The sequence below is a fragment of the Elioraea thermophila (ex Habib et al. 2022) genome, assembly GCF_003336755.1.
GTDB classification, from domain to species: domain Bacteria; phylum Pseudomonadota; class Alphaproteobacteria; order Acetobacterales; family Acetobacteraceae; genus Elioraea; species Elioraea thermophila.
Genome location: NZ_QMDI01000006.1, coordinates 217640 through 271444, shown reverse-complemented (window position 1 = coordinate 271444; position 53805 = coordinate 217640). Strand labels below are relative to the sequence as shown.

58 protein-coding genes and 1 pseudogene (2 of these 59 only partly in view) are annotated in these 53805 nt (G+C 71.9%); 44 read left to right on the top strand and 15 right to left on the bottom strand.

Going from position 1 to position 53805, the window contains the following annotated elements; translation table 11 throughout:
* The 5 genes from DWB05_RS11165 to DWB05_RS11145 form a co-directional block, all read left to right on the top strand.
* A protein-coding gene (locus DWB05_RS11165) for a peptide ABC transporter substrate-binding protein (RefSeq protein WP_114377275.1) crosses the window boundary here: on the top strand, positions 1-1257 show its 3' portion. Its footprint begins 537 nt before the window's first position; 1257 of the gene's 1794 nt are visible here — the last part of the coding sequence; the start codon falls outside the window, past its left edge; its stop codon occupies positions 1255-1257.
* 70 nt (positions 1258-1327) lie between these two features.
* On the top strand, positions 1328-2287 hold the full coding sequence (locus DWB05_RS11160; protein ID WP_114377274.1) for an ABC transporter permease: 960 nt from the start codon (positions 1328-1330) through the stop codon (positions 2285-2287).
* Complete coding sequence (locus DWB05_RS11155; protein ID WP_114377273.1) at positions 2253-3203, top strand: ABC transporter permease; 951 nt, start codon at positions 2253-2255, stop codon at positions 3201-3203. The genes DWB05_RS11160 and DWB05_RS11155 overlap by 35 nt, the downstream gene beginning before the upstream one ends.
* 104 nt (positions 3204-3307) lie before the next feature.
* On the top strand, positions 3308-4216 hold the full coding sequence (locus DWB05_RS11150; RefSeq protein ID WP_232818511.1) for an ABC transporter ATP-binding protein: 909 nt from the start codon (positions 3308-3310) through the stop codon (positions 4214-4216).
* The gene (locus DWB05_RS11145) at positions 4204-5223 is read left to right on the top strand and encodes an ABC transporter ATP-binding protein (protein ID WP_114377272.1); all 1020 of its coding nucleotides are present in this window, start codon (positions 4204-4206) and stop codon (positions 5221-5223) included. The genes DWB05_RS11150 and DWB05_RS11145 overlap by 13 nt, the downstream gene beginning before the upstream one ends.
* Before the next feature lie 100 nt (positions 5224-5323).
* Here DWB05_RS11145 and DWB05_RS11140 read toward each other — a convergent pair whose 3' ends face one another.
* Positions 5324-6250 carry an META domain-containing protein gene (locus DWB05_RS11140; RefSeq protein WP_198669147.1) on the bottom strand — a complete coding sequence of 309 codons (927 nt, stop codon included), beginning with the start codon at positions 6248-6250 and terminating at the stop codon, positions 5324-5326.
* Positions 6251-6347: 97 nt separating this feature from the next.
* On the opposite strand from DWB05_RS11140, the gene DWB05_RS11135 reads away from it, so the two are divergent.
* The 3 genes from DWB05_RS11135 to metK are packed head-to-tail and all read left to right on the top strand — an operon-like array spanning position 6348 to position 11452.
* Complete coding sequence (locus DWB05_RS11135; protein WP_114377270.1) at positions 6348-7340, top strand: magnesium transporter; 993 nt, start codon at positions 6348-6350, stop codon at positions 7338-7340.
* A gap of 43 nt (positions 7341-7383) precedes the next feature.
* Complete coding sequence (locus DWB05_RS11130; protein ID WP_114377269.1) at positions 7384-10275, top strand: cation-translocating P-type ATPase; 2892 nt, start codon at positions 7384-7386, stop codon at positions 10273-10275.
* Complete coding sequence (metK, locus tag DWB05_RS11125) at positions 10268-11452, top strand: methionine adenosyltransferase (protein ID WP_114377268.1); 1185 nt, start codon at positions 10268-10270, stop codon at positions 11450-11452. Before DWB05_RS11130 ends, metK begins: the two co-directional genes overlap by 8 nt.
* Positions 11453-11461: 9 nt before the next feature.
* Here the strand turns inward: metK and DWB05_RS11120 are convergent, their stop codons facing one another.
* Both DWB05_RS11120 and DWB05_RS11115 read right to left on the bottom strand, forming a co-directional pair.
* A complete protein-coding gene (locus DWB05_RS11120; protein WP_157967172.1) occupies positions 11462-11902 on the bottom strand; it encodes a hypothetical protein in 441 nt (146 codons plus the stop codon).
* The gene (locus DWB05_RS11115; protein WP_114377266.1) at positions 11868-12212 is read right to left on the bottom strand and encodes a DUF5132 domain-containing protein; all 345 of its coding nucleotides are present in this window, start codon (positions 12210-12212) and stop codon (positions 11868-11870) included. The genes DWB05_RS11120 and DWB05_RS11115 overlap by 35 nt, the downstream gene beginning before the upstream one ends.
* Before the next feature lie 97 nt (positions 12213-12309).
* On the opposite strand from DWB05_RS11115, the gene DWB05_RS11110 reads away from it, so the two are divergent.
* Positions 12310-12543 (top strand): hypothetical protein, encoded by a 234-nt coding sequence (locus DWB05_RS11110; protein ID WP_114377265.1) that lies wholly within the window; start codon positions 12310-12312, stop codon positions 12541-12543.
* A gap of 25 nt (positions 12544-12568) precedes the next feature.
* Here DWB05_RS11110 and DWB05_RS11105 read toward each other — a convergent pair whose 3' ends face one another.
* Entirely contained in the window at positions 12569-13399 is an 831-nt protein-coding gene (locus DWB05_RS11105; protein ID WP_114377264.1) for a MipA/OmpV family protein, read from the bottom strand.
* Between the two features lie 168 nt (positions 13400-13567).
* On the opposite strand from DWB05_RS11105, the gene dnaN reads away from it, so the two are divergent.
* The 3 genes from dnaN to gyrB are packed head-to-tail and all read left to right on the top strand — an operon-like array spanning position 13568 to position 18410.
* Positions 13568-14704 (top strand): DNA polymerase III subunit beta, encoded by a 1137-nt coding sequence (gene dnaN, locus DWB05_RS11100; protein ID WP_114377263.1) that lies wholly within the window; start codon positions 13568-13570, stop codon positions 14702-14704.
* Positions 14705-14735: 31 nt separating this feature from the next.
* Positions 14736-15908: a DNA replication/repair protein RecF gene (recF, locus tag DWB05_RS11095; protein WP_114377262.1), complete on the top strand. Its 1173-nt coding sequence runs from the start codon at positions 14736-14738 to the stop codon at positions 15906-15908.
* A gap of 45 nt (positions 15909-15953) precedes the next feature.
* Complete coding sequence (gene gyrB / locus DWB05_RS11090; protein ID WP_114377261.1) at positions 15954-18410, top strand: DNA topoisomerase (ATP-hydrolyzing) subunit B; 2457 nt, start codon at positions 15954-15956, stop codon at positions 18408-18410.
* Between the two features lie 23 nt (positions 18411-18433).
* On the opposite strand, the gene DWB05_RS11085 is transcribed toward gyrB, so the two are convergent.
* Positions 18434-19063, bottom strand: a complete 630-nt coding sequence (locus DWB05_RS11085; RefSeq protein ID WP_114377260.1) for a hypothetical protein — start codon at positions 19061-19063, stop codon at positions 18434-18436.
* 159 nt (positions 19064-19222) lie between these two features.
* Here DWB05_RS11085 and DWB05_RS15255 point away from each other — a divergent pair, with 159 nt between their 5' ends.
* From DWB05_RS15255 to DWB05_RS11070, 4 genes are all read left to right on the top strand, one after another.
* Positions 19223-19357: a hypothetical protein gene (locus DWB05_RS15255; protein ID WP_269815576.1), complete on the top strand. Its 135-nt coding sequence runs from the start codon at positions 19223-19225 to the stop codon at positions 19355-19357.
* A complete protein-coding gene (locus tag DWB05_RS11080; RefSeq protein WP_114377259.1) occupies positions 19357-19551 on the top strand; it encodes a hypothetical protein in 195 nt (64 codons plus the stop codon). Before DWB05_RS15255 ends, DWB05_RS11080 begins: the two co-directional genes overlap by 1 nt.
* Positions 19552-19632: 81 nt before the next feature.
* Entirely contained in the window at positions 19633-20469 is an 837-nt protein-coding gene (locus DWB05_RS11075; protein ID WP_114377258.1) for an aldo/keto reductase, read from the top strand.
* Complete coding sequence (locus DWB05_RS11070; RefSeq protein ID WP_198669146.1) at positions 20408-21328, top strand: carbohydrate kinase family protein; 921 nt, start codon at positions 20408-20410, stop codon at positions 21326-21328. Before DWB05_RS11075 ends, DWB05_RS11070 begins: the two co-directional genes overlap by 62 nt.
* Before the next feature lie 5 nt (positions 21329-21333).
* Here DWB05_RS11070 and DWB05_RS11065 read toward each other — a convergent pair whose 3' ends face one another.
* Positions 21334-22641: an RsmB/NOP family class I SAM-dependent RNA methyltransferase gene (locus DWB05_RS11065; protein WP_114377256.1), complete on the bottom strand. Its 1308-nt coding sequence runs from the start codon at positions 22639-22641 to the stop codon at positions 21334-21336.
* 80 nt (positions 22642-22721) lie between these two features.
* On the opposite strand from DWB05_RS11065, the gene DWB05_RS11060 reads away from it, so the two are divergent.
* A complete protein-coding gene (locus tag DWB05_RS11060; RefSeq protein ID WP_114377255.1) occupies positions 22722-24413 on the top strand; it encodes an ArnT family glycosyltransferase in 1692 nt (563 codons plus the stop codon).
* Between the two features lie 56 nt (positions 24414-24469).
* A complete protein-coding gene (locus DWB05_RS11055; RefSeq protein ID WP_114377254.1) occupies positions 24470-25480 on the top strand; it encodes an aromatic ring-hydroxylating dioxygenase subunit alpha in 1011 nt (336 codons plus the stop codon).
* Positions 25481-25490: 10 nt separating this feature from the next.
* Here the strand turns inward: DWB05_RS11055 and panC are convergent, their stop codons facing one another.
* Positions 25491-26351, bottom strand: a complete 861-nt coding sequence (gene panC, locus DWB05_RS11050; RefSeq protein WP_114377653.1) for a pantoate--beta-alanine ligase — start codon at positions 26349-26351, stop codon at positions 25491-25493.
* Positions 26342-27289, bottom strand: coding sequence for a zinc metalloprotease HtpX (htpX, locus tag DWB05_RS11045; protein ID WP_114377253.1), 948 nt, complete (start codon positions 27287-27289; stop codon positions 26342-26344). The genes panC and htpX overlap by 10 nt, the downstream gene beginning before the upstream one ends.
* 86 nt (positions 27290-27375) lie before the next feature.
* Here htpX and DWB05_RS11040 point away from each other — a divergent pair, with 86 nt between their 5' ends.
* On the top strand, positions 27376-27561 hold the full coding sequence (locus DWB05_RS11040) for a DUF1674 domain-containing protein (RefSeq protein WP_114377652.1): 186 nt from the start codon (positions 27376-27378) through the stop codon (positions 27559-27561).
* Between the two features lie 175 nt (positions 27562-27736).
* On the opposite strand, the gene DWB05_RS11035 is transcribed toward DWB05_RS11040, so the two are convergent.
* Positions 27737-28273, bottom strand: a complete 537-nt coding sequence (locus tag DWB05_RS11035; protein ID WP_232818510.1) for a YdcF family protein — start codon at positions 28271-28273, stop codon at positions 27737-27739.
* 83 nt (positions 28274-28356) lie between these two features.
* Between DWB05_RS11035 and DWB05_RS11030 the strand changes: the two genes are divergently transcribed.
* The 3 genes from DWB05_RS11030 to rlmN are packed head-to-tail and all read left to right on the top strand — an operon-like array spanning position 28357 to position 30733.
* Positions 28357-28953 carry an RNA methyltransferase gene (locus DWB05_RS11030; protein ID WP_114377251.1) on the top strand — a complete coding sequence of 199 codons (597 nt, stop codon included), beginning with the start codon at positions 28357-28359 and terminating at the stop codon, positions 28951-28953.
* Positions 28954-28985: 32 nt separating this feature from the next.
* A complete protein-coding gene (locus DWB05_RS11025) occupies positions 28986-29516 on the top strand; it encodes an invasion associated locus B family protein (protein ID WP_114377250.1) in 531 nt (176 codons plus the stop codon).
* Positions 29513-30733 carry a dual-specificity RNA methyltransferase RlmN gene (rlmN, locus tag DWB05_RS11020; protein WP_114377249.1) on the top strand — a complete coding sequence of 407 codons (1221 nt, stop codon included), beginning with the start codon at positions 29513-29515 and terminating at the stop codon, positions 30731-30733. Before DWB05_RS11025 ends, rlmN begins: the two co-directional genes overlap by 4 nt.
* A 40-nt stretch (positions 30734-30773) precedes the next feature.
* On the opposite strand, the gene DWB05_RS11015 is transcribed toward rlmN, so the two are convergent.
* Complete coding sequence (locus DWB05_RS11015) at positions 30774-32072, bottom strand: esterase-like activity of phytase family protein (protein ID WP_198669145.1); 1299 nt, start codon at positions 32070-32072, stop codon at positions 30774-30776.
* A 97-nt stretch (positions 32073-32169) separates the two neighbouring features.
* Between DWB05_RS11015 and DWB05_RS11010 the strand changes: the two genes are divergently transcribed.
* The gene (locus DWB05_RS11010; protein ID WP_198669144.1) at positions 32170-33402 is read left to right on the top strand and encodes an MFS transporter; all 1233 of its coding nucleotides are present in this window, start codon (positions 32170-32172) and stop codon (positions 33400-33402) included.
* A gap of 143 nt (positions 33403-33545) precedes the next feature.
* Positions 33546-34025: a DNA starvation/stationary phase protection protein Dps gene (gene dps / locus DWB05_RS11005; protein WP_114377247.1), complete on the top strand. Its 480-nt coding sequence runs from the start codon at positions 33546-33548 to the stop codon at positions 34023-34025.
* Between the two features lie 49 nt (positions 34026-34074).
* Here the strand turns inward: dps and secB are convergent, their stop codons facing one another.
* The gene (gene secB, locus DWB05_RS11000) at positions 34075-34578 is read right to left on the bottom strand and encodes a protein-export chaperone SecB (protein WP_114377246.1); all 504 of its coding nucleotides are present in this window, start codon (positions 34576-34578) and stop codon (positions 34075-34077) included.
* A gap of 131 nt (positions 34579-34709) precedes the next feature.
* On the opposite strand from secB, the gene DWB05_RS10995 reads away from it, so the two are divergent.
* Complete coding sequence (locus DWB05_RS10995; RefSeq protein WP_114377245.1) at positions 34710-35402, top strand: fumarylacetoacetate hydrolase family protein; 693 nt, start codon at positions 34710-34712, stop codon at positions 35400-35402.
* Between the two features lie 11 nt (positions 35403-35413).
* Here the strand turns inward: DWB05_RS10995 and DWB05_RS10990 are convergent, their stop codons facing one another.
* A complete protein-coding gene (locus DWB05_RS10990) occupies positions 35414-35971 on the bottom strand; it encodes a histidine phosphatase family protein (protein WP_114377244.1) in 558 nt (185 codons plus the stop codon).
* Positions 35972-36087: 116 nt separating this feature from the next.
* Here DWB05_RS10990 and DWB05_RS10985 point away from each other — a divergent pair, with 116 nt between their 5' ends.
* From DWB05_RS10985 to DWB05_RS10950, 8 genes and pseudogenes are all read left to right on the top strand, one after another.
* The gene (locus tag DWB05_RS10985) at positions 36088-36771 is read left to right on the top strand and encodes a Tim44/TimA family putative adaptor protein (RefSeq protein WP_114377243.1); all 684 of its coding nucleotides are present in this window, start codon (positions 36088-36090) and stop codon (positions 36769-36771) included.
* 53 nt (positions 36772-36824) lie between these two features.
* Complete coding sequence (gene mltA, locus DWB05_RS10980; protein WP_232818509.1) at positions 36825-38042, top strand: murein transglycosylase A; 1218 nt, start codon at positions 36825-36827, stop codon at positions 38040-38042.
* A gap of 19 nt (positions 38043-38061) precedes the next feature.
* Positions 38062-38841 (top strand): (Fe-S)-binding protein, encoded by a 780-nt coding sequence (locus DWB05_RS10975; protein WP_114377242.1) that lies wholly within the window; start codon positions 38062-38064, stop codon positions 38839-38841.
* A 99-nt stretch (positions 38842-38940) separates the two neighbouring features.
* A pseudogene (locus DWB05_RS10970) lies at positions 38941-39642 on the top strand (methylenetetrahydrofolate reductase); the annotation flags it as partial.
* Between the two features lie 22 nt (positions 39643-39664).
* Complete coding sequence (locus DWB05_RS10965; RefSeq protein WP_456298231.1) at positions 39665-39901, top strand: ATP-binding cassette domain-containing protein; 237 nt, start codon at positions 39665-39667, stop codon at positions 39899-39901.
* A 30-nt stretch (positions 39902-39931) separates the two neighbouring features.
* Positions 39932-41176: an ABC transporter substrate-binding protein gene (locus DWB05_RS10960; RefSeq protein WP_114377241.1), complete on the top strand. Its 1245-nt coding sequence runs from the start codon at positions 39932-39934 to the stop codon at positions 41174-41176.
* Positions 41177-41254: 78 nt separating this feature from the next.
* Positions 41255-42139, top strand: coding sequence for a branched-chain amino acid ABC transporter permease (locus DWB05_RS10955; RefSeq protein WP_114377240.1), 885 nt, complete (start codon positions 41255-41257; stop codon positions 42137-42139).
* A gap of 5 nt (positions 42140-42144) precedes the next feature.
* Positions 42145-43068, top strand: a complete 924-nt coding sequence (locus DWB05_RS10950) for a branched-chain amino acid ABC transporter permease (RefSeq protein ID WP_114377239.1) — start codon at positions 42145-42147, stop codon at positions 43066-43068.
* A 12-nt stretch (positions 43069-43080) separates the two neighbouring features.
* Here the strand turns inward: DWB05_RS10950 and DWB05_RS10945 are convergent, their stop codons facing one another.
* Positions 43081-43413: an ArsR/SmtB family transcription factor gene (locus tag DWB05_RS10945; protein ID WP_232818508.1), complete on the bottom strand. Its 333-nt coding sequence runs from the start codon at positions 43411-43413 to the stop codon at positions 43081-43083.
* A 143-nt stretch (positions 43414-43556) separates the two neighbouring features.
* Between DWB05_RS10945 and DWB05_RS10940 the strand changes: the two genes are divergently transcribed.
* From DWB05_RS10940 to DWB05_RS10905, 8 genes are all read left to right on the top strand, one after another.
* Positions 43557-44075 carry a YeeE/YedE thiosulfate transporter family protein gene (locus DWB05_RS10940; RefSeq protein WP_114377238.1) on the top strand — a complete coding sequence of 173 codons (519 nt, stop codon included), beginning with the start codon at positions 43557-43559 and terminating at the stop codon, positions 44073-44075.
* Positions 44076-44102: 27 nt separating this feature from the next.
* On the top strand, positions 44103-44735 hold the full coding sequence (locus DWB05_RS10935; RefSeq protein WP_114377237.1) for a YeeE/YedE thiosulfate transporter family protein: 633 nt from the start codon (positions 44103-44105) through the stop codon (positions 44733-44735).
* 164 nt (positions 44736-44899) lie between these two features.
* On the top strand, positions 44900-45391 hold the full coding sequence (locus DWB05_RS10930; protein ID WP_114377236.1) for a hypothetical protein: 492 nt from the start codon (positions 44900-44902) through the stop codon (positions 45389-45391).
* The gene (locus tag DWB05_RS10925) at positions 45388-45702 is read left to right on the top strand and encodes a hypothetical protein (RefSeq protein ID WP_114377235.1); all 315 of its coding nucleotides are present in this window, start codon (positions 45388-45390) and stop codon (positions 45700-45702) included. Before DWB05_RS10930 ends, DWB05_RS10925 begins: the two co-directional genes overlap by 4 nt.
* Positions 45703-45969: 267 nt before the next feature.
* Positions 45970-46137 (top strand): light-harvesting protein, encoded by a 168-nt coding sequence (locus DWB05_RS10920; protein WP_114377234.1) that lies wholly within the window; start codon positions 45970-45972, stop codon positions 46135-46137.
* A 13-nt stretch (positions 46138-46150) separates the two neighbouring features.
* Complete coding sequence (locus tag DWB05_RS10915) at positions 46151-46492, top strand: light-harvesting protein (protein WP_114377233.1); 342 nt, start codon at positions 46151-46153, stop codon at positions 46490-46492.
* A 136-nt stretch (positions 46493-46628) separates the two neighbouring features.
* Entirely contained in the window at positions 46629-48071 is a 1443-nt protein-coding gene (locus DWB05_RS10910; protein ID WP_114377232.1) for a PucC family protein, read from the top strand.
* A 9-nt stretch (positions 48072-48080) separates the two neighbouring features.
* Positions 48081-48800, top strand: coding sequence for a hypothetical protein (locus DWB05_RS10905; protein WP_114377231.1), 720 nt, complete (start codon positions 48081-48083; stop codon positions 48798-48800).
* Positions 48801-48812: 12 nt separating this feature from the next.
* On the opposite strand, the gene DWB05_RS10900 is transcribed toward DWB05_RS10905, so the two are convergent.
* Complete coding sequence (locus tag DWB05_RS10900; protein ID WP_114377230.1) at positions 48813-49022, bottom strand: hypothetical protein; 210 nt, start codon at positions 49020-49022, stop codon at positions 48813-48815.
* Between the two features lie 36 nt (positions 49023-49058).
* On the opposite strand from DWB05_RS10900, the gene DWB05_RS10895 reads away from it, so the two are divergent.
* From DWB05_RS10895 to DWB05_RS10885, 3 genes are all read left to right on the top strand, one after another.
* The gene (locus tag DWB05_RS10895; protein ID WP_114377229.1) at positions 49059-50639 is read left to right on the top strand and encodes an MBL fold metallo-hydrolase RNA specificity domain-containing protein; all 1581 of its coding nucleotides are present in this window, start codon (positions 49059-49061) and stop codon (positions 50637-50639) included.
* Between the two features lie 87 nt (positions 50640-50726).
* Complete coding sequence (locus tag DWB05_RS10890) at positions 50727-51779, top strand: Ppx/GppA phosphatase family protein (protein ID WP_114377648.1); 1053 nt, start codon at positions 50727-50729, stop codon at positions 51777-51779.
* Complete coding sequence (locus tag DWB05_RS10885) at positions 51776-52456, top strand: RlmE family RNA methyltransferase (protein WP_114377228.1); 681 nt, start codon at positions 51776-51778, stop codon at positions 52454-52456. The genes DWB05_RS10890 and DWB05_RS10885 overlap by 4 nt, the downstream gene beginning before the upstream one ends.
* A gap of 25 nt (positions 52457-52481) precedes the next feature.
* Here the strand turns inward: DWB05_RS10885 and DWB05_RS10880 are convergent, their stop codons facing one another.
* On the bottom strand, positions 52482-53805 hold the 3' portion of the coding sequence (locus tag DWB05_RS10880; RefSeq protein ID WP_114377227.1) for an NTP transferase domain-containing protein. Its footprint extends 314 nt past the window's final position; the window shows 1324 of its 1638 coding nt (coding positions 315-1638); its start codon lies off the right edge, out of view — the gene reads right to left on this strand; the stop codon is at positions 52482-52484.

Here is a 53805-nt window from a genome sequence, read left to right as displayed (position 1 = left end):
GTCGACGACTATACAGTGCGCGTGGAGTTCCCTCGCCCCACGCCGTTCTGGGCCGATGCCTTCGTCGCCGCTACGGGCCAGCTCATCCCCAAGCACCTGTTCAAGGACTATGCGGGGGCCAATTCGCGCGACGCGCCGACCAACCTGCGCCCGGTGGGCACCGGGGCCTATCGTTTCGTCTCCTTCGCGGCGGGCGACACGGTCCGGGCCGAGGCCAATCCGAACTACCATCTGCCGAACCGTCCCTTCTTCGACCAGGTCGAGATCAAGGGTGGGGGCGACGCCGTCTCGGCCGCGCGGGCGGTGCTGCAGACCGGCGACTTCGACTTCGCCTGGAACCTGCAGGTGGACGACGAGACCCTGCGGCGGCTGGAGGCGGCGGGACGCGGCCGCGTCAACATCGTCGAGGGCGGCAACATCGAGCACATCCAGCTCAATGCCACCGACCCCAACCGCGAGGTGGACGGCGAACGCTCGCACATCTCCACCCAGCACCCGGCCTTCCGTGACCCCGCTGTGCGCCAGGCGATGGCGCTGCTCTTGGATCGCCAGTCGATCCAGGAGTTCATCTACGGCCGCACCGGGCCGGCGACGCCCAACTTCCTCAACGCGCCGCCGCGCTTCCGGTCGCCGAACATGCGGATGGAGTTCAACGTCGATCGCGCCAACCAGATCCTCGATCAGGCCGGCTGGGCGCGCGGGCGCGACGGCATCCGGCAGAAGGACGGCGTGCGGCTCCGCTTCGTGTTCCAGACCTCGGTGAATGCGCCGCGCCAGCGCACGCAGCAGATCTATCAGCAGGCGGCGCGCCGGGCGGGAATCGAGATCGAGATCAAGTCGGTCGTCGCCTCGGTGTTCTTCTCCTCCGACGTCGCCAACCCGGACACCTACGGCAAGTTCTACGCCGACATGCAGATGTACACGACGACCATGCCGCAGGCCGATCCGGGCCGGTTCATGAACCAGTTCGTCTCCTGGGAGATCGCGCAGAAGGCGAACAACTGGTCCGGGCGCAACATCGTGCGCTGGCGGAACGAGGAGTACGACCGGATCTACCGCGAGGCCGAACAGGAGCTCGACCCCGTCAAGCGGGCGGCCCTGTTCATCCGCATGAACGACCTCGTTGTCGGCTCCAACCACATCATCCCCGTGGTGCAGCGCCCGCTCGTCTCCGGCAGCGCGGTCAATCTCCGCCCCGTGCTTTCGGGCTGGGACACCACGCTCTGGCTGCTCTCCGACTGGTACCGCGAGACCTGATGCCTCTCGCACCGGGCCGGCCCGCCACCGGGCCGGCCCGTGCCGTGCCGTTCCCCTTCGATCGACGCGCGTGACGCAATACCTGATCCGCCGGTTGCTGATCGCGATCCCGTCCTTGCTCGGGATCAGCGTCATCCTGTTCACCGTGCTGGCGCTCGCACCGGGCGATCCGTTCGAGGAGCTCGCCACCAATCCGGCGGTGCCGCCCGAGGTGCGGCTGCAGCTTCGCGCCTCGCTCGGCCTCGATGACCCGATCCATGTCCGCTACATCGCCTGGCTCACCGCCATGCTGCGCGGCGAGTGGGGCTTCTCCTTCGTCTCGCGCGTCGATGTCGACCAGCTCATCCTGCAACGCCTGCCGACCACGCTGATCGTCATCGGGAGTTCGCAGATCGTCGCGCTCGCGATCGCGCTGCCCGTCGGCATCCTCGCCGCGACGCGCCCCTATTCGCTGTTCGACAAGATCGCCAACACGCTCGCCTTCGTCGGCTTCTCGCTGCCGACCTTCTTCACGGGCCTGCTGTTCATCCTGTTCTTCTCGATCTATCTCGATTGGCTGCCCTTCGTGTACCGAACCGAGATCAACGCCACGGGCTTTGCGTGGTTCTGGGAGCACGTGAAGCAGACCATCATGCCGGTGATGGTGCTGGGGCTCTTCCAGGGGGCGGCCTGGACGCGCTTCGTGCGCTCCGCCGTGCTCGACGTGATCCGGCTCGACTACGTCACCACCGCCCGCGCCAAGGGCCTGCCCGAGCGGGTCGTGATCACCAAGCACGTGGTGCGCAACGCGATGATCCCCGTCGTCACGCTTGTTGCGCTGCAGATGCCGATCGTGTTCGGCGGTGCGATCGTCACCGAGCAGATCTTCCGCGTGCCGGGAATCGGATCGCTCCTGATCAGCGCCATCCTCGCCAACGACACGCCGGTGATCATGGCGGTCACCTTCGTCTTCGCCTGCCTCGTCGTGTTCTTCAACCTGGTCGCCGACATCCTCTATGGCTGGCTCGATCCCCGCATCAGCTACCGCTGACGGCGCGCCCGTCCCGGCCGCGGCGGCGGCCCAGCGTCCGCTCGTCTCGCCCTGGGCGGAAGCCTGGCGTCGCTTCCGCAAGCACCGTCTCGCCGTCGTCTCGGCGGTCATCCTCGCCTTCATCATCCTCGCCGTGCTGTTTGGCCCGTTCATCTGGACGGTGCCGATCAACGAGATCGACTTCCGCGCCCGGCTGCAGGGTCCGTCCTGGGACCATCCGCTCGGCACGGACGATCTCGGCCAGGACCTGCTCGCCCGCATGCTCTACGGGGGGCGAATCTCGCTCGCCGTTGGCTTCGCCGCCATGCTGGTGGCGGTGCTGATCGGCACCACGGTGGGGGCGGTCGCGGGCATCGCCTCGGGGCCGGTGGATGCCGCGCTGATGTGGGTGACCGACCTCTTCCTCTCCCTACCCGAATTGCCGCTCCTTCTCTTGGTGATCTACCTCTTCCGCGAGCCGCTGCGCGCGCTTGTGGGGCCGGAGATGGGGATCTTCATCCTCATCGTCGCGGTGATCGGCGGTTTCCGCTGGATGCCCGTCGCGCGCCTCGTGCGCGCGCAGTTCTTCTCGCTGCGCGAGAAGGAGTTCGTCGAGGCGGCGCGCGCGCTCGGCGCCTCCACGCCGCGCCTCGTGGTGCGCCACATCCTGCCCAATGCGCTCGGCCCGGTGATCGTCGCCGCCACCATCGACATCGCCGCCGCGATCATCGCGGAATCCACCCTCTCCTTCCTCGGCCTCGGTTTCCCGCCCGACGTGCCGACCTGGGGAAGGCTGCTCTACGACGCCAAGGACCAGCTCGATTACGCGCCGCACTGGGCGCTGTTCCCCGGGCTCGCCATCTTCCTCACCGTGCTGACGATCAACTTCGTCGGCGACGGGCTGCGCGACGCGCTCGATCCGCGGAGGGTGGTCTGAACACCGCCGCCGCCACCGCCGCGGCCGCTCCGAATGGGGCCGCCGCCGCGCCTCTGCTCGACATCCAGGGGCTCGCCGTCCATTTCAGGACGGACGACGGCTGGGTGCGCGCGGTGGACGGGGTGGACATCCGCATCGGCGCGGGCGAGACGGTCTGCGTCGTCGGCGAATCCGGTTGCGGCAAGACCGTCACCGCGATGACGGTGCTGAAGCTGATCGCAATGCCGCCCGGCAAGATCGTTGCGGGCAGGATCCTCTGGCGGGGGCGCGACCTGGTGCCGCTCGACACGGATTCCATGCGCAAGATTCGCGCGCGAGAGATCGGCATCGTGTTCCAGGAGCCGATGACCTCGCTCAACCCGGTGTTCACGGTCGGCGAGCAGATCGCCGAGGTGCTCCGGCTGCACGAGGGCCTGTCGCGGCGCGCCGCGCTTGATCGCGCGACGGAAATGCTGCGGCTGGTGCACATTCCGAACCCGCAACGCCGTGTGCACGACTACCCGCACCAGTTTTCGGGCGGCATGCGCCAGCGCGTGATGATCGCCATGGCGCTCGCCTGCAACCCGAAGCTCGTCATCGCCGATGAGCCCACCACCGCGCTCGACGTCACCATCCAGGCGCAGATTCTCGACCTGATCGCGGAGATGAAGGAGCGGCTCGGCATGGCGGTGATGCTGATCACCCACGCCATGGGGGTGGTGGCGGAGGTCGCGCAGCGCGTGGTGGTGATGTACGCCGGCAAAGTGGTGGAGGAGGCGCCGGTGGGCGAGCTGTTCGCCAACCCGCGCCACCCCTACACCCAGGGGCTGATCCGCTCCATCCCGCGCCTCGACCGCGCGGGGGCGGGAAAGGCGCGGCTCGAGGCGATCCCAGGCACCGTGCCCTCGCTGCTCGCTCCGCCCCCAGGTTGCCGGTTCGCGCCGCGCTGCCGCCACGCCACCGAGGCCTGTCGCGCCGCCGAACCGCCGCTGCGCGAGGTTGCCCCGGGACACAAGGTCGCATGCATCCTGTGAGCGACGCACCTGCCGGCACCGTGACGCGCAACGGGGCGGAGCCACTGCTCCGCGTCGACACGCTGGTGAAGCGCTTCCCCGTCAAGGGCGGCATCCTGCGCCGGACCATCGACGAGGTGCACGCCGTCTCCGGCGTCTCCTTCACCCTCGGCAGGGCCGAGACCTTGGGCCTGGTCGGCGAATCGGGCTGCGGCAAATCGACGACGGGTCGGCTGATCCTGCGTCTGATCGAGCCGACCTCGGGCACGGTGTGGTTCGAGGGGCGCAACGTCACCGCGCTCGATCGGCACCAACTGCTGGCGCTGCGGCGAGACATGCAGATCATCTTCCAGGACCCCTTCGCCTCGCTCAATCCGCGCATGACGGTGGGCGCGATCATCGGCGAGGCGCTGATCATCCACGGGCTTGCCAAGTCGCAACGCCAGCGCGAGGACCGCGTGGTCGAACTCCTCGAGACGGTGGGCCTGAGGGCCGATCACATGCGCCGCTTCCCGCACGAATTCTCGGGCGGGCAGAGGCAGCGGATCGGGATTGCGCGCGCGCTCGCCGTCTCGCCCAAGCTGATCGTCTGCGACGAACCCGTCTCCGCCCTCGACGTTTCCATCCAGGCGCAGGTGGTGAACCTGCTCGAGGACCTGCAGGAGAAGTTCGGGCTCTCCTACCTGTTCATCGCCCACGACCTCTCCGTGGTCGAGCACATCAGCCATCGCGTGGCGGTGATGTATCTCGGTCGCATCGTCGAGATCGCTTCCGCGCACGACCTCTACTCCGCCCCGCTTCATCCCTACACCGAGGCGCTCCTGTCCGCGGTGCCGATCCCCGATCCGACCGTGAAACGAACCCGCATCCGGCTCGAGGGCGACCCACCCTCGCCGCTTCGCCCGCCTTCCGGCTGCGCTTTCCACACCCGGTGTCCGATCGCGAAGAAGGATATCTGTTCGGTCGAGGTGCCGGGCTTACGCGAGGCGCGGCCGGGTCACTTCGTCGCCTGCCACCTGAGGGGCTGAGGCGGCGCGCGGTTCGCCCCCGACGGCTGCCCGAGCGGCACAACGACGATCTTTCGGTGCAGAGGGGACGCTGCGCGACGGCGCGGCGCGCCCCGCCGCGTCAGCGCCGCGCGGTGATGACGCGCCCCTCGCTCGCTTCGATCACCAGCGCCCCGTCTTCGCCGAAGCGGTGGCGCAGCGCGCCACCCAGCACCTCGTGCAGCGCCTGCTCCTGCCGCATGGCGGGGTCCTCGCACATCATCATCGTGGCGGCGAGGGGGCCGAAGCGCAGCGCGCCCTCCTCCATGCGCCACGGGCCCATGAACCGGTTGCACGGGCCCTGACCGCCCACCCGCCCGCCGGGGCGGAACTCGATCGTCACCGGCCGCCGCCCCATCGCCGCCTCGCCGGCGATGGCCTCGATCCGCCACGCGGGGCCAAGGAGGCGCCCTTCCGCCGTGCCGGCGCAACCTTCCCCCACCACCGCACCGGCGATCGCGAGCCGCGCGCGCTCCGGCCAGACCTGGTCCGCCATGGTGTCGCGGCAGGGGCCGGGTGAGAGGGTCAGCGCCACCGTCGCGCCGTCACGCTCGCCGAGAAAACGCAGCTCGCCCTCCGCCGCGTCGACCGCGACCACGGGCATTTCCGCTTCCTCCGTCCCCGGCCGCATCAGCCGCAGCCGCTCGCCGGTCACCTCGACCGCCCAGAACGGCTCGTTGCCCTGCGCTCGCAGCCGCAGCGGCGCGGCATCGGCGATGCGCCGGCACTCGGGGAGCCGGCGGCCGTCTACGCTCACCGTGGCCAGCCCCCCGCGCTCCCAGAACACCACCGCCCCGGCTGCCCCGACCCCCTCGTACCGCGCGCCCGACGCGGCCGGCGTCAGGGAAAGGGTCATCTCCTCCGCCCCGAGGCGAAGTCGCGCCGTGTCGTTCTCGAAGCGAACCGCGATCCGCTCCGTTCCGCAGAGATAGACCGTCGGCTCCGATGGGGCCGCAGCAGCCGGCAGGGCGATCACCAGCGCGAGCAAGGAGAGGCTGAACCGGGGCATCGACAATCCTCCAGGCGAAACGAGGCTCCTTCCATGCCCGGAAACCGCCCCGCGCACCAGCCTGCGCTGGCAGGGCCGATCGTGCCATGGTCGGTGCATGCCCGACGTCGCCCTCTCCGCCGATCCCCTCGCCATACCGCGCAGCCTGGCCGGCTATCTTGACGCCGCCGTGCCGACCGCCGCCGCCGGCGAAAGCGCCGCCGCCGTGCGCGCCCGCCTCGCCGCCGACCGCTTCGCCGCCGTCGATCCGGTGTTCGTGCTCGGCCCCGGACGGTGCTTGCTGGGCGCGGTGCCGCTCACCGTGCTGCTTGGTGCGGCGGACGAGGTGGCGATCGAGAGCCTCGCCCGCACCGACTGGCCGGCCGTCCCCGCCACCCTCTCCTGCGAGGAGGCGGCCTCGCTCGCCATCCGCACCCGCACGCCCGCGCTTGCCGTCACCGACCACGCCGGCGCCTTCCTCGGCGCGCTCACGCCGGAGGCGCTGATGGCGATCCTGCGCGACGAGCATCTCGAGGACCTGCATCTGATGGTCGGCATTCTCGGGCGCAGCGAAGCGGCGAAGGAGGCGCTGACGGCGGCCCCGCATCGCCGGGCGCTCTTCCGCCTGCCTTGGCTGCTGGTCGGGCTCGCCGGTTCGGGGGCCGCCACCGCCCTGATGGCGGAAGCGGAGGCGATCCTCGCCGCCAACATCGCGGTCGCCTTCTTCATCCCCGCTCTCGTCTATCTCGCGGACGCGATCGGCACTCAGGCCGAGGCGGTGGCGGTGCGCGGCCTGTCGATCTCGGGTGGTGGGGCGCTGCGTCTCCTGCTCGGCGAGGTCGGCACCGGGGCCCTGCTCGGCGCGGCGTTGGCCGTGCTCGCCTTCCTCGGTGTCGCCCTCGTCTTCGCCGATCTCCGCCTCGCCGCCGCGGTCGCGTTGGCGCTCGCCGCCGCCGGCACCATCGCCACCGGCATCGGTTTCCTGCTGCCCTGGGGCTTCCAGCGGGCGGGGCTCGACCCCGCCTATGGGTCGGGCCCGCTCGCCACCGTGATCCAGGACGTGCTGTCGATCGCCGTCTATTTCGCGCTGGTGCGGCTGATCGTGCTCTGAGCGCGGTTGCGGATCGGCCACGCGCGCGGCAATCCCTCCCTCCGTGTCCCGCTCTAACCCCGAGATCGTGCACGCCCTGCCCGGGCGCTACCGGCTGCGCGATGATCGCCTGCAGCGCGATGCGCGCGCCGCCCGGCGTGCCGAGGCCGCGCTCGCTGGCCTGCCCGGCGTCCTGTCCGCCCGCGCCAACCCGGTCACCGGCAGCGTGCTGGTGCGCGCCGCACCCTCGGTCTCGCCGCGCACGCTGCGCGCCATTCTCGGCCGCGCGTTGGGTGACCCCCCACGCCCCCGTCCTCTTTCCGCCGCCGCCGCGGAGGCGTGGGACGACCTCGCGGCGCACGCTTGGCATGCGATGCCGCACGGGTCGGTGCTCGCCATTCTCCGCGTCGACGCCGCCCGCGGCCTCTCCCCGACCGAAGCGGCCGATCGCCTGGCCCGCTTCGGCCCGAACGAGCTGCCGCGTGCCGAACCGCGTTCGGTTCTCGCCATCTTCCTCGACCAGCTCGCCTCCGTCCCGGTCGCGCTGCTCGGCGCCTCCGCCGCCGTCTCGCTCGCCACCGGCGGGGTGGCGGATGCGGCGGCGATCGGCGCGGTGGTGCTGCTCAACGCCGGCATCGCCACGGCGACGGAACGGAACGCGGAGGCGACGATCCGCGGCCTCGCCGACGCCGCCCCCGCCCCCGTTCCGGTCCGCCGCGCCGGCCGGCGCCTCATGTTGCCCGTCGCCTCCCTCGTGCCCGGCGACGTGATCCTGCTCGAACCCGGCGTGCTCGTTCCCGCCGATGCCCGCCTCGTCTCCGCCCACGACCTCACCGTGAACGAGAGCGCGCTCACCGGCGAAAGCCTGCCCGTGCACAAGGACGCCGCCGCCCCCGTACCGGTCGATGCCCCGCTTGCCGACCGCACCAGCATGGTGTTTCGCGGCACCGCCGTGACGGGCGGCTCAGGCGAGGCGGTGGTGGTGGCGACGGGGGCGGCGACGGAGATCGGCCGCGTGCAGGCGCTGCTCGGCACCGTCCGCCCGCCCGAGACCCCGATCGAGCGCCAGTTGGGCGAAGTGGGCCGCGAACTCGTGCTGATCAACGGCGCGATCTGCGGCCTCGTCGCCGCGATCGGCCTCGCCCGCGGCCAGCCCTGGCCGCAGATCCTGCGCAGCGCGATCAGCCTCGCGGTGGCCGCCGTGCCCGAGGGCCTGCCCGCCGTTGCCACCACCACCCTCGCCTTGGGGATCCAGGACATGAAGCGGCGGCGCATCCTCGTGCGACGCCTGGATGCGGTGGAGACGCTGGGGGCGGTGCAGGTGATCGCGCTCGACAAGACCGGCACGCTGACGGCGAACCGCATGGACTGCGTCGCGCTGCATCTCGACGGCCGCTTCGTTCCGCTCGCCGATCTGTCCGAAACCGAACGCGATCTCGCGCGCGTGCTGTTCGAGACCGCCGCCCTCTGCAGCGACGTCGAGGAGCGCGACGGCGCGCTCATCGGCAGCCCGACCGAGACCGCGCTCGTGCGCGGCCATCTCGCGCTCGGCGGGCGGCTCGCCGACCTTGCCGCCCGCTTCCCCCGTCTCGCCGTCGCCCGCCGCGCGGAGGGACGCAAGCGGATGAGCACGCTGCATCGCCTGCCGGACGGCACCACCTTGCTCGCGGTGAAGGGCGACCCGCTGGAGGTGCTCGCCCGCTGCACGCATCGCCTCACCGCGCGCGGCATCCTGCCGCTCGACGGCGAAGCCCGCCGCGCCATCATCGCCGCCAACGATCGCATGGCGGGCGAGGCGCTGCGCGTGCTCGGCGTCGCGCGCGGCCGAGGCGCTGATCCGCACGACGAGCGGGGCTTGATTTGGCTCGGTCTCGCCGGGCTGGCCGACCCGTTGCGCGAGGGTGCGGAGGAGGCGATCCGCCGCCTGCATCGGGCGGGAATCCGCACGGTGATGATCACCGGCGATCAGAGTGCCACCGCCTACGCCATCGCCAAGCGGCTCGGGCTGGCGCGCGCGGGCGAGGTGCGCGTGCTGGAATCGGGCGCCTTGCGCGACCTCCCACCCGACACCCTCGCCGCGCTCGCCCCGCAGGCCGACGTGTTCGCTCGCGTTTCGCCCGCGAACAAGCTCGAGATCGTGCGTGCGCTGCAGGCTTCGGGGCAGATCGTGGCGATGACCGGCGACGGCATCAACGACGGGCCGGCCTTGCGTGCGGCCGAGATCGGCATCGCCATGGGCGGGGCGGGCACGGATGTCGCGCGCGAGGTCGCGGCCATCGTGCTCGCCGACGACGACCTGGGCGGCATCCTGGAGGCGATCCGGCTCGGCCGCGCGACGTATGCCAACATCCGCAAGGTGTTGCGTTACTTGGTCGGAACGAACGCGTCGGAGACGATGGTCATGCTCGGTGCGGCACTCGCCGGCCTGCCCGAGCCGCTGAACCCGATCCAGCTCCTCTGGCTCAACCTCGTCTCCGATCCCTTGCCCGCACTCGCCCTCGGGCTCGAGCCGGCCGAGGCCGACGTGCTGGACGTGCCGCCGCATGATGCGCGCGCGCCGATCCTGACCCGGGACGATTTTCGCCGCACCTTGCGCGAAGGGGCGGTGATCGGCGCCGCCGCCCTCGCCGCCGCGCTCACCGCTCCGCCCGGTGTCGCCTTCCACGGCCTGACCGCGGCCCAGCTCCTGCACGCCCTCCTCTGCCGCTCCGAACTGCACGGACCGTTCGATCCGCGGCTCGGTCGCAACCCGAAACTGCTCGGCGCCTTGGGGCTCTGCTTCGGGCTGCAGGTGGCGGCCCAGGCCGTCCCGCCGCTCCGGGCCCTGCTCGGCCTCGCTCCCCTGTCGCCGGCGGGGCTCCTCGGCATCGCCGCCACCGCCGCCGCCCCCACGCTGCTCAACGCGACCATCGACGCCATCCTCCGCGCGCGCCAGGAGCGCACCCCCGATGCGTGACGGCACCATCCTGATCTCGGAGTCGGTCACTCCGGGCCATCCCGACAAGCTCTGCGACCGCATTTCGGACGCCGCGATCGATGCCTTCCTGCGCCAGGATGCGCGGGCGCGCGCCATCGTCGAATGCGCGGTGGCGACGGGAATCGTGTTCATCGCCGCCCGTTTCGCCGCCGAAGCGGTGGTCGACCTGCCGGGGCTCGCGCGGCGGGTGATCGCGGAAGCGGGCTATGTCGGCGAAGGCTTCGACGCCCGCACCTGTTCCATCCTCACCTCGGTCTCCGAACTGCCGCCGGCCGACCGCGTCCCGCATCCGGAGGCGCTCGACGATGAGGACGAGATCGCGGCTTGGGCGGCGACGGAGCAGGCGAACGTGTTCGGCTACGCCTGCGACGAGACGCCCTCGCTGATGCCGAGCCCGATCGTGCTCGCGCACGCGCTTGCGCGCGCCCTCGACGCCGCGCGGGCCGATCTGCCCTGGCTCGGGCCGGACGGCAAGACGCAGGCGGGCGTGGTGTATCGCGGCGGGCGGCCGGCGGAACTCGCCACCGTCTCGCTCACCGTCGCCACGCTGGAGGGAACGCCACCGCAACGGACGATGGAGAGGGCGTTGCGCGAGGCGGTGATCGAACCCGCTCTCGCCGGGCTCGAGCCGCCGCTCGGCCCGCGCACCGAGATCCATGTGAACGCCGGCGGGCCGTTCGCCATCGGCGGTCCCTCGCGGCACGCGGGGCTCACGGGGCGGAAGAACGGCATCGACACCTATGGCGAGGCGGCGCGCCAATCGGGCGCCGCCCTCTCCGGCAAGGACCCCTCGCGCATCGATCGCGTCGCCGCCTATGCCGCGCGGCACGCGGCGAAATGCGTGGTCGCCGCCGGGCTCGCGCGGCGCTGCGAGGTGCATCTCGGCTACGTGATCGGGCATGCGCGCCCGCTCAGCATCGGGGTGGAGTGCTTCGGCACCGCGCGGGTCGACGAGGAGGAGATCGCCCGCCGCCTGCGCGCCTGTTTCGACTTCCGCCCGGCCGCGATCGAGCGTCGCTTCGGCTTGCGCGCGCGGGCGCACGCGGCGGACGAGGAGCGCGGCTTCTTCCGCCCGCTCGCCGTCTACGGGCAGATGGGGCGCGAGGATCTCGCCGTGCCGTGGGAGAGTGTCGCCGAGGCGGAGGCGCTGCGCTGAGCGGCGCGCTCAGTCGCCGGCTCGGTCGTCGCCTCGCCGAGCGAGGCTCGCCGCGTACCACAGCAACGTGACGGCGGGAGGCAGAATGGCGCCGCGCAGCGCCTGGACGGCAGCGAGCAGGCCGAGCGCGGCCGCTGCGATCGGTGCTGCGCGGGCGGGCGCCGCGGGTCGCTGCGGTGTCGTGTCGACGCGGAACAGCCCCTGCCGCGCGGCTGCGGCGAACACGGTTTCCGCCTCGCCGCGGAAGCGCAGGAGAAGACTTCCCGTCAGCGGGTTGGCCGCCGCCGACACCACACCGGGCAGCAGCACGGACTCGCGAACGAGGGCAGCGGCACGCGCGGGGTCGCGCCCAGCTGGGCCGAGGTTCAGCCGCACCCTCCCGGGTGCGACGGAGGCGAGCCGGGCGAGCGGAGGCTCAGGCCGCGCGCGCGGCACGGGGCTTGGCTCCACGCTTCGCACCACCTCGGCCCTTCGCGGGCGCTGGCGCCGCCACCGGCCCCTCTGCGGCTGCTTCCGCCGCGGCGGTGACCTTGGTCTCGGCCGCCAGTTCGGCTTCGGCCTCGGCGTACAGATCCTCGAGCGTCTCCACCGCTTCCGCCGCCGCCACCCTCAGCGCGCCGCCGGCGGCGATGGCGAGCTTCAACCCTGCCCGCAGCACGGGGCGGACGTTGCGCGTGGCCTCGGGCGCGAGCACGGGAGCGAGCAGCGCGACCCCGGCTCCGGTGGCGAGACCCGCAAGGAAAACGGCGAAGGGCGGCATCGGTCGTTCTTTCGGCTCAAAGGGGACGCGGGCGCATTGCCCGCGCAGCCGGCGCGACGGTAGCCTCGCGCGCGCAGGCGAGGAAGCGGGGACGAGCGTGTCGCGAGGGAAGACGGAAGGCGAGGGGGGCGAGGGGTTGGTCACCACCGTGACCCTCGCACTCGGGCGCAAGACCGAGACGCACCGCTTCGAGCACCTCGACGTCTCGACCGACGACCCAGACCACGTCACCGTCGTGCTCTCCTCCGATGACGGGCGGAAGATCGTCGTGCAGTTGCCGCGTGCCGAGGTGAAGAGGCGCCTGTCCTGGCGGATGATCGTTTCGCTCTGAACCCCTCCGGCGCGGCAGCACCGCTTCAGAAGCGGATGCCGCCGATCAGGAAGGCCGTCACCTGGGTCTCGCTGGTGGTGAGCGGCGAGTCGGCGGCATCGCCGACGAGCTGGGAGACGATGACGCGCGGCTGGAGGAAGGTGCTGTCGGTGATGAGGGCGATCGCGCCGAGGGTGAAGCGCACGTCGCGGAACCCGGCCCGGGCGTCGTAGCGGGGAAGCCTGGCGGCGGAGCGCGCGGCCTGCGCTGGGCTGACGCCGAAGAAGGTCTCCATGTGCGTGTCGTCGGCCCAGGTCACGCCCGGGCCGCCGAAGACGGAAAGGCGCGGGGTGAGGCGGGCGCGGTATTCCAGATCGGCGCCGAGGGTGAGGCCGTGGCCGTTGTTCGCCAAGTCCTGGGTGACGAAGGCGGAGAGGGTGAAGGGCCCGATGCCGGTGGAGGCGAAGGCGCGCCCGCGCACCGTGCCGTCGATGTCGCCGAGGCCCTTCAGCCGCGCGTTGTCGTCCTGATCCCGCCCGAAGGCGTAGTCGAGCGCGATGCCGCTGCGAAACAGCCGATCGCGGGTCAGGAAGACGCCGATCTCCGCACCTTGCCGCGTGGTGGCGAAGACGCGGTCGTTCCACACCACCTCGAGGAAGGGGATGGGGGTGACGTCGTAGTCGCTCGAGCCCGGGTAGTCGGGCCGAACGAGGGCGCCGGCGCCGAGCGAGACGCGCCAGCCGGGGCCCAGGAAGCCCGGTTCGGCGCCGATGCCGACGGCGGGGGCGGTGCCGCGGTCGGGCGCTTGCGCCTGCGCCACCGAGGCGATGGCGGCGGCGACGAGGGCGGTGAGGAGGCGGAGCGGACGCGGTGTCATGCTTCCGACCTAAGTCCCGCCCGCACGCCAACCGAGAGCCGCGCCGGCCTGCTCGCCATCACGTCCGCGCCAGGAGGGCGCTGGCTTAACCCCCTGTTGCGCCGTTGCTATAGTCCGCGGCCCGATTCCCGGGGGCAAGACTTGGTTCGCCCCACCACTGGAGTGGCCATGAAGATCACCGTCGATCGCGCCACGCTCTTGAAGGCGCTCGCGCACGTGCAGAACGTCGTCGAGCGGCGCAACACCATCCCCATCCTCGCCAACGTGTTGATCCGCGCGAAGGACGGGGTGCTCACCCTCGCCGCCACCGACATGGAACTGTCGGCCGTCGAACGGGTGCCGGCGGAGGTGCGCGAGAACGGGGCGACGACCGCGCCGGCCGCGACCCTGTACGACATCGTTCGCCGCCTGCCCGAGGGGGCGCAGATCGAGCTCGACCATCCGGGCGGGGACGCGCCGCTCGCGCTGCGCTGCGGCCGCTTCGCCACCTCGCTGAACGTCCTTCCGGTCGAGGACTTCCCCTCGCTGCAGGACGGCCAGCTGCCGCATCGGTTCCAGCTGAAGGCCGGCACGCTGCGCGAGCTGATCGACAAGACCAAGTTCGCGATCTCCACCGAAGAGACGCGCTACTACCTCAACGGCATCTACCTGCACACGACGGTCTCGGACGGGGTGAAGGTGCTGCGCGCGGTGGCGACGGACGGCCATCGTCTCGCCCGCGTCGAGGAGCCGCTGCCCGAGGGGGCGGAAGGCATGCCGGGCGTGATCGTGCCGCGCAAGACGGTGCTCGAACTGCGCAAGCTGATCGAGGAACTCCCCGCTCAGGAGAGCGTGGAGATCTCCCTCTCCGAGACGCGCATCCGGTTCGCCTTCGGTACGGTGACTTTGACCAGCAAGCTGATCGACGGCACCTTCCCCGACTACGAGCGGGTGATCCCGCGCGACAACGACAAGCGCCTGCGGATCGCGAAGAAGGACTTCGCCGAGGCGGTGGAGCGCGTGGCGGCGATCTCCTCCGAACGTTCCCGCCCCGTCAAGCTCGCCATCGCCCGCGAGGGGCTCACCCTCTCGGCGGCGAGCCCGGAAACGGGCCGGACGGAGGAGGAGATCGAGAAGGATCGTCTCGAATACGACTCGACCCCGATCGAGATCGGCTTCCAGGCCCGCTACCTGCGTGACATCACCGAAACGATCGGCGATTCGGGCCGTGTGGAGTTTGCCTTCCACGACCACACCGCCCCCACCCTCATCCGCGCCGAGGGCGACGCCTCCGCGCTCTACGTGCTGATGCCGATGCGGGTGTGAGCGGGGCCGTGCGCCCCGCCGCGAGCGCGCCATGGCTCCCTCGTTCCGCCTCGAACGGCTGACGCTCGCGCGCTACCGTTCCTACGCGGCGCTCGCGCTCTCTCTCGACGCGCCCATCGCGCTCTTCGTCGGGCCGAACGGTGCGGGCAAGACCAACCTGCTGGAGGCGGTGAGCCTGCTCGCCCCGGGGCGTGGCCTGCGCGGGGCGCGGCTCGCCGACCTCGCGCGGCGTGCGCCCGGTGAAGCCACGCCCGGCTCGTGGGCGGTGGCGGGACGCTTCGCCACCCCGCTCGGCCCGCTCGAGGTCGGCACCGGCATGGAGGGCACCGAGGTGCCGCGCCGCACCTTCCTGGTCGACGGGGCTCAGGCGCGTAGCCAGGCCGAGGTCGCCGCCCGGGTGGCGATGGTCTGGCTCACCCCGCAGATGGGCGCGCTCTTCCAGGAGGGGGCGTCGGAGCGGCGTCGGTTTCTCGATCGCCTCGTCTTCGCCCTCGAACCCACCCATGCGCGCGAGCTTGCCGCCTACGAGACGGCGCTCGCCGAACGGAACCGCCTGCTCGCCGCCGGACGGCCCGATCCCGCCTGGCTCGCGGGGCTCGAGGATTCGCTCGCGCGCCATGGGGTGGCGGTGGCGGCGGCGCGGCGAAGCCTGATCGCGGCCCTCAATCGCACGCTCGAACGCGGTGTGGCGGGGGACTTCCCGCGTGCCGTGCTTGCCTGCGCCTGCCCCTGGGCGGAGGCGCTCGATCGCGACCCCGCCCTCGCGGTCGAGGAGGCGCTGAAGGCGCGGCTCGCCGCGGACCGCGCGGGCGATGCGGAGGCCCGCGTCACGCGGTCGGGGCCGCATCGCGCCGACCTCGCCCTCATCCACGCCGAGTCCGGCATGCCGGCGGGGCTCTGCTCGACCGGGGAGCAGAAGGCGCTGCTCGTCTCCGTCATCCTCGCCCACGCCGCGTTGATCGGGACTGCGCGCGGCTTCGGCCCGCTTCTGCTGCTCGACGAGGTCGCCGCCCATCTCGACCCCCGCCGGCGCGAGGCGCTGTTCGCCGTCCTCGCCGCACTCCCCTCGCAGGTGCTGCTCACCGGGACGGAGCCGGCACCCTTCGCCGCTCTCGCGGGGCTCGCCGAGGCTTTCGCCGTCGAGCCCGGAAGGGTGTCTGCCCTGCCGTTCGGCCCTGCCCAAAGGCGGCGCGCCGCGCTATAAGACCAAGTCTTCCCTGACAGGCAAGCGAGCGAGGATTCTCCCGCGATGACCGAACCGGCCCGGGCGATCGAACCCACGCCCGCGGGCGACTATTCCGCCGCCTCGATTCGAGTGCTGCGCGGCCTCGATGCCGTGCGCAAGCGGCCCGGCATGTACATCGGCGACACCGACGACGGCTCGGGCCTCCACCACATGGTGTTCGAGGTCGTCGACAATGCGATCGACGAGGCGCTCGCCGGCTACGCCACGCGGATCGAGGTGACGCTGAACGGCGATGGTTCCGTGACCGTCGAGGACGACGGGCGCGGCATCCCGACCGACATCCACCCGGAGGAGGGAGTGAGCGCGGTCGAGGTGGTGATGACCACGCTGCACGCGGGAGGCAAGTTCGACCAGAACTCCTACAAGGTTTCCGGCGGGCTGCACGGGGTCGGCGTCTCGGTCGTCACCGCGCTGTCGGACTGGCTCGAGGTGCGCGTCTGGCGCGACGGCAAGGAGCACTTCATCCGCTTCGAGGATGGCGGCGAGCCGGTGGCACCGCTCGCCGTGGTCGGCCCCGCCGTGCCGCCCACCCGCACCGGCACTCGCGTCACCTTCCTGCCCTCGGCCTCGGTGTTCTCCAACATCGAGTTCGATTTCGCCCGTCTCGAGCGGCGCCTGCGCGAACTCGCCTTCCTCAATTCCGGCGTGGCGATCGCGCTCACCGATGCCCGCCACGTGCCACCCGTTCGCCATGAGTATCGTTACGAAGGCGGCCTCGTCGCCTTCCTCGCCTGGCTCGATCGCGCGCACAAGCCGCTCTTCGAACCGCCGATCGCGTTCCGGGGCGAGAAGGACGGCATCATCGTCGAGTGCGCCCTCGCCTGGAACGACGGCTACACCGAGACGATGCTCTGCTTCACCAACAACATCCCTCAGCGTGATGGCGGGACGCATCTCGCCGGGTTCCGGGCGGCGCTGACGCGCACCGTCAACAAGGTGGCCCCCGAGGTGTTGCCGAAGAAGGAGAAGGTCGCGATCGAGGCGGAGGACATGCGCGAGGGCCTGACCTGCGTGCTCTCGGTGAAGGTGCCCGACCCGAAATTCTCCTCGCAGACCAAGGACAAGCTCGTCTCCTCCGAGGTGCAGCCGGTGGTGCAGGCGATCGTCGCCGACCAGCTCGCGCACTGGTTCGAGACGCATCCGGCGGAAACCCGGCGCATCATCGGCAAGATGGCGGAGGCGGCGGCCGCGCGCGAAGCCGCCCGCAAGGCGCGCGAACTGACGCGGCGGAAGGGCGTGCTCGATGTCGCCTCGCTGCCCGGCAAGCTCGCCGACTGCCAGGAGCGCGACCCGGCGAAATCCGAACTCTTCATCGTCGAGGGCGACAGCGCGGGCGGTTCCGCCAAGCAGGCGCGCGACCGCGCCTTCCAGGCGATCCTGCCGCTGCGCGGCAAGATCCTGAACGTCGAGCGCGCGCGCTTCGACAAGATGCTTTCCTCGGCCGAGATCGGCACCCTGGTCACGGCTCTCGGCACCGGCATCGGCCGTGCGCCCCCCGAGGAGGGCGGCTTCGACATCGCCAAGCTGCGCTACCACCGCATCGTCATCATGACCGATGCCGACGTGGACGGGTCGCACATCCGCACGCTGCTGCTCACCTTCTTCTTTCGCCAGATGCCGGAGCTGATCGAGCGCGGGCACCTGTTCATCGCGCAACCGCCGCTCTATCGCGCCAAGCGCGGCAACGAGGAGCGCTACCTGAAGGACGACCGTGCGCTCGAGGCCTATCTCTTCGAGCGCGCGTTGGAGCAAGGCACGCTGCTGATCGCCTCGGGCGAGACCCTCGGGGGCGAGCGGCTTGCCTCGGAGGTCGAGCGGGCGCGGACGCAGCGCGCGCTCATCCTTCGTCTCGCTGCCGCGGCGCCGGTCGCGCTCATCGAGCAGGCGGCGGTGGTGGGCGCGCTGTCGCCGGCCCTCGCCGAGGACGCGGCAGCCGCCGCCGAGGCGGCCGCCCGGCTTGCGGCCCGGCTCGATATGCTCGAACGCGAAACGGATCGTGGCTGGAAAGGGTTCGTCGAGGCGGGCGCCATCGTGCTCGCGCGCACCCTGCGCGGGGTGAGCGAGCGTCATGTGCTCGACCAGGCCGTGCTGAAGAGTGCCGATTCGCGTCGTCTCGCCAACGACGCCGAGGCACTCGCGGCACTCTGGTCTTCGCCCGCGTCGTGGCGCGCCGGTGGGACGGAGCGCCGTGTCGTCGGCCCGGCCTCCTTCGTCGACGCCGTGCTGGAGACGGGCCGCAAGGGCCTCACCATCCAGCGCTTCAAGGGCCTTGGTGAGATGAACCCCGATCAGCTCTGGCAGACGACGCTCGATCCCGCCCACCGCAGCTTGCTGCAGGTGAAGATCGGGGCGGCGGAGGAAGCGGCCGAGGTGTTCGCCACGCTGATGGGCGACGTCGTCGAACCGAGGCGCGAGTTCATCGTCGAGAACGCGCTGAAGGTGGCGAATCTCGACGTCTGACCGCGGCGCACTCGCAGGCTCGCTCAGCCGCCGCGCAGGAGCCGCTCGAGCTGCTCCATCAGCCCGCGCGCCGGCGGGGGGGCTTCGCGTGGTGGGTGACGTGCCACCTGCTCGCGCAAGGCCGCGATCGCCGCGCGCGTGTCGTCGAGGTCGAGGGCATAGATCTCTCCGCCACCGCCCGCCACCGTCGCCGCCGTGCGCAGGCGCACCAGGATGCGGTTCGCCTCCGGCAGGGCAGCGGCGATGCGGTCCACCGCCTCACCCGCCGGCAGGCAGATGGCATCGCGCCCCTCGAGGCCGCAGGGTGCTTCGACCATCCGCTCCGCCCCCACCCTGAGTTCCGCCGAAGCCCCGAGCGCGAGCGCGGCGCGCTTGGTGTCGGCGATGGAAAGACGCCGCGCCGTCACCGCCGGCAGCGCCTTGTCCTCGCGCAGCACGATCTCGAGCGCGATCCCACCCGCTCCGTCCGCCGGGGGCACGATCCACAAGCGGTGACGCAGCACGCAGTCGCCGCGATCGGTCATCGGGTCGACCGCGCAGGCCAGCACCCAGGAGCCGATTGTCCGCTCCTGCGCGCTGGGGGCGACGGTCGGTGCCTGCGCGGCGGTCACAGCGGCGAGGGTGGCGATCAGGACAAGGCCGGAAACCGGCATGGCACGTCCTCCGTGGCGCGTTCGAGCATCACACTCCGCGAGCCGCTGGCGTGAGGCAAGTGCGGCGGGCTTGCGTGTCGCCGCACCGTCATCGACACATGCTCTGGTGTGTCGGACGGGCATCCTCCTGTTATCCGCGTCCGACCTGTGGAGGCGAGGATGACCCTTTTCACCTGCGGGCTGGCGATGAAGGCGACCGTGCTCGGCGTCGCCCTCGGTGTGGCGGCGATGGCGATGCGCGGCGAGTGCTGCCTCGCGCGCTGCGCGGAGCGGATGCGCGGGGCGCGACGCTGATGCTGAAGTTCCTGCTTGTCCTGCCGTACGCCGTGGTGAAGGGCATCGCACTCGGCATCGCTGCGGTGTTCGCGCTGCGGGCGTTGGAGCGGGAGGAGAGGGAGAAGGCGAAAGCGCAAGGGACGCCGCCCCCGGCATCCGAGCCACCGCGCGCCTCCGGGGGCGAAGAGGCTCCCTCGGCCCCCTCCGCCTGATCCCGCCCGGTCGCCGCGCCGGCGGCCGGGCTTGGCCTCACACCGTCCTTGCGCCACTCTGCCGGGCGGGAGGCGACGGCGATGCGCACGGTCCGGTTGCCAGACGGGGTTTCGGTGCCCGCCCTCGGCCAGGGCACGTGGCGCATGGGGGAAGAGAGGCGCGAGCGTGCCCGCGAGGTTGCCGCGCTGCGCCTCGGCATCGAACTCGGCCTCACCCTGATCGACACCGCCGAGATGTACGGCGAGGGCGGGGCGGAGGAGGTGGTGGGCGAGGCGATCCGCGACTGCCGCGCCCGCGTGTTCGTCGTCTCCAAGGTCTACCCGCACAACGCCGGCAAGGGCGAGCTGCGTCGGGCCTGCGAACGAAGCCTCGCCCGCCTCGGCATCGACCGCCTCGACCTCTACCTGCTGCACTGGCGCGGCGGCACCCGTCTTCCCGAGGTGGTCGAAGGGTTCGAGGCCCTGCGCGAGGACGGGCTGATCGCACGCTGGGGGGTGAGCAACTTCGACGCCGACGACATGGCCGAACTGTGGGACATCCCGCGCGGCTCGGCCTGCGCCACCAACCAGGTCCTCTACAACCCGCAGCAGCGCGGGATCGAGTTCGACCTCCTGCCGTGGTGCGCGGCACGCGGGCTGCCGGTGATGGCCTACTCCCCGGTCGGGCAGGGGGGCAAGCTCCTGCGCCACCCGGCCCTGCGCACGGTGGCGGAGCGGCACGGCGCGAGTCCCGCCCAGGTCGCGCTGGCCTGGGCGATCCGCCACCCGTCCGTCATCGCCATTCCGAAGGCGGTCGAACCCGATCATGTGCGCGAGAACGCCGCCGCCCTCTCCCTCGCGCTCACCGAGGAGGACCATGCCACGCTCGACCGGGCCTTTCCGCCGCCTACGCGAAAGCGTCCGCTCTCGGTCATCTAGGGCGAGACCGGCACGCATCCTCTGCGTCGGCGGGGTCAATCTCGACGAGGCGATCCGGCTCGAGAGCCCGCTCGAACCCGGCGAGGGCACGGTCGGGGCCAGCCTCGGCCTGCGCCCGGGTGGGGGGGCCGCGATCGCCGCGGCGGCGCTGGCCCAGGCCGGCTACCGGGTGACGGTGGCCGGGGTGATCGGCGACGACGCGCACGGTGCCATGCTGCGCGAGGTGCTGGCCGCGCGCGGCATCGACGTCTCGGCGCTGGAGACGAGACCGGGACCGACCACGCGCGTGCTGGTGCTGATCGATCCTGCGGGCGAACGCACGCTGATCGCGGTGGGCGGCTACCGCGCGATCGAACTCGAGGGTCAAGGGCTCCTGGGCGGGGCCTACGACGCGGTGCTGACCAAGCTGCACGCCCCCATCGTGCCGAAGATCGTCGCCGCGCACTGGGCGAAGGGAGCGCTCACCGTCGCCGTGCTCGCCCGCCACGGCCGCGCGCCGCTCGCCGCGCGGGTGCTGATCGCCTCCGAGCAAGACCTCGAGGGGCGCGAACGCGACGACCCCCTCAGCTTGGGCCGCACCATCTGCGGCGCCGCCCTGGAGTGGGTGGTGGTCACGCGGGGCGCCAACGGGGCCGAGGCGTTCGGGGCGGACGGGTCTTTCCACCGCGTCGCCGCCCCCGCGGCCAAGGTCGTCGACACCACCGGGGCAGGCGACGTGTTCGCTGCCGGATTGATCGACGGGCTCTTGCGCACCGGCGACATCGCGCAGGCGCTGGCGCGGGGGGCGGAGTGGGCGGCGAAGCAGGTGGCGACCGAGGGCAGCCTGCCGCCCGACAATCTCGCCCTACCAGCGCCGTAGAGGCTTCAGCCGCGTCGAAACCGGGCGACGAAGAAGCCATCGAGGCCGCCGCGCTCCGCCCAGTGGCAGGGCAGGGTGCGCAGGTGCCCCGCCGGCGTGACCGCCTCGGCGAGGCCCGCTACCTCCTCGGGTCGAATGGGGTCCGGCGCGAGGCCGAGCGAGGGGGCTTCGGCGACCACGCCCTCGCCCTCCTCCGGCTGCAGGCTGCAGACGGCGTAGACGAGGCGCCCGCCCGGGCGGGTGACGCGCGCGGCAGCGGCGAGCAGGGCCTTCTGCGCTTGCACCAGCGGGCCGAGGTCGCGCGGGCGCTTCAGGTGCGGAATGTCCGGGTGGCGGCGGATCGTGCCGGTCGCGGTGCAGGGGGCATCGAGCAGCACGGCGTCGAAGGCGTCGGCCGGGGTCCAGGCGAGCGCGTCGCCGACGACAAGCTCGGCGGCAAGGCCGAGGCGACCGAGGTTGTCGGCCAGCCGCTTGGCGCGTTCGGCCGAGGCCTCGACGGCGGTGACCGCCGCGCCGGCGGCAGCGAGCTGCGCCGTCTTGCCACCGGGGGCGGCGCAAAGATCGGCGATCCGTTCACCAGCGGCAGGGCGAAGAAGACGGGCGGGCAGGGCGGCGGCGGCGTCCTGCACCCACCACGCCCCCTCGTCGTAGCCGGGGAGGGAAGGAACCGGACGGTCGGCGGAGGCGAGGCGAAGCGAGCCGGTGGGGAGAAGCTTGGCCTCCAGCCGCTCCGCCCACGTCGCGGCGTCGAGGCCGGGTTTCAGGGTGAGGTCGAGCGGGGCTTCGCGCGCATGGGCCTCGGCGATCGCCCGCGCGGTGGCGGGCCCGTAGGCGGCGTGCCAGGCCCGCCAGAGCCAGTCCGGGGTGTCGAGGCGCGGGGCATCGAGCCCGGCGAGGGCGGCGGGACCTTCGCCGGCGATCCGCCGCAGCACGGCGTTGGCGAGCCCGGCGAAGGCCGTGCCCTTCGGCAAGCCCCGCACGGCGGCGACGGTGGCGGAGACGGCGGCGTGCGGCGGCGTGCCGAGGAGGAGGAGCTGGGCCGCGCCGAGCCTGAGCGCGTGCCGCACCGCCTCGGGCGGCGGGCGGCGGAGGAAGGGCTCGAGCACGGCATCGAGGGTGCCGAGGCGGCGCAGCACGGTGGCGGCGAGCAGGTGGGCGAAGGCGCGATCGCGAGGATCGAGCGGCGGGAGGGAGTCGAGCGCCTCCTCGAGCGTGCGCCGCCGCCCCACCACGGCCTCGAGCAGCGCGATGGCGGCCGAGCGCGGCGCGGCGCCAGCGGGGAGGGGACGATGGGCTGGGGAAGGGGGGGCCATCGCCCCTTCCTCGCCCCGCCCTGGTCCCTGTCAAGCCGGCCGGGCTTGACTTCCGGCCCGCCCGGTCGCCCAAGCCCGGCATGATCGCGACACAGCCGGCCCCGCCGGACCTCTTCGCCCGCCTCACCGCCACCCGGCGGCCGCTCCTCCTCATCCTGCTCGTCTGGGCCCTGTTCGCCGCGCCGGGCTTGTTCGCGATCCCGCCGTCGGATCGCGACGAGTCCCGCTTCGCCCAGGCGACGAAGCAGATGCTGGAGACGGGGGACTTCATCGAGATCCGCTTCGGCGACGTCGCGCGCAACAAGAAGCCGGTGGGGATCCACTGGGCGCAGGCGGCAACCGTGTCGGCCGCCGAGGCGCTTGGCTTGGCCGAGCGCACCGACATCTGGCCCTATCGCGTGCCCTCCGCGCTCGGTGGCCTTGTTGCCGCGCTCGCCACCTTCTGGCTCGGCCGCGCACTTGTCGGCCGCGAGGCGGCGCTCATCGCCGCGGTGCTTCTCCCCGCCACCCTCGTCGTCACCGTGGAGATGCACATCGCGAAGACGGATGCCGCTCTCTTGGGCAGCATCGCGGTGATGATGGGGCTGTTCGGGCGGGCGGTGGTCGCACCCGAACGCTTCGGCTCGGGGGCGGCGGCGGGGTTCTGGCTCGCCCTCGGGGTCGGCACCTTGCTCAAGGGGCCGGTGGCGCCGATGGTGGCGGGGCTCGCCGCCCTCGCGCTGTGGGCGGGCGATCGGCTTGCCCGCCGTCCGTCGCCGTGGCTCGGTGCTCTCCGCCCTGCCTGGGGCCTGCCCCTCGCCGCCGCGGTGGTGCTGCCCTGGGGAGTGGCGATCTGGCTCGCCACCGACGGCGCCTTCTTCCTCGAGGCGATCCGCGGCGATCTCGGCCAGAAGGTGGTGGGGGCCGACGAGCAGCACGGCGGGCCGCCCGGCTATCACCTGCTGCTCGCCGCCGTCACCCTGTTCCCCGCCTCGCTTGCCGTGCTGCGCGCCATTCCCGCTGTCTGGGCCGGGCGGGGCGAGCCCGCCATCAGGGTCCTGCTCGCCTGGATCCTGCCCACCTGGCTCGTGTTCGAACTCCTGCCGACCAAGCTGCCGCACTACGTCTCCGTCACCTTCCCCGCCGTGCTCCTGGTCGCCGCGCGCTGGCTGCTCGATGCGTCGGCCAAGCCGCCGCCGCGTTGGCTGGCGCGGGTGTCGCTCGGGCTTTGGCTTCTCGTTCCGCTCGGCCTCGCAGCGCTTGCCGTGGCACTTCCGGTGGTGGCGGGAGGCACCCCGTGGGGGTTGCCGCTCGCGCTGGCCGCCGCCGGGTGGATCCTCTGGCAGGGGGTGCGTGCGCCCGACACCAGGCGGGCGGTCGCGGCGGGGCTCGTCGGGTCTGTGGTGCTCTATGGCGCGATCCTGCAGGGGGTGATCCCCCAGGCACGGGGGATCTGGCTCTCCCCGCGCATCGCCGAGGCGGCGTCGGCCTACTGGTCGGCGACGGGGGGGCGGCCGCCGGCCGCCGAGCGGCCTTTTGCCGCGGTCGGTTTCCACGAACCCTCGCTCGTCTTCCTGGTCGGCACCGACGTGCGACTCCTTCGCGGTGGCGAGGAGGCGGCGCGGCATCTCGCCGAACGCCCGCGGGGGCTCGCGCTGGTGCGCGATCGCAACGAGCCCGCCTTCCGCGCCGAGGCCGACCGCCTGGGCCTTGCCGTGCGCGAGGTGGCGCGGATCGACGGCTTCAATCTCTCGCGCGGGCAGTTCGTCTCCTTGGGCCTCTACGCGCGCTGACGGGCACCGCTTTTGCTACGCTCGACTCGCACGCCGTCCAGGAGGGAGACCGTTCGATGCGCCCGACCGAGACCCCGATCCTCGCCCGCTTCTGGTATCCGCTGATCCCCGCGGCACAGCTGGCGGACGGGCCGAAGCCGTTCCGCCTGTTGGGGCGGGATCTCGTCGTCTGGCGCGACGGTGAGGGCAGGCCCTCCCTGCTCGAGGACCGCTGCTGCCACCGCACGGCCAAGCTCTCCAAGGGCTTCTACCACAACGGCGTGCTCGCCTGCGGCTATCACGGCTGGGAGTTCGACCACGAGGGCACGGTGGTGCGCGTCCCACAACGTCCGGTGGACAAGCAGGGCCGCACCAACATGCGGGTGGCCTCGTTCCCCTGCGCCGAACGCTACGGCTATGTCTGGGGCGCGCTCGCCGAACCGCTCTTCCCGATCCCCGAGTTCGAGGAGGAGGCCGAGGGTTTCCGCCGCATCGACGAGTTCTACGAACCCTGGGCCACCTCGGGGCTGCGGGTGATGGAGAACTCCTTCGACAACGCGCACTTCGCCTTCGTCCATCGCGCCTCGTTCGGCGACATGGGCCACCCCGAGCCCGCCAAGTCGGAGGTGGAGGAGTTCGCCGACGGCTTCGTCTTCCGCTCCGAGGTGCCGGTGGTGAACCCGCCGATGCAGAAGGAGCTCCTGCGCATGGCGGAGGAGCGGACGGTGCGGCACATGACGGCGCGCTGGTGGATGCCGTTCCTGCGCAAGCTGCGCATCCGCTATCCGAACGGGCTGATCCATTCCATCGTCACCGCCGCCACCCCGATCGACGACCGCACCAGCCAGATCTGCCAGTGGGTGTACCGCAACGACACGGAGGCGGACGCGCCGGCGGAGAAGGTGATCGCCTTCGACCGCCAGGTGACGGCGGAGGACCGCGACATCCTGGAATCGACCGACCCGGACGTGCCGCTCGATCAGACCGGGCGCGAGATGAACATGCCCTCCGACAAGCCGGGCGTGATCATGCGGCGGATGCTGCGCGCGCTGATCGAGCGCGAGGAGACGCGGGCCGCCGCCGAGTGAGGCGAGAGGGTCAGCCGAGCGGGACCGCGAGATTGTCGATCAGCCGCGTGGCGCCGAGCCGGGCGGCGATGAACAGCCTCGCCCCCGGTCGGGCGGCGGCGAGCGGTACCAGCGTCCCTTCGTCCCTGAGATCGAGATAGTCGGGGGCGGCGAACCCGCTGCGCACGAGGCGCTGCACGGCTCGCTCTCGAACCGGGGGGAAGGGTTCGCCCGCCCGCAGCGCCTCGGCCGCCTCGACGAGGCAGCGGTGAAGCAGCGGTGCGACCGCACGCTCGGCCGGCGACAGATATGCGTTGCGCGAGGAGAGGGCGAGGCCGTCGGCTTCGCGCACGGTGGCCACGGCTTCGATGGTGAGAGGCAAACCGAGATCCTCGACCAGCCGGCGCACGACGAGGAGCTGTTGCCAGTCCTTCTCGCCGAAATAGGCGCGGTCCGGCGAGACGAGGGCGAACAGTCGCGTGCAGACGGTGGCGACCCCGGTGAAGAAGCCGGGCCGACGCTCGCCTTCCATGGGTTCGGCGACCGAGCCGACGACGACCCGGGTGGAGTCTCCGGGCGGATAGATTTCGCGCACCGGCGGGGCGAACAGGAGGTCGACGCCAAGGCTTTCGAGCAGGGCGCGATCGGCATCCTCCGTGCGCGGGTAGCGGTCGAAGTCCTCGTTCGGCCCGAACTGGGTGGGATTGACGAAGATGGAGACCACCACGCGGTCGCACTCGGCACGGGCGCGACGGACGAGGGCGGCATGGCCCTGGTGCAGCGCGCCCATGGTGGGCACGAAGCCGATGAGCTGCCCCTGACGACGCCACGCCGCCACCCGGTCGCGCAGTTCGGCGCGGGTGCGCGCGAGAACGAGGGTGCTCACCTCCATCCCGAACTCGGCACCGACCCGCCGGCGCGGCGCGGCGGCGACGTGGGGACCGCGCGGCCGGGCGCGGGCGGGCTCCACCCCCCGCCGCCACCCATGCGACGCTCGAGCTTCATCAGTGCCCGCACCCGGTTTTCCGTGCTCGGGTGCGTGGAGAACAGGTTGTCCATCCGCGCCCCCGAGAGCGGGTTGACGATGAAGAGGTGCGCGAGGGCGGGGTTCGCCTCCGCGTGGCGGTTCTCGATCCGCCGCGACAGCTCCTGCAGGCGTAACAGCGCATTCGCAAGGCCCCGCGGGGAGCCAGCGATCTCCGCCCCCACCCGATCGGCCTCGTATTCGCGTGAGCGGCTGATCGCCATCTGCACCAACATGGCGGCGAGCGGGGCGAGGATCAGCATCAGGATGACGCCGATCGCGCCCAAGGGGTTGTTGCGGTTGTCGCCGCCGCGGAAGAGGAAGGCGAACTGGGCGAGCAGGCCGATCGCGCCGGCGAGGGTGGCGGTGACGGTCATGATCAGCGTGTCGCGGTTCTTGATGTGGGCGAGCTCGTGCGCGATCACGCCCGCCACCTCCTCCTCCGAGAGGTACCGCAACAGCCCGGTGTTGACCGCGACCGCGGCGTTTGAGGGGTCGCGCCCGGTGGCGAAGGCGTTCGGCTGGTCCTCGTCGATCACGTAGAGGGCCGGCATGGGGAGGCCCGCGCGCTGCGCCAGCGCCTGGGTGAGGGCGTAGAGGCGCGGCGCGTCCTGCGGCCCGATCGGCCGGGCGCCGGCCATGCGCAGCACCATCTTGTCGCTGTTCCACCAGGCGAAGAGGTTCATCCCCCCCGCGAACAGGAGCGCGAGCAGCATCCCCTGTTCGCCGCCGATGGCGAAACCCACCCCCATGAACAGCGCGGTCAGCGCAGCGAGCAGGATGGCGGTCTTGGCGTAGCCGGACATGGCGTGACCCCGGATCGTCTCTTGCTCCCCATATAGGCGACCGGACGCCCCTTGGCGCCAACGGAAAAGCACCGCAGATGGGGGCCATGAGCGAACTGAAGACCCCGACTGCCGCCGACCCGCCTGCCGAACCGCCGAACGCGAAGCCGCCGACCGAAGGCGAACCCCCTGGCGCCGGCCCGCGCAAGCCGCGCGAGATCGGCGGCCCGTCGGGGCCCGAACCGACGCGCTACGGGGATTGGGAGCGCAAGGGCCGCTGCAGCGACTTCTGAGCCCCGACGGGCCCGGTTCGTGGACAGGGCGGGAACGGGCTTGTGGTTCTCGCCGACCCGTGCCACAAGATGTCGTTGACATTTCCGAACCCGAATCAATCGCGATTCGTTCGCGCGACTCGGACGAGCGGCTTGTTCGTGCAAGTTTTGCCGCACCGCCGCGACGCGGTGCCGTTCACCCTCCGTTCCAGCCGGTTCGGTCGCCGAACGATCCTCCCGTCGCGCCCCGCTCCCTGAGCCTGAGCCACGCCGCGATCGCCGCGTCCCACAGCAGTGCCGCCGGCTCCCGCAGCGGCCAATAGAGGCGGCCGGCGAGCGGTTCCCGCCGCGACGGCGTCGCCCCGAACCCCCGCGCGCGCAGCCCGGCGAGGCGAAGCAAGGCCACGCAGCGCGGCACGTGGTAGCGGCTGGACACCGCGAGCACCCGCGCCCCGCGGTGGGTCAGCCGCGCGGCAGCCCGCACCGTGTCCATGGTGTCGCGCGCCTCAGGGTCCGCCACGATCCGCCCCGGCGCGACTCCCCGCCGCAGCAGGGCCGCGCGCATCGCCTCCGCCTCGGCCGGACCGCGGCGCGAAGGCCCGCCGGAGACGAGCAGGCGCGCCTCGGGGTGGCGTCGCGCCGCCACCACCGCCGCCGCGATCCGCCGCGCCAGCGTCGGGGTGGGCCGCCCGTCCGGCCGGACGGGAAAGCCGAACACCACGATCCACGCCACCTCGCCCGGGACCGCACCTCCCGACTCCGCCATCGCCGCAGTAGGAGGAAATGATGACCGTTGGGGCAAGGCGAGAGGGCGGCATGGACCACACACCGCGCGGCTGGTTCGCCATCGGCATGGAGGGGGTGAGCAAGCCCGGCAATGCCGGGGCGCTCCTGCGCACCGCGCATGCCTTCGGTGCCGCCTTCCTGTTCGCCGTCGGCGACTCGCCCGGCGTGGCGGCGACCCGCGCCACCGACACCTCGGACGCCACCCGCCACGTGCCGTTCTACCGCTGGCCGGACCCCGGTTCGCTCGTGCTGCCCAGGCTCTGCCGTCTGGTCGGGGTGGAACTGACCGAGGAGGCGATCCCGCTTCCCTCCTTCCACCACCCGCTGCAGGCGGCCTACGTGTTCGGGCCGGAGCGCGGCTCGCTGAGCCCCGCCATGCTCGCCCGGTGCGACTGGGTGGTGCGGATCCCGACCCGTTTCGCTCTCAACCTCGCGGTCGCCGGCGCGATCGTGATGTACGACCGGCTGATGGCGCTCGGCCGCTTCGCCCCCCGCCCCGTCTCACCGACCGCCGCGCCCGAACCACCACCGTCGCATCGCCACGGCCGGCCGCGCTTTCGCCGTGGCACGCCACCCCTGCTCGCGGCCGACGAGGGCGAGGGTGGGGGTGGCGGCGGCGTTGCTTGAGGGGCGGGGGCACGCCCCGTATATGGCCCGGCATGACGCGCCTTGCCCTGACCACGCTCGCTGTCCTGGTCCTCGCCGCCCCGGCCGCCGCCCAGCAGCGCCCGGCGCAGCAGCCCGCCCAGGCCGCGGGGCCGACCTCCATCGGTCGGTTCCAGAACTGGGAGGCGGCGACCTTCACCGAACAGGGCCGCCGCGTCTGCTACGCCTTCACCCGTGCCGCGACTTCCTCCCCGGCCGTACAGGGCCGCGGCGAAGTGGTGCTGATGGTGACGCACCGTCCGGGCTCGCGCGACCAGGTGGCGGTGCGCGCGGGCTACACCTACCCGCAGAACGCCGAGCCTTCGGGCGTGGTCGAGGCGGGCGGGGGCAACGTCACCCTCGCCTTCTTCACCGCCGGCGACGCCGCCTTCGCGCGCGACCGCGAGGCGGCGGTCGCCGCCTTCCGCCGCGGCCGCACGCTTCGCCTGCAGGGGCCGGGCCCGCGCGGCGGCACGGTGACCGACACCTTCAGCCTGATGGGCTTCTCGGCGGCCTACCAGGCGATCTCGGACGCCTGCCGATGAGCGAGGCCGCCACCCCCGCGCCCGCCGTCGAGGCACCCGAGCACGACGCGCGCATCGAAGCCAAGCGCGCACCTTTCGCACCCCCTCCGCCCGTGCTGCCGGACGGGCGGCTCGACCTCGTCGGTCTTTCCCGCGACCAGCTCGCCCGCGCGCTCATCCACCTCTGCGCTGACGAGCGCGAGGCGAAGCTGCGCGCCAGGCAACTCTGGCACTGGATCTACCATCAGGGCGAGACCGACTTCGAGCGGATGACCACGATCGCCAAGCCGATGCGCGCGCGGCTGGCGGAGAACTGCGTCATCTCCCGCCCCGAGACGAAGACGGAGCAGCTCTCGCGCGACGGCACACGGAAGTGGCTGTTCCGCTTCCGCGACGGCAACGAGGCCGAAACGGTCTACATCCCCGACCCGGACGAGCCGCGCGGGGCGGTCTGCCTCTCCTCGCAGGTCGGCTGCACGCTGACCTGTCGCTTCTGTCACACCGGCACCCAGCCCCTGGTGCGCAATCTCGGCCCGGCCGAGATCGTCGGCCAGTTCATGGCCGCGCGCGACGCCTACGGCGAGTGGCCGTCGCCGAAAGGCGAGGCGCCGCGGCTCCTCTCCAACATCGTGCTGATGGGCATGGGCGAGCCCTTGTTCAACTACGAGAACGTCGCCCGCGCGATGACGATCGTGATGGACGCGGAAGGCATCGCCCTCTCCCGCCGTCGCATCACCCTCTCCACCTCGGGGGTCGTACCGATGATGGATCGATGCGGCCGCGAACTGGGGGTCAACCTCGCCGTCTCCCTGCACGCGGTGACCAACGAGCTGCGCGACCGGCTGGTGCCGTTGAACCGCAAATATCCGTTGGAAGACCTGCTCGCCGCCTGCCGGCGCTACCCCGGCGCCTCCAACGCGCGACGCATCACTTTCGAGTACGTGATGCTGAAGGGCGTGAACGACTCGGAGGCGGATGCGCGCGAACTCGTCCGCCTCATTCGCGGCATCCCGGCCAAGGTGAACCTGATCCCGTTCAACCCCTGGCCGGGTTCGGGCTTCGAGACCTCGCCGCCCGAGGCGGTGCGCCGCTTCGCCGCCATCGTGATGGATGCGGGCTACGCGAGCCCGATCCGCCTGCCGCGCGGGCGCGACATCCTCGCCGCCTGCGGGCAGCTGCGCACGGAGAGCCGGCGCGAACGCCGCGCCCGCGAGGCGCACCACCCGCACGCCGCCTGAGGCCTCACCGCGCGGTCCCGCCGCAGGGCCGCGGCGCGGTTCAATCCCCGACCTTCAGGTCGAGCCCGCGCACGATCAGCCCCACCGTGCGTTCGCCGGTGATGCCGAAATCGTCGTCGTTGATCAGGAACAGGGCACCGCCCGGCAGCAGCGCCACACCTTCGAGCTTGGGCGGGGCTTCCGCATGGTCGGCCGAATCGAAGACGAGACGCTTCGAAACAGGAACGATTCCGGTTCCCGCGAGGTCGTTCGACTGTTCGAGCGTGGGCCGCGTCGCCGGATCATCCCATTTCGTGCCCAGGATGTCGGTCGCTCCCGCAAGCGCGATCTCGTAGAGCTTGGTGGTTCCTTCCGTGCGTTCGAGCACGAGCAGGCGATCGGTGCCGAGGGCGGTGAGTTCGGACACGCGCGGGTCGGACTGGCGGTTGGAGGGGTCCTTGCGGAAGGTCTGGGGGTCGTCGAGGCGGTACACGAACTGCCCGACCACGGTCAGGGTCTGACGGTCGAACTTCAGCACCCGCGTGTTCTTCGCCTGCTGGTAGGCGGCGACGTCGGGGTTGGCGAGCGGGTTCTGCAGCATGAAATAGAGGAAGCGCTCGTCCGGGGAGACCGCCATGCTCTCGATGCCGCGGTTGGTCTGCCGCTTGGCGAGAATGGCGGGCAGGCGCTCGAGCACCGGATAGCCGGCACCCGCGTAATCCTTGCCCGTGCCCTCCGGCACGATCCGCAGCAGGATCCGCCCGTCGGAGGCGACGTGCAGGATGGAGGGCCCGTTCTCCTCGCCGATCCAGAACGTTCCGTCCGACAGGCGGACGATGCCCTCGGCGTCGATGGCGGAGGGGTTCTGCGCCAGCCGACGCCCGCGCCCATCGAGCGGGATCTCGGTGGTGGCCACCGTCAGCGGGTTGAGCATGCCGTCGATCGGCCGCCCATCCAGCGTCTTCAGCGCGATCACGTCGCTGACGTGGAACAGGCCGCGCTCGACGTCGAGCACGAGGCGGTAGATCGAGGGCGCGTAGTGCGGGACCGGGTAGATGCGCCCGTTGCGCGCCTCGGCGCAGATCGCCTCGCGGGCGAGGCCGGTGACGCGTTGCGCGTCCGAACAGGCGATGTTCGGGCCGCGGTCCGACACCGTCCACACGACGTTGGGCGGATCGTTCGGGCCGCGGAACGCCGCGCTGCCGATGCCGATGCCCAAGGCGAGCGTCTTGCCGCCCTCGAAGGCGAAGGAGCCGAGGCTGAGCGGCACCGCGGGGTGAAGCACGGTGATGCGGATCTCGGCGAGGGCCGGTGCGGCGGCGAGGGTGATGGCGGCGGCGAGAGAGGCGATGCGGTGCATGGCGCGTCCCGGCGGTTGGTGGGGGCGGAACCGTCGCCCGCGCGGGGCGGAGGATCAACGACAGTTCGGTGACACTTCGCGCCGGACGGCCGATCCGATGTCCCCGCTCACGATCGCGCGCGGGCGGCTTTCCGCCCCCGCTCGCCCCGCGCGATGCTTCCGCCTCGTGCGTCCCGTCCCGGCCACCCGGCCGATCCCCCTCGCCATCCTCATCCTCACCGGCTTCCTCTCCGGGGCCGGCATGCGTGTTGCTGACCCGCTGCTCGCGCTGATCGGGGGCGATTTCGGCGTCTCGGTGGCCGCGGCCGCTCCCGTCGTCGCCGCCTTCACCCTGGTCTACGGCCTGGCCCAGCCGGTGCTCGGGCCGATCGGCGACCGCATCGGCAAGCTCAGGCTGATCGCGATCTGCATGGCGCTCTACGGCGCGGCCTCCCTCGCTTCGGCCTTCGCGCCCAGCCTGGCCATGCTCGTCGTCTTGCGCGGGCTGGCGGGCTGTTTCGCGGGCGGCTTGATCCCGGTCGCCATCGCCTTCATCGGCGACTCCACCACCTACGAGACGCGCCAGGCCACCTTGGGGCGGTTCATGACCGGGATGGTCTTGTCGAACCTCGTCACCGCGCCGGGGTCGGGGGCGGCGGGGGATCTCGTCGGCTGGCGGGCGGTGTTCGGCATCCTCGGCGGCGCGGCGCTCGCCGCCGCGGTGCCGCTCGGCCGCTCCGCCGCGCGGTTCGGCCGCAGCGGTTCGGCAAGCGCGGTCGGTGCCCTCGCGCGCTACCGCGCCCTCCTCGCGCGCGCCTCGGCCCGGCGGCTCCTGCTCATGGTCGGCGTCGAGGGCGCGCTCGCCTTCGCTGCTCCGCCCTTCGTCGGCGCCTTCCTGGTCGAGGGCTACGGGATGTCGTTCTCGGCTGCCGGTCTCGTGCTCGGCGCGGCGGGGCTCGGGGCCCTGGTCTACACGCTCGCCGCCGGCCACTTCGTCCGCCGCTTCGGCGAGCGCGGCCTGCTGGTGTTCGGGGGTGCGGGCATGGTGGTCTGGCTGGCGGGGATCGCCGCCGTGCCTGCCGTCGTCGTCCTGCCCGGGCTGAGCTTCCTCGGCGGGCTCTCCCTCGTCTCCTTCCACGGCGTGCTGCAGGCGCGAGGCTCCGAGATGATGCCGGAGGCGCGCTCGACGGGGATGGCCGCCTTCGCCTTTTCGCTTTTCGTCGGCCAGGCGATCGGGGCGGGGCTCGCGGGCCTTCTCCTGCCCCGCATCGGCTATCGCGGGCTTTTGTTCGGCGCGGCAGGCGGCATCGCCGCGCTCGCCCTGTTCGCCGTGCGTCGCGGCGGGGGCTGAGCGGCGTTCCTGAGCGGCATCCCGGCGGGCGGGACGCTGCCATGCGCCGGCCGGCCAGGGCGGTCCCTGGCCACCGGCGGCGGCGGACGCCACCTCAAGGGCGTTCGATCAACCGCTCATTGCGCGAAGAAGGAGACCGATCCATGCACGACACCCGCAACGACCTGCCCGCCAATGCGCGCGCGAGCATGGCGGCAGCGCTGAACGCCCGCCTCGCCGGCCTGATCGACCTCGGGCTTGCGTTGAAGCATGCGCACTGGAACGTGAAGGGGCCGCATTTCATCGCGCTGCACGAGCTGTTCGACGAGATCCGCGGCACGCTCGACCCCCATGCCGACGATTTGGCGGAACGCGTCACCGCCCTCGGCGGCACCGCTCAGGGCACGCTGCAGCAGGTGGCGTCGGGCTCGGCGCTCGCGCCGTTTCCGGCCGAGGAGACGGACGGGATGATCCTGGTCGCCGAACTCGCCGACCGGGTTGCGGCCCTCGGCAAGTCGGTCCGCGCCGGCATCACGGAGGCGGAAGACGCGGGTGACGCCGGCTCGGCCGACCTGCTGACGGGGCTGTCCCGCGCGCTGGACAAGGCGCTCTGGCTGCTCGAGGCGCACCTGCAGAAGCGCTGAGGGGAGAAGGCCGCTGTGGCGCGGGAACCCTGCCCGCGCCGCGCGCTCCTCAGGCGTTCGCTGCCGCCGGTGGGGCCGACCCCGCCTGGGCCTGGGCCCGGCGCGACTGCCACAGTGCCAGGAAGTCGATCGGCTGCAGCATCACGGGCGGAAAGCCGCCTTCGCGGGTCACGTCCGCCATGATGTTGCGCGCGAAGGGAAAGAGAAGGCGCGGCGCCTCGGCGAGCAGCACCGGCTCGATCAGTTCGGGCGGGATGTTGTTCAGCGTGAACACGCCCGCATAGTCGAGTTCGGCGATGAACGCCGTCTGGCCCTGGTTGCGCGCCTCGGCCCGGATGGAGAGCACCACCTCGAAAGACTGGGCGGCCACTTGGCGGGCATTCACGTCGAGATGGATCCCCACCTCCGGCTGCACCTTCAGCTGGGTGAAGATCTCCGGCCCGCCCGGCACCTCGAACGAGAGGTCCTTCACATACTGGATGTTGATGGCGAGCCCCGGCGCCCCCTGCCCCTGCTGCGCCGCACCCGCGCCGTTGCCTCCCGTCTCGGTCATCTGTCTCGGTCCTCGTCCCTGTCGCGGCCGCGCTAGCACGCTCCGCCGCGGGCCGGCAAGCGCAGCCCGGTTGACGACCACGCGGCACCGGCCCACCCCTTGGCCGGCAACGACAGCAGGGAGCCCTTCGCGTGGCCTATCTCTTCGACCCACCCCCCCAGCCCGCCTTGCCGGTGTTCGGCACCGATCTCCTGTTTCCGGTCCGCCGCATCTGGTGCGTGGGGCGGAACTATGCGGAACACGCGCGCGAGATGGGGCACGACCCCGACCGCGAACCCCCCTTCTTCTTCGCCAAGCCGGCGGATGCGATCGTCGCCTCCGGCTCGACCATCCCCTTCCCGATGGCGACCGAGGACCTCCATCACGAGATCGAGCTCGTGGTCGCGATCGGGCAGGGCGGTGTCGCGATCGACGCGGAGAGGGCGCTCGACCACGTATTCGGCTACGCGGTGGGGCTCGACATGACGCGGCGTGACCGCCAGGCCGAGGCCAAGCGACTGGCCCGGCCATGGGAGATGGGCAAGGCCTTCGACCGCTCGGCGCCGATGTCGGCGATCGCGCCGGCTAGCCGCATCGGCCACCCGGTGCGAGGCGCGATCGTGCTCGCGGTGAACGGCGAGATCCGGCAGGCGGGCGACCTCGCCCAGCAGATCTGGTCGGTCGCCGAAACGATCGCCCATCTCTCCCGCCTCGTCGAGCTCGCGCCGGGTGATCTGATCATGACCGGCACGCCCGCGGGGGTCGGCCCGGTGCGGCCGGGCGATCGGCTGGAGGGGCGGATCGAAGCGGTGGGCGAACTCGCGGTGACCTACGCCGCCACCTGAAGGAGGGCCGCTCAGGCGATCAGCCAGGGCACGCGGGCGGGGCCGGGCCGGGTCGGGTCGCAGCGCAGCCACTGCCCGTTCGTCGTCCGCTCGCCGGTCATCGCCAGGATGAACCCCCAGTGCGAGACGACGAGCGTGTCCGACCAGTCGGGGAGGGCCGCCATCTCGGCGCGGAACAGGGCGGCGCGCGCCTCGATTTCGGCCTCGCTCTCCTCCATCGCCGGCCACCAGATCTCGTCGAGCTGGGCGAAGTCGAGGTCGGGCCAGCGCCGGGCGAGCTCCGAGGCCGGGGTGCCGATGTCGCAGGAGAAGGCGCAGCGTTCGCGCACGAGCGGGTTGACCACCACCGGCAGCTCCAGTGCGGCGGCGACGATTGCCGCCGTCTCCAGCGCCCGCGTGTAGGGGCTCGCGATGATGCGGGCGAGCCGCTCGCCCTTCAGCGCCTCGGCCGCCGCTCGGGCCTGCTCGCGGCCGAGCTCGGTCAGCCCCGGGTCGGGGATGCCGGGATCGGTGCGGGTCGCGGTGAAGGCGGCATTGAAGGCCGACTGGCCGTGGCGAAGTAGGATCATGCCGGGGCCTTACCCGCCGACCGGCACGGGCGGCAAGCATGGCCGCGCGCCGCTTGCGCGCTTGTGCCCGCTTCGCCCCTCCCCTATGTGGGGGACATGCGGGACGGCGGAGACCAATGAGCGGCGGCTTTCCCATCGACCTCATCCTGTTCGGGATGGTGGCCGCCTTCCTCGTGCTGCGGCTGCGCTCCATCCTCGGCCGGCGCACCGGCTTCGAGCGTCCGCCGCAGCCGCTCGAGCCGACCGGCGCGGGCGAAGCCCTCTCCCGCACCATCGACACCCGCGCGGAGAAGGTCGCCGCCCCGCCCGCCCTGCCCGGGGCGGCGGCGCGCGGCATCCCTGGGCCCGACACCCCGGTGGGTCGCACGCTCGCGCGCATCCGCGCCGTCGATCCCTCCTTCGATCCGGCCGCCTTCCTGCAGGGCGCCGAAGGGGCCTTCCGCATGATCGTCGAGGCCTTCGCGCGCGGCGATCGCGACACGCTGCGCGGCCTGCTCGCCCCCGACGTCTATGCCGGCTTCGAGGCCGCCATCACCGCCCGCGAGCAGGCGGGCGAACGGCAGCGCACGGAAATCATCGCCATCCGCGAAATCTCGATCCTGGAAGCGGATCTGCGCGGCACGCTCGCCACCCTCGGCGTGCGTTTCGTCTCCGATCAGATCAGCGCGACCTACGCCGCGGACGGCTCGATCGTCGCCGGCAGCGAGGCGGTGACGGAACTGGTCGACATCTGGTCCTTCGCGCGCGACCTCACCTCGCCAGACCCCGTCTGGCATCTGGTCGGCACCCGTTCCGAGTGACCGTCTTGCGTTTGGTGGGTTCGGCCGGGAGGCGCGGAGGGCTGGCGTGCCGCTTGCGACGCGCGCGAGGCCTGGTCGGTGCGATCGCCCTGCTGCTCCTCGGCGGCTGCATCGCCGTGCCGGTGCCGATGCCCGAACCGCCGCCGGCGCGGCTCGGCCTGGTGCCGGCCCGCTTCGCCGATCTGCCCGGCTGGGGGGAGGATCGCCATGCCGAGGCGCTGCCCGCTTTCGCGGAGACCTGCGCGCGCCTGCGCACCCTGCCGCCGGATCGGCCACTGGGGGGCGGGGAGGAGGCGTCCTCCCGTGCCGGTCGGGTCGGCGACTGGCTGCCGCTCTGCGCCGAGGCGGCGCGCATCCCACCCGGCGACCATGCCGCGGCGCGCGCGTTCTTCGAACGCCACTTTCGCCCCTTCCTCGCCCAGAACGTCACCCCTCAGCCGCCCGATCCGTTCGGCACCTTCACCGGTTATTTCGAGCCTGAGCTGACCGGCAGCCGCACCCGGCGCAGCCCATCCCAGGTGCCGCTCTTGCGCCGCCCGCCCGATCTCGTCGCGGTCGATCTCGGCGAGTTCGCGCCCGACCTCGCCGGGCGGCGCACGGCGGGACGGGTGGTGGACGGCCGGCTGGTTCCCTACGCCTCGCGGGCCGAGATCGAGCAGGGTGCGCTGGACGGGCGGCGTCTCGAGCTTGTCTGGCTCGACGATCCGATCGAGACCTTCTTCCTGCACATCCAGGGGGCGGGGCGCGTGCGGCTCGCCGAGGGCGGGCTGATGCGCGTCGGCTTCGCCGGCCAGAATGGCCACAGTTACGTGCCGATCGGGCGGGTGCTGGTCGAGCGCGGCGCGATGACGCTCGATCAGGTCAGCATGCAATCCATCAAGGCCTGGCTGCGGGCCAACCCCGGTGAGGCGCGGGCGGTGATGTGGCGCAACCCGTCCTACGTGTTCTTCCGCGAGGTGCGCGGGCTCGATCCCAATGAAGGGCCACCCGGGTCGTTCGGCGCACCGCTCACCCCTGGCCGGTCGATCGCGGTCGATCCGCAGCACATCCCTTTGGGCATCCCGCTCTGGCTCGCCACCCGCCAGCCCGGCCAGGGGGCACCGCTGCGCCGCCTCGTGCTCGCGCAGGACACGGGTGGTGCGATCCGCGGCCCGGTGCGTGGCGACCTGTTCTGGGGCTGGGGCGAGGCCGCCGCCGAGGCGGCGGGGCGGATGAACGAGCGCGGCTCGTGGTGGCTGCTGCTGCCCGCCGGCCGCGGCGCCGGCAGCTGAGGACGGCGAGGGGAGAGCGATGGCGCAGGATCGGGACGGGCCGAAGGTCGGGTTGTTCATCACCTGCCTTGTCGACCTGTTTCGCCCTTCAGTGGGCTTCGCCGCCATCCGCCTGCTCGAGCAGGCGGGTTGCCGGGTCGAGGTGCCGCTGCCGCAGACCTGCTGCGGCCAGCCCGCCTACAACGCGGGCGATCGCGCCACCGCCAAGGACCTCGCGCGTCGGGTCATCACCCGGTTCGAACCGTTCGATCACGTCGTCGTTCCGTCCGGCTCCTGTGGCGGGATGATCGCGCGCCACTACGCGGAGGCGTTCGCCGACGAACCCGCATGGCGCGCCCGCGCCGAACGGCTCGCCGCCCGCACGCACGAACTCGTCTCCTTCCTGGTCGACGTGATGGGGATGACGGAAGTCGCTGCCCGCTACGACGGCGTCGTCACCTACCACGATTCCTGCTCGGGGCTGCGCGAGATGGGGGTGAAGCGGCAGCCGCGGCAGTTGCTCGCCTCCGTCTCGGGCCTTGCCTTGCGCGAGATGGCGGATGCCGAAGTGTGCTGCGGCTTCGGCGGCACGTTCTGCGTCAAGTATCCCGACATTTCGTTGCGCATGGTCTCCGACAAGGTGGAGAACATCCTCGCCACCGGTGCCGACACCCTGCTCGCCGGCGACCTCGGCTGCCTGTTCAACATGGCGGGCCGTCTCTCTCGCCTCGGCCATGACGTGAAGGTGCGCCACGTGGCGGAGGTGCTCGCCGGCATGGCCCATACGGTACCGCCGATCGCGCGCCCTGCCGCCGAGTGAGGGGCGGCTGGTGCTTGCCAAGGCGCGCGACGACGAAACATGTGAGGGGAGGGCGGGTGGCGGGCGGTCGTTCGCCCCCGCGTGAGAGGGGATAGGGCGATGCGACCTTTCGATCCGACCTCCGTGCTGGCGCGCTGGACGGCCGGGCCCCGTGCCGCCGGGCTGGCGCTCGGCGACCCCGCCCTGCCCGTGCCGAAGCTCAGCTTCGAGTTCTTCCCGCCGAAGACCGCCGAACTCGAGGCCCAGCTCTGGGCCGCGATCCGCCGGCTTGAACCCCTCGGGCCCCGCTTCGTTTCCGTCACCTACGGCGCCGGCGGCTCGACGCGCGAGCGGACGCATGCCACCGTGACGCGTATCCTTGCCGAAACGAGTCTCGTTCCGGCCGCGCACCTGACCTGTGTCGGCGCCTCGCGGGCGGAGATCGATGAGATCGCGCGCACCTATTGGGAAGCCGGCGTGCGCCACATCGTCGCCCTGCGCGGCGACCCGCCGGCGGGACAGGGCGAGTACGTACCGCACCCGGACGGCTATGCCTTCGCCGCCGACCTGGTGGCGGGGCTGAGGCGGATCGCGCCGTTCGAGATCTCCGTCGCCGCCTACCCGGAGACGCACCCGCAGGCGACGAGCCCAGAGGCCGATCTCGACAACCTCAAGCGCAAGATCGATGCCGGCGCCGCGCGCGCCATCACCCAGTACTTCTTCGACACCGATCTCTTCTTCCGCTTCCTCGACCGCTGCCTCGCCGCCGGCATCACGGTGCCCATCGTGCCGGGCATCTTGCCGGTGACCAATTTCGCCCAGGCGCACGGGGGCGAAGCTCCTGTTGCTCGATGAACCGACCGAGGGCCTCGCGCCGGTGATCATCCAGCAGATCGGGCGCACCATCCGGGCGCTGAAGGAGGCCGGGCTGACGGTTCTGCTGGTGGAGCAGAATTTCCGCTTCGCACAGAGGCTCGCCGATCGGCACTATGTCATGGAGGACGGTCGGATCGTGGACATGATCCCGGCCGACCGTCTGCAGGCCAACATGGACCGCCTGCACGCCTACCTGGGCGTCTGACGCGGTCGAACCGGGAGAGGGAGTCCGAGAATGACCATCAAGCGCCGCACGCTTCTCGCCGCCAGCGCCGCCGCCGGCGCGCTGCCGCTGGTGACACCGTTGCGCCATGCCCGCGCGCAGGCCGCCAACACCATCCGCATCGGCGTGCTGAACGACCAGTCGGGTCTGTATCGCGACCTCACGGGGCCCGGCTCGACCCAGGCGGTGCGCCTCGCCGTGCAGGAGAGCGGCATCACCACCCGCGGCGTCAATGTCGAGGTCGCCGAGGCAGACCACCAGAACAAGCCCGACGTCGGCTCCACCGTCGTCCGCCAGTGGCTCGATCGCGACGGCTTCGACGTCATCGTCGACGTGCCGACCTCCTCGGTGGCGCTGGCGGTGAACACGTTGTGCCGGGAGCGGAACAAGGTCCTGCTCGTCTCGGGCGCGGCGACCTCGGACCTCACCGGCTCGGCCTGCTCGCCGAACACCATCCACTGGACCTACGACACCTGGATGCTGTCCCGCGGCACGGGGGGTGCGATGGTGGCGGCGGGCGGGCGAACTTGGTTCTTCATCACCGCCGACTATGCCTTCGGCCATGCGCTGGAGCGCGACGTGTCGAACTTCGTTCGCGCTGCGGGCGGCGAGGTGCTCGGTGCCGTGCGCACGCCCTTCCCCGGCACCACCGACTTCTCCTCCTTCCTCGTGCAGGCGCAGAGGAGCCGCGCCCAGGTGATCGGCCTCGCCAACGCGGGTGGGGACACCATCAACTCGATCAAGCAGGCGGCCGAGTTCGGCATCACCCGGCGCGGGCAGAAACTCGCCGGCCTGCTCGTCTTCATCTCCGACGTGCACGCCCTCGGCCTGCAGACGGCGCAGGGTCTCGTGCTGACCGCGACCTTCTACTGGGACCTGAACGACAACACGCGCGAGTTCACCCGCCGGCTGGGGCGGATGCCGAACGACGTGCGGCCCTCGATGATCCACGCCGGCTGCTACTCCGCGGTGCTGCACTACCTGAAGGCGGTGGAGGCGATGGGGGTGGCGGCGGCCAAGGCCTCGGGTGCGGCCGTGGTCGAGCGGATGAAGGCGATGGAGACCGACGACATCTGCTTCGGCAAGGGAACGATCCGCCCGGACGGGCGGAAGATCCATCCCGCCTACCTGTTCGAGGTGAAGTCACCGCAGGAATCCCGCTACCCCTGGGACTACTACAAGCTGCTGCAAACCATTCCGGCCAACCAGGCCTTCCGGCCCATCACCGAGGGCGGTTGCCCGCTGGTGCGCACCTGACGCGCGGGGCGGAGGCGGCGCAGGCCGCCTCCGCCCCCGTTCCTCGCCGTCCCTCCCGCCCCGCAGCCCGTCCCGCGCATGAGCGATTTCTGGTACGATCTCGAACCGTTCCTGCAGCAAGGGACTCTCGGCCTCGTCAACGGCGCCTTCTACGCCATCCTCTCGCTCGGGCTCGCCGTGATCTTCGGCATGCTGAACGTGGTGAACTTCGCGCACGGCGCGCAGTTCATGCTCGGCGCCTTCGTCGCTTGGATGCTGCTGAACTGGGCCGGCATCGGCTACTGGGGGGCGCTGATCCTCGCCCCCCTCGTCGTCGGGCTCCTCGGCGTCGTGATCGAGCGGACGATGATCGCGCGCCTCTACAAGCTCGATCACCTCTACGGGCTGCTGCTGACCTTCGGGCTTGCGCTGATCATCGAAGGGACGATGCGCAACGCCTTCGGCTCCTCGGGTCTTCCCTACCAAGTGCCGGAGGCGTTCCGCATCCCCCCCGTCGATCTCGGCTACATGCTGATGCCGGCCTATCGGTTCTGGATCGTCGTCGTCTCGCTGATCGTCTGCCTCGGCACCTGGTACGCGATCGAGAAGACGAAGCTCGGCTCCTACCTGCGCGCGGCGGTGGAGAACCCCAAGCTCGTGCAGGCCTTCGGCATCAACGTGCCGCTGATGATGACGGCGACCTACGGCGCGGGCGTGGCACTCGCCGCCTTCGCCGGCGTGCTCGCCGCTCCCGTCTACAGCGTGAACCCGGCCATGGGGGCGAACTTCATCATCATCGTCTTCGCCGTGGTGGTGATCGGCGGCATGGGCTCGATCCTCGGCTCGATCGTCACCGGCTACATCCTCGGTGTGATCGAGGGCTTCACCCGCGTCTACTACCCGGAGGCTTCGGCGACGGTGGTGTTCGTGATCATGGCGATCGTGCTGCTCGTTCGCCCCACGGGGCTGTTCGGTCGGGCCTGACGCCGATGCCGCGCTCGCAAGCCGTCGCGCTCGCGCTGCTCGTCGCCTTCATCGCGGCGGCACCGTTCTTCCTCTTCCCCGTCTACGTGATGAAGGTGCTGTGCTTCGCGCTCTATGCCTGCGCCTTCAACCTGCTGCTCGGCTATGCGGGGCTGCTCAGTTTCGGCCACGCCGCGTATTTCGGCATGGGGTCGTATCTCTCCGCCCACGCGGCGAAGGTTTGGGGATTGACGCCAGAACTCGCCATCATCACCGGCGGGCTGACCGCGACGGTGCTCGGGGCGGCCTTCGGCTGGCTCGCCATCCGCCGCCAGGGCATCTACTTCGCGATGATCACGCTGGCGCTCGCCCAGATGGTCTACTTCTTCTGCGTACAGGCGCCGTTCACGGGCGGCGAGGACGGCATCCAGGCGGTGCCGCGCGGCGCCCTGTTCGGCGTGCTCGACCTCACGCCGGACTTCACCCTCTATTGGGTGGTGGCGGCGATCTTCCTCGCTGGCTTCCTGTTCCTCTACCGCGTCGTGCACAGCCCATTCGGCCAGGTGCTGAAGGCGATCCGCGACAACGAACCGCGTGCGATCTCGCTCGGCTACCGCAGCGACGACTACAAGCTCTTGGCCTTCGTGTTGTCGGCGGCGATCGCCGGGATCGCCGGCGGCACCAAGGCGATCGTGTTCCAGATCGCCACCCTGACCGACGTGAACTGGCCGATGAGCGGCGAGGCGGTGCTGATGACGCTCCTGGGCGGCATCGGCACCATGTTCGGGCCCGTGGTGGGGGCTTTCATCATCGTCACCCTGCAGGCCGAGCTCGCCCAGTTCGGCGCCTGGGTGACGGTGATCCAGGGCGTGATCTTCGTCGCCTGCGTGCTCGCTTTCCGCCGTGGCGTGATCGGCGAGTTGCAGCAGGCGATCCGCCGCCCGCTTTGAGGGGGGAGGCGACTACTCCGCGGCCGCGGCGGCCGGGCGCGGGCAGAACGATTCGTAGAGCGCGCGCATGATCCCCAAGGCCGGGCCGTCGTTCAGCGTGTAATAGACGGTCGTCCGCTCACGCCGGTTGCGCACCAGGCCTTCGGCGCGCAGCCGCATCAGGTGCTGGCTGACCACCGTCTCGCGCACGCCGATCGCCTCGGCGAGCGCGCCGACCGACCGTTCGCCGTCCACGAGCGCGCACAGGATCTTCAGCCGGACCGGATTGGCGAGCGATTTGAGGAGTTCGGCTGCGGCTTCGGCCCGCTCGTCGAGCGCCGCGGCATCCAGCATCGAGACGTCCATCGTGGTCCTTCCTCGGGTTTCCCGGCCCTTCTCCGACGCTCGAAACTTCTTGCCTTCGAAATTTTGAAGGTATAAGTTTGCACACGAACAAGCGTGCCCCGCGCCGGCCCTTCGGCGCAAGGGGTCAAGGAGGGGAAAACCAGATGTTCGGGTTGAAGGAGAAGGCCTGGTCGCCGTATCTCGCCGGCGCGCTGATCGGGCTCCTGCAGGTGCCGGCGTTCATCTTCCTCGGCACCGCGTTGGGCGCGTCGTCCTCCTACGTCACCGTCTCGGCCTCGCTCGCCGAGTTCGTCGATCCCGGGATCCGCGCCCTCTCGTATGCCGGCAAGTATCTGGATGGGGCGAAGAACTGGTGGCAGGTCGCGCTCGTCGGCGGCATCGCCATCGGCGCCTTCATCTCCGCCACCCTGTCGGGCACCCGCCGCTCCGCTCCCTCGCCGGTGTGGGCGCGGGCTCTGGGGACGAAAAGCACGGCCGCGCGCTTCGCGCTCGCCTTCCTCGGCGGGTTCATCCTGCTGTTCGGCGCCCGTTTGGCCGACGGCTGCACCTCCGGGCACGGCATCTCGGGCATCGCCCAACTCGCCGTCTCCGGCTTCATCGCGGTCGGCGCCATGTTCGCCGGCGGCATCGCCACCGCCATGCTGCTCAAGCCCGTGCGCTGAGCGCCGAGCGATCGAGGAGAGACGACCATGAGCATCATCGCCGCCATCGGCCTTGGCCTCGTGATGGGCATCGCCTTCGGCTTCCTGCTCGAGAAGAGCCGCGTGTTCGAGCCCGGCGTCATCGTCGGGCAGATGCAGATGCGCAACTTCATCATGCTGCGCATCTTCCTCGCCGCCGTCGCTTCGGGCCTCGTCGTGCTTGCGCTGGGTCAGCTGACGGGCATCATCCCCAAGCTCGACCCGAAGGCGACGCTCTACGGCGCCCAGCTTCTGGGCGGTTTCCTCGCCGGCGTGGGCATCACGCTCGCCGGCGCGTGCCCGGGCACCATCCTCTGCCAGGTCGGCGCCGGCTATCGCGACGCCATCGTGACCCTGGTGGGTGGCCTCGCCGGCGCGCTGACCTTCGCCTATCTCGAGCCCACCCTGCGCCCGATCCTGCTCACCGGTTCGCCCGGCAAGCTGACCCTGCATGGCCTGCTCGGCCTGCCGTTCTGGCCGCTCGCGCTCGTCTTCGCCGCCGTGCTGATCGTCGCGCTCTACGCGATGGAGCGCTGGCGCCCGTGGCGGACCGAGCTCGGCGAGAACGCGGACGGCGTGCTGCCTCCCGCCGAGCGGGTGGAGGAGAAGGCCAAGACCGCGGCCGCGCCGGCGCGGGTCTGAGCCCTCTCCGCAGCGACTGTGGAAGGGCCGGTCGGGCGCTGCCCCGGCCGGCCCTTCGCCTGTGCGGGCCTCTCCCCGTCGCGCCGGCGGCACCCCCCGCCGGCGCACGGGGGTTTGCGGTCGGACCGGTGGCGCGCGCGCGCAAGCCGCGTCATCCTCATTCAATGACCGTGCGTGTCCGCACCTTCGCCGCCCGCTATGGCGGGCTCCTTCACGTGGTACCGCTGGGCCCGGAAGCCTTGCCGGCGGTCTCGCCGCCCGACCTGCTCGCCGCCTGGCAGGCGGCGCGCGCCGCCGCCGAAGCCGAGGCTTGGGGGGAGGCCCGCGCGCTCTCCTTTCGCCGCCGGGGTGGGGAGGCGACGGAACTGGTGATCGCGGATCCGGACGCGCGCTGCTGGGCGGCCGCGGTCGATCACGGCTTCGGCCTCGACTCGCTCTATGGCCTCGCCGTCTGCCTTCGCCTGCTCGGCCTGATCGAGTTGCTCGCCTCAGCGCCTTGGGCGCGCGGCCTGTTCGACGTCTCGGCCGAGGGCACCGAAGTCCACCCTGCCCTTCTTGGCCTGGTCGCCACCGCCCCGCTCGGGCGTGACGGCCGCTTCGATGCCGCCGCGCTGCGGGCGCGGCTTGCCTCGCGCCTGACCGGAGCCCTGTCGTGATCCGCCCGCTGCCCGCGTTGTTCCTTCTCTTGACCCTGATCGTCGCCGGCTGTGCCGCACCGGCCCAGCCGGGGCCCGCCGCCGTTCCGCCGGAGATCGACCGCGCCTGCCGCGCCGAGGCGGAGCGGGCGATGGCGAACCGCATGCGCGCCAACGAGGGACGGATGGACGAGCTCGCCGGCCGGATCGGCGAGACGGCCTCGGCGGTCGAGCGGGCGCGCGACCTCGACTGGATCACGCGCGACCGGCTCTATCGCGACTGTCTGGCGCGCGCCGCCGCGGCGGGCACGGGGACGGCGGCGCCGCGCTGAGCCGGCCGCGGGGCGGCGGCGCGGATCGCTGTCGTTCCGAATTGACTTCCCACTGTCAAGACGCTATGACACTTCTGCTGTCAGTTTCCATTGACAGCCGTCGATCCGTCGACGCTGTCGTCCAGAACGGAACCGCAACGGTCTCGCTGTGGGCGGGGCGGCAGGCGTGATCGACGAACACGGTCGCCACACGTGGGGCGGAGGAAACATGGCGCGGGTGGCGCACCGGCTTCGGGGTTCGGTCACTGAGGAAGGAGAAGAAAACCGATGGAGAACGATCCTCTCAACGACCCGAACAGGGTCTGGCCGACCGGCCTGACCATTCGGGAGTCGGAGGCGTTGCACAAATACGTGATCGACGGCTCGCGCGTCTTCTTTGCGATCGCGCTGTTCGCTCACTTCCTCGCCTTCATCTACTCGCCCTGGCTGAAGTGAAGGAGCACGCGCCATGAACAACGGACGCATCTGGTGCGTGGTCAACCCGAGCGTTGGCCTGCCTCTCTTCCTCGGCGGTGTGGCGACGATCGCGCTGCTCGTGCACGCCTCGGTGCTGACCAACACCACCTGGATGGCCGACTACTGGCAGGGCAGCAAGGCGCGGGCGCAGCGGGCTGAGGTCGTGCAGCCGACCCAGGCCGTGGCGCACATTCCGGCCGACGCGCCCTACACGGTCAACGTGATGCCGGTGCAGGGCCTCGATGGGGCGACTGCCTTCGTCGTCACCATCAGCCCGAAGGCGGGCGGCACTGCCGTTTCCGCGCTGACGGTGCAGGCGCCGGCCACCCAGTAGCGGATCCGTCGGGCGGACGGAGCCGCGCTCCGCTCCGCCCGCCGGACACCGCCCGAACAAGACCCCGAGCCCGGCCGCGCAAGGCCGGACTACCACCGGCGGAACCGAACCACCGCGCGGAGGACCTGCCACGGCCATGAACGCGATCAGCAAGCGCCTGATGCGGATCTGGCTCAACGCCGGACCCCGCTTCCTGCCCTTCGCCGACGTCGCTACCCCGGAACTGCCGCTCTCCCGCCTGTTGCGCCTGTCGCTGGTGCAGGTCGCGGTCGGCATGTGCCTCGTTTTGCTCGTCGGCACGCTGAACCGGGTGATGATCGTCGAGCTCGGGGTCGCCGCCTCGATCGTGTCGGTGATGATCGCGCTGCCGGTGCTGTTTGCCCCTTTCCGCGCCCTGATCGGCTACCAATCCGACATCCACCGCTCGGTCTTGGGCTGGCGCCGGGTTCCCTTCCTCTACCGCGGCACCATGCTGCAGTTCGGCGGCCTCGCCGTGATGCCCTTCGCCCTGCTTGTCCTCGCCGGCGAAGGCCAGGCCGATCGGGTGCCGGCATGGGTGGGCCAGGTTTCGGCCGCGGTCGCCTTCCTGCTCGTCGGCGCGGGCATCCACACCACGCAGACGATCGGGCTCGCGCTGGCCACCGACCTCTGCAAGCCGGAGCAGCGGCCGAACATGGTCGGGCTGATGTACGTCATGCTGCTGATCGGCATGATCGGCTCGGCCTTCGCCTTCGCCGTCGCGCTTGCCGAGTTCACGCCGGGGCGCCTCGTGCAGGTGATCCAGACCGCCGCCGTGCTGACCATCGTCCTCAACGGGGTGGCGCTGTGGAAGCAGGAACCGCGCCGGCGCGGCATCGACCCCGACGCGCCCTCGACCGATCCGACCTTCCTCGAAGCCTGGAGCCTCTACACACGGGATGCGGGGGCGGTGCGTCGCCTAGTCGCGATCGGCCTCGGCACCGGCGCCTTCGGCATGCAGGACGTGCTGCTCGAGCCCTATGGCGGGCAGATCCTCGGCATGACGGTGTCCGCCACCACCCAGCTCACCGCCTCGCTCGCCGCCGGCACGCTGATCGGCTTCGCGTGGGCCTCGCGCGTGCTCTCGCGCGGGGCCGACCCGATCCGGATGAGTGCGGGCGGGGCGTTGATCGGCATCGCCGGTTTCCTCGCCGTGCTCGCCGCCGCCCCGCTCGCGCGGCCCGAACTCTTCGTCGCCGCGGTGGTGGCGATCGGCTTCGGCGCAGGCCTGTTCGGCCACGGCACGCTGACCGCCACCATCAACATGGCGCCCGAGGAGCAGCACGGCCTCGCCCTCGGGGCGTGGGGCGCGGTGCAGGCGACCGCCGCCGGCATCGGCATCGCGCTTGGGGGCCTCTTGCGCGACCTCGCCGTGCTGACGGGGGCCTTCCGCGGCGCTTTCGGCCCGGCCGCCGGATATGCGATGGTTTTCATGCTGGAGTGCGTGCTGCTCGCCGCCACCCTGGTGGTGATGCTGCCGCTGCTCGTCGAGGGGACGATGCGGCGGCGCGCCGAAGCGGCCGTGCGGGCGCGCCCGGCGCTGGATCCCACCCGCCCCTAGGAGACCCCGATGTCCGAGACGATTTGCCGGCTCTATGCGACGCGCGACAAGGCGGAGAAGGCGATCGCGGCCCTGCGCAAGCTGGGCTACGCCGATATCCACCTGTTCGCCCGCACCGGCGGGGGCGAGACCGTCGAAAGCCTCGCCGAGGCGATCGCGGCCGCCCGGATCGTCCCCGACGAGGCGCGGACTTACGCCGAACGCGTCAACCAGGGGGCCGTGCTGGTGGTCGTGCACACCCTGTTCGGCGGCGCGCTCCGCGCCCGCATGATCCTCGACGGCGAAGGCCCCATCGACTCCGGCCTGCCGAAGCCCACCACCACCGCCGTCGCTCCCGCCGCGGCCGCCTCCGCCGCGTCGGGCTCCGGCTGGTTCTGGGCCAAGCACCCGTTTGAGGCGCTCACCGGTTGGTCAACCCTGATGAAGGAGGGATGGATGTTCTCCGACCGTTTCGGCTGGCGCTACCTGACCAGCGACCCCACCCCGTTCTCCTCCGCGATGGGCTGGAAGCTCCTCTCGGACAACCCGCACCCGCTCTCGTCGAAAATGGGCTGGAGGCTCCTGTCGGATAATCCGCACCCGTTCTCGTCGATGATGGGCTGGAAGCTCCTCTCCGACGACAAGCCGGCCGAGGCGCCAGCCGCACCCGCCGCCCCGGCCGCGACCGCCCCGGCGGCCGAAGCCGAGAAGAAGGCGAAGGCGACCGAAAGCGCCCCGCCGGCCGCCTGATCGCCTCTCCGCTCAGCGGCCGAGACGCCCGCTCGGCGTGAGGTCGAGGCCCAGGGAGCGCAGGATCTCATAGGCCAGCATCACGCCGAGGATGGCGACCGCCCAGATCGCGGCCCAACGCAGCATGGGCTCGCCCGCGGCCAGCCGCGCGCGCACCCCCGGCCACACGAGGACGGCCGCGCCCATCAGCGCGATGAGTCCCGCGATCTGCCACGCCTCCATCCGCCCTCCTCCCGCTTCGCCTCCGTCGGTGACCGCGTGACCGCCACCCTCGCCTTCCACGGCGCGGCGGGTACCGTCACCGGCTCCTGCCTCAGACTCGCCCTGCCGGGGGGAGAGGTGCTCATCGACTGCGGCCTGTTCCAGGGGCCGAAGACGCTGAAGGAGCTGAACTGGCGCCCCTTCCCCTTCGACCCCCGCCGACTTGCCGCCGTCCTGCTCACCCACGCCCACATCGACCACGCGGGGCTGATCCCGCGCCTGTTCGCCGAGGGCTTTCGCGGCCCGGTCTTCGCGACCGAAGCCACCTGCGATCTCTGCCGCTTCATGCTGCCCGATTCCGGTTCGATCCAGGAGGCGGAGGTCGAGCGGCTCAATCGCCGCAACGCCGAACGGGGCAGGCCGGCGGTGCGGCCGATCTACACCGCGCGCGACGCCGAGGCCTCTCTCGCCCTCTTTCGCCCCGTCGCCTACGACGCCTGGGTCGACCTGCCGGGCGAACTCCGCGCCCGGTTCTGGAACGCCGGCCACATGCTGGGCTCCGCCTCGATCGAGCTCGTCCTGCCCGGTGGCGGCCATCTGCTCGTCTCGGGCGACATCGGGCCCGGGGCGAAATCCTTCGTTTCGAATGCCGAGGCCCCGCACGACCCCGACTGGCTGGTGCTGGAAACGACCTATGGCGATCGCGACCGCGAGGACGCCACCCCGGAGGAGCGGCGCGAGCGGCTGCGCACGGAGGTGCTCGCCGCCCTCGCGGCGGGCGGCAACCTGCTGATCCCGGCCTTCGCGGTCGAACGCACGCAGGAGCTCCTGCACGACCTCGACCTGCTCATCGAGCGCTCCCGCCTGCCGCCCGTGCCGATCGTCATCGACAGCCCGCTCGCTGCCGAAGCCACCGCGTGCTTCCGCCGCCACCTGAGGGAGCTGCCCGAGGAGACGGAGCCGGCCGAGACCTTCCTCTCTGGGCCCAACATCCGCATCACCCGCTCGGTCGAGGAGAGCAAGGCGCTCAATCGGGTGACGGGGGGCATGATCATCCTCTCCGCCTCCGGCATGGCGGAGGCCGGGCGGATCCGCCACCACCTCTTGAACAATCTCTGGCGCGCGGAGGCGACCGTGCTGTTCGTCGGCTACCAGGCGCCCGGCACGCTGGGCAGGCTGCTGCTCGACGGCGCCGAGCGGGTCTCCATCATGGGCACCGAGGTCGCGGTGCGCGCCCGCATCCGCTCGCTCGACCTCTATTCGGGGCATGCCGACCGGCGGGGCCTGCTTGCTTGGCTCGCGGCGCGCGGGAAGGTCGGGCGGGGCATCTTCCTCGTGCACGGCGAGCCGGAGGCGCGCGACTCCCTCGCCGCCCTGGTGCGGGAGCGCACCGATGCCCCTCTCTTCCTGCCCGAGCTCGACGCCGTCTATGCCCTGCCGCCGGATCGCGCTCCCGAGCCGCGCCGGGCCGCGCCGCGCCTCGCTCCGGAAGCGGCGCACGCCCCCTTCGATTGGCACAACGAACGGGCGCGCCTGTTGATGGAACTCCGCCGCCGGCTCGACGAGGCGGGCGACGATCGGGCGCGCGCCGAACTGCTGCACCGGGTGCGGCGGGCGCTGGAGGAGACGCCGCGCTGAGGCTGCACGGGCGGTCGTCGCGCAAACTCCTTGCCGCAGGCCTCGTAAAGGCGTCATCTTTTCTCCATTGTGCATACGCCGATCGCCATGTCGGCCCAGCCGCCCCTAGGGCCAGCTGCCGGCCCGCCGCTTTACGCCGCGCTCGACCTCGGCACCAACAACTGCCGGCTGATGATTGCCGCCCCCGCCGGGCGCGGCTTCCGGGTGGTGGACAGTTTCTCGCGCATGGTCCGGCTCGGCGAAGGCTTGGCCTCATCGGGTCGGCTCTGCGAGGCGGCGATGCAGCGCGCGCTCGAGGCGCTCGCCGTCTGCGCCGACCGGCTGGCCAGGCACCGCGTGCGGCGTCTGCGCGCGATCGCCACCGAGGCCTGCCGCAAGGCGGAGAACGGACCGCGCTTCCTCGAGCGCGTGCGGGCGGAGACCGGCATCGGCTTCGAGGTGATCGGCCCGCGCGAGGAGGCCGAACTCGCGGTGGAGTCCTGCGCCTCGCTGCTGGCGGGGCCGGAACCCCGCGCGCTTCTGTTCGACATCGGCGGGGGATCGACCGAACTGGCCTGGATCCGCGCTCGCCGGCCCGGCGAACCGCCGTCGGAGGTGATCGGCTACGCCTCGATCCCGCTCGGCGTGGTCACGCTGGCCGAGCGTTGGGGCGAGCGCGCCTTCGACCCGGAGGGGTTCGAGGCGATGGTGGAGGAGGCGATGGAGGCCTTCCGCCCCTTCGACGACATCCACCGTATCGCCGACGAGATCGCGCATGGCGGGGTGCGGCTGATCGGCACCTCCGGCACCGTCACCACGGTGGCCGGGGTGGCGTTGGGGCTCGAGCGCTACGCCCGGTCGCTGATCGACGGCCGCACCTTGACCGGGGAGGAGGCGGATGCGGCGCTCGAGGCCCTCTTGGACTTGGGCAAGCCGGGCCTGCTCGCCCACCCCTGTGTGGGTCCGGGGCGGATCGAGTTCGTGCTGCCGGGATGCGCGGTGTTCTCCGCCATCCGTCGGCTCTGGCCCGCGCCGCGGGTCACGGTCGCCGACCGCGGCCTGCGCGAGGGCATGCTGATCCGGCTGATGCGGGCCGACCGCGACCGCCGCCCCTTCGCCCATTCCGCTGCCCGACGCTTCGCCCCGCCTCGTCCTGCATGAGCACGCCCCCGCCCGGTGGTCGGGGGCTGACGGTCGGTCTGCGCAAGAGCCGACGTCGCGACCCCTCCTCGACCCGCTGGCTCACCCGCCAGCTCAACGACCCGTACGTGCGCGCGGCCAAGGCGCGGGGCTACCGTTCGCGCGCGGCCTTCAAGCTGATCGAGCTCGACGAACGGTTCCGCCTGCTGCGCCCCGGGCTCAGGGTGCTCGACCTCGGTGCCGCCCCGGGGGGGTGGACGCAGGTCGCGCTCGCCAAGGTGGGGCCGACGGGCCGCGTCGTCGCGGTCGACCTGCTGCCGATCGACCCGATCCCCGGCGCGGTGCTGATCCGGGGCGACCTGACCGACCCCGAGGTGCTGGCGCGGGCGGTGGCCGAACTCGGCGGGCCGCCCGATCTCGTGCTTTCCGACATGGCGCCGAACACCACGGGCCACGCGGCGACCGACCATCTGCGCATCGTCGCCCTCGCCGAAGCCGCCGCCGAAGCCGCCCTTGCCCATCTCGCGCCGGGCGGGGCCTTCGTCTGCAAGGTGTTCCAGGGCGGGGCAGAGCGCCAGGTGCTCGAGCCCCTGAAGCGCGCCTTCGCCTCCGTCCGGCACGCCAAGCCGCCCGCCTCGCGCAAGGAGAGTGCCGAGACCTACCTGGTGGCGCAGGGCTTCCGCGGCCGCGCGGGGTGAGGGCGGCGAAGCGGGGGGCGCCGCTTCAGGCGCCGGCGAGGTCGGGTGCGGCGGCGAGCGCCTCCGGCGTGTCGAAGTCGCGCAGGATGGCGTCGTCCGCGACGGTGACCTCGTGCACGGCGGCGGCGTGCTCGCCGATCAGCGCCCGTGCGCCGACATCGCCCGCGAGCGCGCGCAGGGCGGGAAAGAACCGCGCGCCGAACAGCACCGGGTTGCCGCGCACGCCCTGATGGGTGGGGACGACGATGTCGCGCCCTGCCTCGGGGTCGAAGGCATCGATCAGCCGATCCAGCACCGTGGGGTGAACGAGCGGCATGTCGCCGAGCACGATCAGCGCGCCATCCGTTCCATCGCCGAGCGCATCGATCCCTGCCCGGATCGAACTTGCCAGCCCCGAAGCGTGGTCCGGGTTGTGGACGAGGACGACGTCGCGCCCGGTGAGGGCCTCGGCGACCTCCTCCGCCGCGTGGCCGGTGACGACGACGACGGGGCGGGCGCGCGAGGCGAGCACGTTGTCCACCGTGCGCGCGATCATCGCCCGCCCGTCCGGCCCGCGCACCAGGAGCTTGTTCCCGCCTCCGAAGCGCGAGGAGCGGCCGGCGGCGAGCACGATCGCGGCGACGCGCGGGATAGGGCGCGTTTCGGGCGCGGCCTCGGTTGCGCGCGCGCGCGGCAGCGGGCGCAGCGGGGTCTCCTTCAACAAGCCCCCCACGCCGAGGGCCATGATGTCGCGCCCTGCGATCGGCAGGTCCGCCATCAGCCGCTCGAGCACCCAATCCACGCCGTTGCGCTTGGGGCTGCGTGCGCAGCCAGGCAGCACGACGGCCGGGATGTCGCCGATGCGGCCCAAAAGCAGCAGGTTGCCGGGATCGACCGGCATGCCGAAGTGCACGATCTCGCCGCCTGCGCGCACGATGGCCTCGGGGCAGACGTCGCGGCGATCGACCACCGCCGAGGCGCCGGCGACGAGCAGGATGCGCGCGCCGCGCTGCGCGAGACGCGCAAGCGCCTCGGCGACCGCATCCGACTCGTGCGCGCAATGTTCCGGGTCGAGAAGCGTCGCACCGAGCGCGTCGAGGCGTGCGCGCGTGGCCGCGACCGTGCCCTCGAGCACGCTCTCCTTCAGCCCCGGCAGCCGGGTCAGCACGAGGCCGACGGGACGAGGGCGGAACGGATGCACCGCGAGCATCGGCCAGTCGCCGCGCGCCGCCGCTTCGGCTGCGGCGAGCACGGCGGAAGCGACGGCGAAGGGGATGATCTTCACCGTCGCCACCATCTCGCCCGCCTCGACGGTCGTGTCCTGCGGCAGGGTGGCGAGGGTGATCGCCTCGTCGATCGCGTTCAGCGCA

Bases quoted from the DNA above. Each gene is read 5' to 3' on its own strand.
- DWB05_RS11155 (WP_114377273.1), top strand. From the start codon at position 2,253: ATGGCTGGCTCGATCCCCGCATCAGCTACCGCTGACGGCGCGCCCGTC.
- DWB05_RS11145 (WP_114377272.1), top strand. From the start codon at position 4,204: ATGCATCCTGTGAGCGACGCACCTGCCGGCACCGTGACGCGCAACGGG.
- DWB05_RS11140 (WP_198669147.1), bottom strand. From the start codon at position 6,250: ATGCCCCGGTTCAGCCTCTCCTTGCTCGCGCTGGTGATCGCCCTGCCG.
- DWB05_RS11135 (WP_114377270.1), top strand. From the start codon at position 6,348: ATGCCCGACGTCGCCCTCTCCGCCGATCCCCTCGCCATACCGCGCAGC.
- metK (WP_114377268.1), top strand. From the start codon at position 10,268: ATGCGTGACGGCACCATCCTGATCTCGGAGTCGGTCACTCCGGGCCAT.
- DWB05_RS11115 (WP_114377266.1), bottom strand. From the start codon at position 12,212: ATGCCGCCCTTCGCCGTTTTCCTTGCGGGTCTCGCCACCGGAGCCGGG.
- DWB05_RS11105 (WP_114377264.1), bottom strand. From the start codon at position 13,399: ATGACACCGCGTCCGCTCCGCCTCCTCACCGCCCTCGTCGCCGCCGCC.
- dnaN (WP_114377263.1), top strand. From the start codon at position 13,568: ATGAAGATCACCGTCGATCGCGCCACGCTCTTGAAGGCGCTCGCGCAC.
- recF (WP_114377262.1), top strand. From the start codon at position 14,736: ATGGCTCCCTCGTTCCGCCTCGAACGGCTGACGCTCGCGCGCTACCGT.
- gyrB (WP_114377261.1), top strand. From the start codon at position 15,954: ATGACCGAACCGGCCCGGGCGATCGAACCCACGCCCGCGGGCGACTAT.
- DWB05_RS11085 (WP_114377260.1), bottom strand. From the start codon at position 19,063: ATGCCGGTTTCCGGCCTTGTCCTGATCGCCACCCTCGCCGCTGTGACC.
- DWB05_RS15255 (WP_269815576.1), top strand. From the start codon at position 19,223: ATGACCCTTTTCACCTGCGGGCTGGCGATGAAGGCGACCGTGCTCGGC.
- DWB05_RS11080 (WP_114377259.1), top strand. From the start codon at position 19,357: ATGCTGAAGTTCCTGCTTGTCCTGCCGTACGCCGTGGTGAAGGGCATC.
- DWB05_RS11075 (WP_114377258.1), top strand. From the start codon at position 19,633: ATGCGCACGGTCCGGTTGCCAGACGGGGTTTCGGTGCCCGCCCTCGGC.
- DWB05_RS11070 (WP_198669146.1), top strand. From the start codon at position 20,408: ATGCCACGCTCGACCGGGCCTTTCCGCCGCCTACGCGAAAGCGTCCGC.
- DWB05_RS11065 (WP_114377256.1), bottom strand. From the start codon at position 22,641: ATGGCCCCCCCTTCCCCAGCCCATCGTCCCCTCCCCGCTGGCGCCGCG.
- DWB05_RS11060 (WP_114377255.1), top strand. From the start codon at position 22,722: ATGATCGCGACACAGCCGGCCCCGCCGGACCTCTTCGCCCGCCTCACC.
- DWB05_RS11055 (WP_114377254.1), top strand. From the start codon at position 24,470: ATGCGCCCGACCGAGACCCCGATCCTCGCCCGCTTCTGGTATCCGCTG.
- panC (WP_114377653.1), bottom strand. From the start codon at position 26,351: ATGGAGGTGAGCACCCTCGTTCTCGCGCGCACCCGCGCCGAACTGCGC.
- htpX (WP_114377253.1), bottom strand. From the start codon at position 27,289: ATGTCCGGCTACGCCAAGACCGCCATCCTGCTCGCTGCGCTGACCGCG.
- DWB05_RS11040 (WP_114377652.1), top strand. From the start codon at position 27,376: ATGAGCGAACTGAAGACCCCGACTGCCGCCGACCCGCCTGCCGAACCG.
- DWB05_RS11030 (WP_114377251.1), top strand. From the start codon at position 28,357: ATGGACCACACACCGCGCGGCTGGTTCGCCATCGGCATGGAGGGGGTG.
- DWB05_RS11025 (WP_114377250.1), top strand. From the start codon at position 28,986: ATGACGCGCCTTGCCCTGACCACGCTCGCTGTCCTGGTCCTCGCCGCC.
- rlmN (WP_114377249.1), top strand. From the start codon at position 29,513: ATGAGCGAGGCCGCCACCCCCGCGCCCGCCGTCGAGGCACCCGAGCAC.
- DWB05_RS11015 (WP_198669145.1), bottom strand. From the start codon at position 32,072: ATGCACCGCATCGCCTCTCTCGCCGCCGCCATCACCCTCGCCGCCGCA.
- DWB05_RS11010 (WP_198669144.1), top strand. From the start codon at position 32,170: ATGTCCCCGCTCACGATCGCGCGCGGGCGGCTTTCCGCCCCCGCTCGC.
- dps (WP_114377247.1), top strand. From the start codon at position 33,546: ATGCACGACACCCGCAACGACCTGCCCGCCAATGCGCGCGCGAGCATG.
- secB (WP_114377246.1), bottom strand. From the start codon at position 34,578: ATGACCGAGACGGGAGGCAACGGCGCGGGTGCGGCGCAGCAGGGGCAG.
- DWB05_RS10990 (WP_114377244.1), bottom strand. From the start codon at position 35,971: ATGATCCTACTTCGCCACGGCCAGTCGGCCTTCAATGCCGCCTTCACC.
- DWB05_RS10985 (WP_114377243.1), top strand. From the start codon at position 36,088: ATGAGCGGCGGCTTTCCCATCGACCTCATCCTGTTCGGGATGGTGGCC.
- DWB05_RS10975 (WP_114377242.1), top strand. From the start codon at position 38,062: ATGGCGCAGGATCGGGACGGGCCGAAGGTCGGGTTGTTCATCACCTGC.
- DWB05_RS10960 (WP_114377241.1), top strand. From the start codon at position 39,932: ATGACCATCAAGCGCCGCACGCTTCTCGCCGCCAGCGCCGCCGCCGGC.
- DWB05_RS10955 (WP_114377240.1), top strand. From the start codon at position 41,255: ATGAGCGATTTCTGGTACGATCTCGAACCGTTCCTGCAGCAAGGGACT.
- DWB05_RS10950 (WP_114377239.1), top strand. From the start codon at position 42,145: ATGCCGCGCTCGCAAGCCGTCGCGCTCGCGCTGCTCGTCGCCTTCATC.
- DWB05_RS10945 (WP_232818508.1), bottom strand. From the start codon at position 43,413: ATGGACGTCTCGATGCTGGATGCCGCGGCGCTCGACGAGCGGGCCGAA.
- DWB05_RS10940 (WP_114377238.1), top strand. From the start codon at position 43,557: ATGTTCGGGTTGAAGGAGAAGGCCTGGTCGCCGTATCTCGCCGGCGCG.
- DWB05_RS10935 (WP_114377237.1), top strand. From the start codon at position 44,103: ATGAGCATCATCGCCGCCATCGGCCTTGGCCTCGTGATGGGCATCGCC.
- DWB05_RS10930 (WP_114377236.1), top strand. From the start codon at position 44,900: ATGACCGTGCGTGTCCGCACCTTCGCCGCCCGCTATGGCGGGCTCCTT.
- DWB05_RS10920 (WP_114377234.1), top strand. From the start codon at position 45,970: ATGGAGAACGATCCTCTCAACGACCCGAACAGGGTCTGGCCGACCGGC.
- DWB05_RS10915 (WP_114377233.1), top strand. From the start codon at position 46,151: ATGAACAACGGACGCATCTGGTGCGTGGTCAACCCGAGCGTTGGCCTG.
- DWB05_RS10910 (WP_114377232.1), top strand. From the start codon at position 46,629: ATGAACGCGATCAGCAAGCGCCTGATGCGGATCTGGCTCAACGCCGGA.
- DWB05_RS10905 (WP_114377231.1), top strand. From the start codon at position 48,081: ATGTCCGAGACGATTTGCCGGCTCTATGCGACGCGCGACAAGGCGGAG.
- DWB05_RS10900 (WP_114377230.1), bottom strand. From the start codon at position 49,022: ATGGAGGCGTGGCAGATCGCGGGACTCATCGCGCTGATGGGCGCGGCC.
- DWB05_RS10890 (WP_114377648.1), top strand. From the start codon at position 50,727: ATGTCGGCCCAGCCGCCCCTAGGGCCAGCTGCCGGCCCGCCGCTTTAC.
- DWB05_RS10885 (WP_114377228.1), top strand. From the start codon at position 51,776: ATGAGCACGCCCCCGCCCGGTGGTCGGGGGCTGACGGTCGGTCTGCGC.